At 53.9% G+C, this 57,671-nt stretch carries 48 protein-coding genes (1 of these 48 only partly in view); 13 read left to right on the top strand and 35 right to left on the bottom strand.

What is annotated here, in order from left to right:
- The 6 genes from ACFQPC_RS16865 to ACFQPC_RS16840 form a co-directional block, all read right to left on the bottom strand.
- Positions 1–241: the 5' end (the start) of an amino acid ABC transporter ATP-binding protein gene (locus tag ACFQPC_RS16865; protein ID WP_382273014.1), read on the bottom strand. Its footprint begins 485 nt before the window's first position; the window shows 241 of its 726 coding nt (coding positions 1–241); it begins with the start codon at positions 239–241; its stop codon lies off the left edge, out of view.
- A gap of 10 nt (positions 242–251) precedes the next feature.
- On the bottom strand, positions 252–938 hold the full coding sequence (locus ACFQPC_RS16860; protein ID WP_382273013.1) for an amino acid ABC transporter permease: 687 nt from the start codon (positions 936–938) through the stop codon (positions 252–254).
- Positions 931–1,662, bottom strand: a complete 732-nt coding sequence (locus ACFQPC_RS16855; protein WP_382273012.1) for an amino acid ABC transporter permease — start codon at positions 1,660–1,662, stop codon at positions 931–933. Before ACFQPC_RS16855 ends, ACFQPC_RS16860 begins: the two co-directional genes overlap by 8 nt.
- A 61-nt stretch (positions 1,663–1,723) precedes the next feature.
- Positions 1,724–2,626, bottom strand: a complete 903-nt coding sequence (locus tag ACFQPC_RS16850) for an amino acid ABC transporter substrate-binding protein (RefSeq protein WP_382273011.1) — start codon at positions 2,624–2,626, stop codon at positions 1,724–1,726.
- A gap of 109 nt (positions 2,627–2,735) precedes the next feature.
- Entirely contained in the window at positions 2,736–4,022 is a 1,287-nt protein-coding gene (locus tag ACFQPC_RS16845; protein WP_382273010.1) for a Glu/Leu/Phe/Val family dehydrogenase, read from the bottom strand.
- Between the two features lie 193 nt (positions 4,023–4,215).
- A complete protein-coding gene (locus ACFQPC_RS16840) occupies positions 4,216–6,108 on the bottom strand; it encodes an ABCB family ABC transporter ATP-binding protein/permease (protein ID WP_382273009.1) in 1,893 nt (630 codons plus the stop codon).
- A gap of 77 nt (positions 6,109–6,185) precedes the next feature.
- On the opposite strand from ACFQPC_RS16840, the gene ACFQPC_RS16835 reads away from it, so the two are divergent.
- Positions 6,186–6,602 carry an acyl-CoA thioesterase gene (locus ACFQPC_RS16835; RefSeq protein ID WP_382273008.1) on the top strand — a complete coding sequence of 139 codons (417 nt, stop codon included), beginning with the start codon at positions 6,186–6,188 and terminating at the stop codon, positions 6,600–6,602.
- Between the two features lie 94 nt (positions 6,603–6,696).
- Here ACFQPC_RS16835 and ACFQPC_RS16830 read toward each other — a convergent pair whose 3' ends face one another.
- Together ACFQPC_RS16830 and ACFQPC_RS16825 are read right to left on the bottom strand one after the other, a co-directional pair.
- Positions 6,697–8,379 (bottom strand): long-chain-fatty-acid--CoA ligase, encoded by a 1,683-nt coding sequence (locus ACFQPC_RS16830; protein ID WP_382273007.1) that lies wholly within the window; start codon positions 8,377–8,379, stop codon positions 6,697–6,699.
- Between the two features lie 112 nt (positions 8,380–8,491).
- Positions 8,492–9,634 (bottom strand): aminopeptidase, encoded by a 1,143-nt coding sequence (locus ACFQPC_RS16825; protein WP_382273006.1) that lies wholly within the window; start codon positions 9,632–9,634, stop codon positions 8,492–8,494.
- Positions 9,635–9,846: 212 nt separating this feature from the next.
- Between ACFQPC_RS16825 and ACFQPC_RS16820 the strand changes: the two genes are divergently transcribed.
- Positions 9,847–11,037, top strand: coding sequence for a M20 aminoacylase family protein (locus ACFQPC_RS16820; protein WP_382273005.1), 1,191 nt, complete (start codon positions 9,847–9,849; stop codon positions 11,035–11,037).
- Between the two features lie 41 nt (positions 11,038–11,078).
- Here ACFQPC_RS16820 and ACFQPC_RS16815 read toward each other — a convergent pair whose 3' ends face one another.
- The 3 genes from ACFQPC_RS16815 to ACFQPC_RS16805 all read right to left on the bottom strand — a co-directional run bounded on the left by ACFQPC_RS16815 (position 11,079) and on the right by ACFQPC_RS16805 (position 14,721).
- Positions 11,079–11,855, bottom strand: a complete 777-nt coding sequence (locus ACFQPC_RS16815) for a DUF3047 domain-containing protein (RefSeq protein WP_382273004.1) — start codon at positions 11,853–11,855, stop codon at positions 11,079–11,081.
- Between the two features lie 76 nt (positions 11,856–11,931).
- Positions 11,932–13,695 carry an ABC transporter ATP-binding protein/permease gene (locus ACFQPC_RS16810; RefSeq protein ID WP_382273003.1) on the bottom strand — a complete coding sequence of 588 codons (1,764 nt, stop codon included), beginning with the start codon at positions 13,693–13,695 and terminating at the stop codon, positions 11,932–11,934.
- Between the two features lie 111 nt (positions 13,696–13,806).
- Positions 13,807–14,721, bottom strand: coding sequence for an NAD(P)-dependent oxidoreductase (locus ACFQPC_RS16805; protein WP_382273002.1), 915 nt, complete (start codon positions 14,719–14,721; stop codon positions 13,807–13,809).
- Between the two features lie 68 nt (positions 14,722–14,789).
- Here ACFQPC_RS16805 and ACFQPC_RS16800 point away from each other — a divergent pair, with 68 nt between their 5' ends.
- Together ACFQPC_RS16800 and glpK are read left to right on the top strand one after the other, a co-directional pair.
- Complete coding sequence (locus tag ACFQPC_RS16800; RefSeq protein ID WP_382273001.1) at positions 14,790–15,680, top strand: SMP-30/gluconolactonase/LRE family protein; 891 nt, start codon at positions 14,790–14,792, stop codon at positions 15,678–15,680.
- 11 nt (positions 15,681–15,691) lie between these two features.
- Positions 15,692–17,188, top strand: coding sequence for a glycerol kinase GlpK (gene glpK / locus ACFQPC_RS16795; RefSeq protein ID WP_382273000.1), 1,497 nt, complete (start codon positions 15,692–15,694; stop codon positions 17,186–17,188).
- 1 nt (position 17,189) lies between these two features.
- Here the strand turns inward: glpK and ACFQPC_RS16790 are convergent, their stop codons facing one another.
- From ACFQPC_RS16790 to ACFQPC_RS16745, 10 genes are all read right to left on the bottom strand, one after another.
- A complete protein-coding gene (locus tag ACFQPC_RS16790; RefSeq protein ID WP_382272999.1) occupies positions 17,190–17,699 on the bottom strand; it encodes a GNAT family N-acetyltransferase in 510 nt (169 codons plus the stop codon).
- Positions 17,696–18,985 carry an acyl-CoA dehydrogenase family protein gene (locus tag ACFQPC_RS16785; protein WP_382272998.1) on the bottom strand — a complete coding sequence of 430 codons (1,290 nt, stop codon included), beginning with the start codon at positions 18,983–18,985 and terminating at the stop codon, positions 17,696–17,698. Before ACFQPC_RS16785 ends, ACFQPC_RS16790 begins: the two co-directional genes overlap by 4 nt.
- 68 nt (positions 18,986–19,053) lie before the next feature.
- Complete coding sequence (locus tag ACFQPC_RS16780; protein ID WP_382272997.1) at positions 19,054–19,986, bottom strand: ABC transporter permease; 933 nt, start codon at positions 19,984–19,986, stop codon at positions 19,054–19,056.
- Positions 19,983–21,740, bottom strand: a complete 1,758-nt coding sequence (locus tag ACFQPC_RS16775; RefSeq protein WP_382273294.1) for an ABC transporter substrate-binding protein — start codon at positions 21,738–21,740, stop codon at positions 19,983–19,985. Before ACFQPC_RS16775 ends, ACFQPC_RS16780 begins: the two co-directional genes overlap by 4 nt.
- Before the next feature lie 33 nt (positions 21,741–21,773).
- Positions 21,774–23,822 (bottom strand): TonB-dependent receptor family protein, encoded by a 2,049-nt coding sequence (locus ACFQPC_RS16770; protein ID WP_382272996.1) that lies wholly within the window; start codon positions 23,820–23,822, stop codon positions 21,774–21,776.
- A gap of 212 nt (positions 23,823–24,034) precedes the next feature.
- Positions 24,035–26,224, bottom strand: a complete 2,190-nt coding sequence (locus ACFQPC_RS16765; RefSeq protein ID WP_382272995.1) for a TonB-dependent receptor family protein — start codon at positions 26,222–26,224, stop codon at positions 24,035–24,037.
- A 127-nt stretch (positions 26,225–26,351) separates the two neighbouring features.
- Entirely contained in the window at positions 26,352–28,517 is a 2,166-nt protein-coding gene (locus ACFQPC_RS16760) for a TonB-dependent receptor family protein (RefSeq protein WP_382272994.1), read from the bottom strand.
- The gene (locus tag ACFQPC_RS16755) at positions 28,486–30,225 is read right to left on the bottom strand and encodes a dipeptide ABC transporter ATP-binding protein (protein WP_382272993.1); all 1,740 of its coding nucleotides are present in this window, start codon (positions 30,223–30,225) and stop codon (positions 28,486–28,488) included. Before ACFQPC_RS16755 ends, ACFQPC_RS16760 begins: the two co-directional genes overlap by 32 nt.
- Complete coding sequence (locus ACFQPC_RS16750; protein ID WP_382272992.1) at positions 30,222–31,133, bottom strand: ABC transporter permease; 912 nt, start codon at positions 31,131–31,133, stop codon at positions 30,222–30,224. Before ACFQPC_RS16750 ends, ACFQPC_RS16755 begins: the two co-directional genes overlap by 4 nt.
- Positions 31,134–31,206: 73 nt before the next feature.
- Positions 31,207–32,592: an LLM class flavin-dependent oxidoreductase gene (locus tag ACFQPC_RS16745; protein ID WP_382272991.1), complete on the bottom strand. Its 1,386-nt coding sequence runs from the start codon at positions 32,590–32,592 to the stop codon at positions 31,207–31,209.
- Between the two features lie 630 nt (positions 32,593–33,222).
- Here ACFQPC_RS16745 and ACFQPC_RS16740 point away from each other — a divergent pair.
- From ACFQPC_RS16740 to ACFQPC_RS16710, 7 genes are all read left to right on the top strand, one after another.
- Entirely contained in the window at positions 33,223–34,137 is a 915-nt protein-coding gene (locus tag ACFQPC_RS16740) for a CysB family HTH-type transcriptional regulator (protein WP_382272990.1), read from the top strand.
- A gap of 293 nt (positions 34,138–34,430) precedes the next feature.
- Positions 34,431–35,228 carry an ABC transporter ATP-binding protein gene (locus ACFQPC_RS16735; RefSeq protein ID WP_382272989.1) on the top strand — a complete coding sequence of 266 codons (798 nt, stop codon included), beginning with the start codon at positions 34,431–34,433 and terminating at the stop codon, positions 35,226–35,228.
- Positions 35,221–36,009: an ABC transporter permease gene (locus ACFQPC_RS16730; protein WP_382272988.1), complete on the top strand. Its 789-nt coding sequence runs from the start codon at positions 35,221–35,223 to the stop codon at positions 36,007–36,009. Before ACFQPC_RS16735 ends, ACFQPC_RS16730 begins: the two co-directional genes overlap by 8 nt.
- A gap of 1 nt (position 36,010) precedes the next feature.
- On the top strand, positions 36,011–37,081 hold the full coding sequence (locus tag ACFQPC_RS16725; RefSeq protein ID WP_382272987.1) for an ABC transporter substrate-binding protein: 1,071 nt from the start codon (positions 36,011–36,013) through the stop codon (positions 37,079–37,081).
- Positions 37,082–37,129: 48 nt separating this feature from the next.
- The gene (locus ACFQPC_RS16720; RefSeq protein ID WP_382272986.1) at positions 37,130–37,759 is read left to right on the top strand and encodes a 2-hydroxychromene-2-carboxylate isomerase; all 630 of its coding nucleotides are present in this window, start codon (positions 37,130–37,132) and stop codon (positions 37,757–37,759) included.
- A 237-nt stretch (positions 37,760–37,996) separates the two neighbouring features.
- The gene (locus ACFQPC_RS16715) at positions 37,997–38,911 is read left to right on the top strand and encodes a sulfurtransferase (RefSeq protein WP_382272985.1); all 915 of its coding nucleotides are present in this window, start codon (positions 37,997–37,999) and stop codon (positions 38,909–38,911) included.
- Positions 38,912–40,075 (top strand): YeeE/YedE family protein, encoded by a 1,164-nt coding sequence (locus ACFQPC_RS16710; RefSeq protein WP_382272984.1) that lies wholly within the window; start codon positions 38,912–38,914, stop codon positions 40,073–40,075. It begins immediately after the preceding gene.
- A gap of 101 nt (positions 40,076–40,176) precedes the next feature.
- Here ACFQPC_RS16710 and ACFQPC_RS16705 read toward each other — a convergent pair whose 3' ends face one another.
- From ACFQPC_RS16705 to ACFQPC_RS16645, 13 genes are all read right to left on the bottom strand, one after another.
- Positions 40,177–42,015, bottom strand: a complete 1,839-nt coding sequence (locus tag ACFQPC_RS16705) for an ABC transporter ATP-binding protein (protein ID WP_382272983.1) — start codon at positions 42,013–42,015, stop codon at positions 40,177–40,179.
- A complete protein-coding gene (locus tag ACFQPC_RS16700) occupies positions 42,012–43,988 on the bottom strand; it encodes an ABC transporter ATP-binding protein (RefSeq protein WP_382272982.1) in 1,977 nt (658 codons plus the stop codon). Before ACFQPC_RS16700 ends, ACFQPC_RS16705 begins: the two co-directional genes overlap by 4 nt.
- 55 nt (positions 43,989–44,043) lie before the next feature.
- Positions 44,044–45,057, bottom strand: coding sequence for an aldo/keto reductase (locus ACFQPC_RS16695; protein WP_382272981.1), 1,014 nt, complete (start codon positions 45,055–45,057; stop codon positions 44,044–44,046).
- Positions 45,058–45,117: 60 nt separating this feature from the next.
- Positions 45,118–46,431: an SfnB family sulfur acquisition oxidoreductase gene (locus tag ACFQPC_RS16690; protein WP_382272980.1), complete on the bottom strand. Its 1,314-nt coding sequence runs from the start codon at positions 46,429–46,431 to the stop codon at positions 45,118–45,120.
- Positions 46,432–46,474: 43 nt separating this feature from the next.
- Positions 46,475–47,857: an LLM class flavin-dependent oxidoreductase gene (locus tag ACFQPC_RS16685; RefSeq protein WP_382272979.1), complete on the bottom strand. Its 1,383-nt coding sequence runs from the start codon at positions 47,855–47,857 to the stop codon at positions 46,475–46,477.
- Positions 47,858–48,193: 336 nt separating this feature from the next.
- Positions 48,194–49,207, bottom strand: a complete 1,014-nt coding sequence (locus ACFQPC_RS16680; protein WP_382272978.1) for an aldo/keto reductase — start codon at positions 49,205–49,207, stop codon at positions 48,194–48,196.
- A 139-nt stretch (positions 49,208–49,346) separates the two neighbouring features.
- Positions 49,347–49,823: a GAF domain-containing protein gene (locus ACFQPC_RS16675; protein WP_382272977.1), complete on the bottom strand. Its 477-nt coding sequence runs from the start codon at positions 49,821–49,823 to the stop codon at positions 49,347–49,349.
- 36 nt (positions 49,824–49,859) lie between these two features.
- On the bottom strand, positions 49,860–50,291 hold the full coding sequence (locus ACFQPC_RS16670; RefSeq protein ID WP_382272976.1) for an ExbD/TolR family protein: 432 nt from the start codon (positions 50,289–50,291) through the stop codon (positions 49,860–49,862).
- Between the two features lie 21 nt (positions 50,292–50,312).
- Complete coding sequence (locus tag ACFQPC_RS16665; RefSeq protein WP_382272975.1) at positions 50,313–50,741, bottom strand: ExbD/TolR family protein; 429 nt, start codon at positions 50,739–50,741, stop codon at positions 50,313–50,315.
- 3 nt (positions 50,742–50,744) lie between these two features.
- Entirely contained in the window at positions 50,745–51,584 is an 840-nt protein-coding gene (locus tag ACFQPC_RS16660) for a MotA/TolQ/ExbB proton channel family protein (protein ID WP_382272974.1), read from the bottom strand.
- 69 nt (positions 51,585–51,653) lie between these two features.
- Complete coding sequence (locus ACFQPC_RS16655; RefSeq protein ID WP_382272973.1) at positions 51,654–52,274, bottom strand: energy transducer TonB; 621 nt, start codon at positions 52,272–52,274, stop codon at positions 51,654–51,656.
- Between the two features lie 560 nt (positions 52,275–52,834).
- Complete coding sequence (locus ACFQPC_RS16650) at positions 52,835–53,338, bottom strand: universal stress protein (RefSeq protein WP_382272972.1); 504 nt, start codon at positions 53,336–53,338, stop codon at positions 52,835–52,837.
- A gap of 52 nt (positions 53,339–53,390) precedes the next feature.
- Positions 53,391–54,101 (bottom strand): TerC family protein, encoded by a 711-nt coding sequence (locus ACFQPC_RS16645; RefSeq protein WP_382272971.1) that lies wholly within the window; start codon positions 54,099–54,101, stop codon positions 53,391–53,393.
- Positions 54,102–54,589: 488 nt separating this feature from the next.
- Between ACFQPC_RS16645 and ACFQPC_RS16640 the strand changes: the two genes are divergently transcribed.
- Complete coding sequence (locus ACFQPC_RS16640) at positions 54,590–55,006, top strand: hypothetical protein (protein WP_382272970.1); 417 nt, start codon at positions 54,590–54,592, stop codon at positions 55,004–55,006.
- A 144-nt stretch (positions 55,007–55,150) separates the two neighbouring features.
- The gene (locus tag ACFQPC_RS16635; protein ID WP_382272969.1) at positions 55,151–55,546 is read left to right on the top strand and encodes a hypothetical protein; all 396 of its coding nucleotides are present in this window, start codon (positions 55,151–55,153) and stop codon (positions 55,544–55,546) included.
- A gap of 415 nt (positions 55,547–55,961) precedes the next feature.
- Here the strand turns inward: ACFQPC_RS16635 and ACFQPC_RS16630 are convergent, their stop codons facing one another.
- Entirely contained in the window at positions 55,962–57,098 is a 1,137-nt protein-coding gene (locus ACFQPC_RS16630; RefSeq protein ID WP_382272968.1) for a Fic family protein, read from the bottom strand.
- Positions 57,099–57,671 lie beyond the last annotated feature (573 nt).

Below are 57,671 nucleotides of genomic sequence, written 5' to 3'. Positions count from 1 at the left end.
TGCCGATGCGTGAACGCAGGCCGGAGAGATTGGTTTTCGGATCCCCGACCGAAATGCCATCCACCGTGATTTTTCCCTGCTGGAAGGGTTCGAGACCGTTGACGGTTTTGATCAGGGTCGATTTTCCCGATCCCGACGGACCGCAAACCACCACTACATCGCCTTTCGCGACTTGTGTCGTGCAATCCGTCAACACCTGGAAATTGCCGTACCACTTGCTGACTTTGTCCAATTCAATCATGTTCTTGTCCTTATCGAATGATGGCAAATCGTTTTTGCAACTGCTTGACCAGGGTCGAAAGTGCGAAGCTCAGCACGAAATAAACGACTGCGACAAACAGATACATTTCAACTACGCGACTGTCACGTTGCGCTACCTTGACCGCAGCACCAACGAAGTCGGTGACGTTCAGGAGCGAGACCAGCGATACGTCCTGGAACAGCACGATGGTTTGCGTCAGCAAGATCGGCAGCATATTGCGGAAGGCTTGCGGCAACACCACCAGTTGCATCGATTGCCGATACGTCAGCCCCAATGCGTAACCCGCATTGACTTGCCCCTTCGAAATACTTTGTATGCCGGCGCGCATGATTTCGCAAAAGTAAGCCGCTTCAAACATGATGAAGGTGATGTAGGCCGAACGATCCGCGCCCAATTGCACCGGTCGTTCAGAACCGGTGATCGTCTGCAGGACGATGGGCATCAGGAAGTAAAACCAGAAAATCACCAGCAACAAGGGGATGGAACGCATCAGGTTCACATACGCGGCTGCGATCAGCGACAGCGTCTTGTTGCTGGACAAACGCGCCATCGCCAGCAAGGTGCCGAAAATCACACCGCCAAAGGCGGCCACCACGGTCAGTTGCAGTGTGTATTGCAAGCCTGCCAGCAGATAGGGCCAGGTGCGTGTGATGATTTCAAAATCGAGATCACCCATGTTTACCTCCCGCGATATAGCCGGGAACCGCCAGGCGTCTCTCCACCAAAGCCATCAGGCGATTGGCCGTCATGGCGATGACGACATAAATCAGGGTTGCAGCACCGAAGGCTTCGAAATAACGGAAAGTCATTTCACCCATTTCACGCGTGCGGAAGAAGAGCTCGACCAGGCCGATCGAATACGCGACCGCCGTATTCTTGATCAGGTTCATCAGCTCCGACGTCAGCGGCGGGATGATGATGCGATAAGCCATCGGCAACAGTACATAGCGATAGGTCTGTGCCGTCGTCAAACCAAGTGCATAACCGGCATTACGCTGGCCACGCGGCAAGGCTTGAATCCCGGAACGCACCTGCTCGGCAATCCGGGATGAAGTGAAGAACCCCAGGCATACGACGGCGGTCACGAATTGATGCTCGGTCGGATCCAGCGTAATCACCCACGCCTTGACCGCCGGCACCAGGCCCGGGACCACGAAGTACCAGACAAAGAATTGCACCAGCAGGGGGATATTGCGGAACAGTTCGACGTAAGCACCGCCCAGGCGAACCAGCCAGCGCTTCTCGCTGGTACGCCCGACACCAACTATCGAGCCAACCACGAAGGCGAAGATCCAGGCAAAGAAAGCCACTGCCAGGGTCCAGCCCAGGCCTGACAGCAAACTCTCCAGCCACGTCCCGTCGCCGTCAGGCACTTGCTCCAGAAAAATTCCAAGATCCATGCTGCCGCTCCCTTAACTCATTGCGTGCCTAGCTCATTGGCAAGGTTCTCGTGTGCTGCAATTACACGCCCTTGTCGCTCGGATTCTTGAATGCTTCCTCGATAGGTGGCGTCATCGGGAAATTGATGTTCAAACCTTTAGGTGGAATCGGGGTGGTAAACCATTTGGCGTAAATCTTGTTGATCTCGCCCGACTTCATCACCGCACCTATCGATTTATCCACCAACGCCTTGAACTGCGGATCATCCTTGCGCAACATCATGCTGTACGGTTCCTGGCTCAGCGATTCCGGCAGGATCTTGTAATCGGCGGGACGCTTGGAGTTCGCAATCTGTCCGGCCAACAGGATGTTGTCCATGACGAAGGCCACTGCCCTGTCATCCGCCATCAGCAGGAAAGCTTCGGCGTGATCCTTGCCATAGATTTCCTTGACCTGGATATTTTCGGTTTTCTTGTAACCCTTCAGCAGCGGCACCGAGGTGGTACCGGAAGTCGTAGAGATAGTCTTGCCGTTGAGGTCGGCCAGGGTATTGATATTCGAAGTCTTCTTAACGGCAGCGGTCACATTGATCACGAAATAATTCGGGCCAAAAGAAACCTGTTCCTGCCTGACCTTGGAATTGGTGGTGGAGCCACACTCAAGATCAATAGTGCCGTTGCGCAAGAGTGGGATACGGTTGCTTGACGTCACCGGTTGCATCACTACTTTCAGGTTCGGCAGCTTCAGGTCCGCTTTGACCGTATCGACTATCTTCATGCACAGGTCGACCGCATAACCGATAGGTTGTTGCTTGTCGTCAAGAAATGAAAAAGGGATAGACGATTCACGGTAACCGATAGTGATCGAATTCGTGTCCTTGATTTTCTTCAGCGTACCGCCCAGGTCCTGCGCCTGCACCGTCACCAGGGGGCTGCCCATCAAACCAGCAGTCGCTGTTAGCAGAAGTAATTTTTTCAATTCCATGATGTCTCCTTCAGGCACGTCATCAGTTTAAAAGTATCTGGCAAATTTCAGGCCAGCTCAGTTTATCTCAAGCACCAGCAATTTATAAAGCACGGTTTCAAGGCATGGATCAAGGATACAAACCGCGCATTTCGCGCGCCTGCAATACACGCGTACAACCGACAATGAAAGCCGCGGTACGCAAAGACACTTTCTTTTCTTCCGCCAGTGCCCACACTGCCGCAAAAGCTTCGCGCATGATGCGCGTCAGGCGCGAATTGATTTCATCTTCAGTCCAGAAAAAGCTGGAGAAATCCTGTACCCATTCAAAGTAACTGACCGTCACGCCACCGGCATTCGCAATCACGTCCGGCACCAGCAATATACCCCTGTCATGCAGGATATCATCGGCCTCCGGCGTGGTCGGACCATTTGCACCTTCCAGCACAATGCTGGCTTTGATCTGCGCCGCATTATCACGATTGATTTGCTGTTCCAGTGCAGCAGGCACCAGAATGTCGCAATCCAGGCCCCAGAACTGGGCTGCATCATCCAGCTGCTCCGCATCGGGGAAACCGGCGACACTGCCATGCTGTGTGACATACGCCTGCAATGCCACAATATCGAGGCCGCTGTTACGCACCACGGTTGCCGCATGGTCCTGCACTGCCACCACCTTCGCACCGGCGGCGGCAAACAAGCGTGCCGCGACACCGCCGACATTGCCGAAGCCCTGCACTGCAATGCGTGCGCCCTTGATCTCCAGCCCGCGTTTGCCGGCCGCTTCACAGCCGACAACAAACACGCCACGACCGGTCGCCTCATGCCGCCCGAGGCTGCCACCCAGCGATATCGGCTTGCCGGTGACAACGCCGGAAGCGGTGCTGCCCTGGTTCATCGAATAGGTATCCATCATCCACGCCATGATTTGTTCATTGGTGTTGACGTCGGGTGCGGGAATATCCTTGTTGGGACCGATGATGATATTGATTTCGCTGGTATAACGCCGTGTCATGCGTTCCAGCTCTGCCCTCGACAAGGTCTTGGGATCGACGCGTATGCCGCCCTTGGCACCGCCGTAGGGCACATTCACAGCCGCATTTTTGATGGTCATCCAGGCTGACAGGGCCATCACTTCGGACAGGCTCACATCCTGATGGAAACGCACACCACCCTTGCCTGGACCGCGTGAAGTATTGTGCTGTACCCGGTAACCTTCAAAGTGCGCAACAGTACCGTCATCACGTTCGATCGGCACATCCACGATCAGGATACGTTTCGGCCGCTTCATGGTTTCCACCCAGCGCGCCAATGAACCGAGGTAAGGCGTCACCCGGTCGATTTGTTCCAGATAAACACCCCACGCCCCGATGTCAGGTGGCGTCAGATAGGATGGTATTGCGTGCTTGCTGGACATGACGACGCTCCTATAGTTTTCAGACCGGGCCGTCAACGATGGCGGCAAGCGAAACAGGCAGGGCAGCGGGACTTATTGATGCAATACGGACTTATTCTAATCCTTTATCAGATGCGTGAAACAAAACACCGGCCCGATTCTGTCATATAGAGCCTGCCGCATGCCTGTAGTTCCATCCGGCAAGCGGAGAATATCAATACAGGTCGAAAGGCAACCCGGACGCCGCCTTGTCTGCACCGTCAACAGCTTCCTCATCTGCACCTTCCAGCGGTGAAGCCAGCGCCTCATCCGGCCGCGCCTGCTGGCGCATCCACATCTGCGCATACGCACCGTCCGCCGCCAGCAATTGCATGTGCGTACCGCGCTCCATAATGCGACCTTTATCCAGCACCAGAATCTGCGCCGCATCCGCGATGGTCGACAAGCGATGCGCAATGATCAGTGTGGTACGGTTTTGTGCGATTTCCTTGAGTTGCGCCTGGATCGCCTGTTCCGACTTGGAATCCAGTGCCGAGGTGGCCTCATCAAAAATCAGGATAGCCGGATGTTTCAGTAAAGTACGTGCAATCGCGACGCGCTGCTTTTCGCCGCCGGACAATTTCAAGCCACGCTCACCCACCATGGTGTTATAGCCATCCGGCAGCGATTCGATAAAGTCATGGATATATGCCGATTGTGCCGCCGTCACAATATCTGCATGGCTCGCACCGGGTTTTCCATAAGCAATGTTATAAGCGATCGTGTCATTGAACAGCACGGTATCCTGCGGCACTATCCCTATTGCCTGGCGCAAGGAAGTCTGCGTCACATCACGCACATCCTGCCCATCGATCAGGATGGCACCCTGGTTGACATCATAAAAGCGGAACAGCAGGCGCGACAATGTCGACTTGCCGGAACCGCTATGCCCGACCACCGCTGTCGTCGTCCCTGCGGCGATCGTAAAGTCCACATCAAACAGGATTTGGCGATTTGTTTCATAACTAAAGTCGACATGCGAAAAGCGCACCTCAGCACCATTTGTCACCAAGGCTTGTGTATCCGGTTTATCGGCGATTTCCTTATGCTGATCCAGCAATGAAAACAGGCGCTCCATATCGGCCAGGCTTTGCTTGATTTCACGATAGATCACACCGAGGAAATTCAGTGGAATATATAACTGGATCATGAAGGCATTCACCAAAACCAAATCACCAAGGGTCATGGTGCCGCTGATCACGCCTTGTGTCGCACGCCACAAGATCAGCGTCACTGCGATCGCGATGATGCTGGATTGACCAGTGTTGAGCAGCGACAACGAAGTCTGCGATTTGACTGCCGCAGTTTCATAGCGCTTCAAGCCTTCGTCGTAACGCCGGGCTTCGTAATCTTCATTACCAAAATATTTGACCGTCTCGTAATTGATCAGCGAATCGATGGCCTTGGTATTCGCTTTGGAATCCAGGTCGTTCATCGTGCGACGGAAGTGGGTGCGCCATTCCGTCACGATGACAGTGAAGGCAATATAGCTGACCAGTGCCACGCCGGTGATGACGGTGAACCAGATATCGTAATGCAACGCGAGATAGCCGAGTACCAGTACGATTTCTATCAAGGTCGGCAAGATGCTGAACAGGGTATAAGAAATCAGTGAAGAGATACCCTTGGTACCGCGTTCAATATCACGCGTCATGCCACCGGTCTGGCGATTCAGGTGGAAGCGCAGTGACAGCGAATGCAGATGGCGGAATACTTTCAGCGCAATCGTGCGCACCGCCCTTTGCGTAACTTTGGCAAAGGTGTATTCACGCAATTCGGTAAACAGCGTCGTTGACAGACGTAATACACCATAAGCGATCAGTATGCCAAACGGCAATACCAGCATCGCCTGCGTGCTGCCAGGTGTAATCGTCAGGCTATCGATCAGGCGCTTCAATACCAGCGGCACACCGACGTTGGCCATCTTCGCCGCGATCAGGAAAACCAGCGCCAGACCGACGCGCCATTTATACGTCCACAAATATGGAATCAGGGTCTTGAGTGTGCTCCAGTCGCTGCGGTTGCTGGCAGGCGGAACAGGCTCGGATGAGACGGAATGGCGGCGCATAGGTAAGATTTATTCAGATAGTTTATGCTTCGGGTTCCGGATTGTAGCGGTTATCAAAATTATCCACAGGAGACAACATGGCAAGCGAACACCACACAGACCTGCCCGCAGGGAAAATTCCACAGATGCGGGTAGTCCCCATGCCGAACGATGCCAATATGCACGGCGACGTATTCGGCGGCTGGATCATGTCACAGGTCGATCTGGCAGGAGCAGTCTGTGCCACACGCCGTGCCAATGGCCGCGTCGTCACCATTGCGGTGAACTCGTTTTTATTCAAGCATCCGGTATTCGTCGGTGACCTGCTGTCGATCTACGCCGAAATCGTCAAGGTCGGCAATACTTCGATTACCGTGAATGTGGAATGTTATGCAGAACGCAATCGCCTGGAAGTGGAAATCGTGAAAGTAACGGAAGCGACGCTGACTTATGTCGCAACCAACGCTGATCGCAAGCCGCGCCAATTACCGCCGGCGATCCCGCCACATAAATAAAATTAATACAAGTCAGCACTACCATAAGCAAGTAGTACGACACTTTAAACAATCATGCGCCATTCCCGTCATAAAGGTAATGGCGCATTTTTTATCAGCTCGTTTTTATCTCGTCGCGCAATTCACGGCGCAGGATTTTGCCGACATTAGACTTCGGCAATTCGGTGCGGAACTCGATGGACTTCGGTTTCTTGTAGCCGGTGAATTGTTCCTTGCAATACGCCATCAGCTCGGCTTCGGTCAGCGCCGGATCACGCCGCACCACAAATAACTTGACCGCTTCACCGGTATGCTCATCCGGCACGCCGATGCACGCACATTCCAGCACGCCCGGATGCGCGGCGACTACGCCTTCGATTTCGCTCGGATAAACATTGAAGCCGGACACCAGGATCATGTCTTTCTTGCGATCAACGATCTTGGTAAAACCGCGTTCATCCATGACGCCGATATCGCCGGTCTTGAAGAAGCCGTCCGCGGTCATCGATTGCGCGGTTTCAACTGGATTATTCCAGTAGCCCGCCATCACTTGCGGACCCCGTATCGCAATCTCACCGGCACTGCCGTGCGCTACTTCATTCTCGTCACTGTCTATGATTTTCAATTCAGTCGACGATACCGGCAAACCGATGGTGCCGGTGAACTCATTGGTAGTCGGTGGATTGGCTGTCGCCGTCGGTGAAGTTTCGGACAAGCCATAACCTTCACAAATTGCGCAACCTGTTACTTCACGCCATTTATCGTTGACGACTTTTTGTACCGCCATGCCACCGCCGTTGCACAACTTCAGCTCGGAGAAATCGACTTTGGCAAAATCCGGATTGTTGAGCAAGCCGTTGTACAAGGTATTTACAGCCGGCAGGAAATGCACTTTGTATTTCATCAATTCCTTGATGAAACCTGGGATATCACGCGGATTAGGGATCAACAGGTTCATGACGCCCAGGTGCGTACCCAGCATGCCGCACGTGGTCAGCGCAAAGATATGGTACAGCGGCAAGGCGCAGACGAAGATCAGTTGCTTATCCTTCGGCAAGGTATTGAGCACGGGAGAAATCCAGGCTTCATTCTGCAATACGTTGGCGATGATATTGCGGTGCGTAAGCATTGCGCCTTTCGCCGTGCCGGTGGTCCCGCCGGTGTATTGCAGGAAGGCCAGGTCCTGATGACCCAGCGTTGGCCGCTGCAAGGTCATGCCGGCAGCCTGGCGCAAGACCTCTTTGAATGGCACTGCCTGCGGCAACGAGTAAGCCGGCACCATTTTCTTCACATGGCGCACGACAAAATTGACGATACCGCCCTTCAAGCCACCAAACAAATCACCCATGGTGGCGACGATCACATGCTTGACCTGTGTGCTGGCGATCACTTTTTCCAGAGTGGACGCGAAGTTTTCCAGGATGATAATGGCTTCAGCACCGGAGTCGGTCAGTTGATGTTCGAGTTCGCGTGGTTTGTACAGCGGATTGACATTGACGATGACATAACCGGCGCGCAGCACTGCGGCAATCGCAATCGGATATTGCAAGACATTCGGCATCATCAGCGCGACACGCGCACCTTTTTGCAAACCTATGCTTTGCAGCCAGGCTCCCACTTCGGTGGACAGATGGTCTACCTCACGATAAGTGAGTGCTTTATCCATGCAGACGCAGGCATTGCGGTCTGCATATTTCTGGAAGGATTCATCCAGCAATTCAACCAGGGAACCGTAACGCGCAGGATCGATTTCTGCCGGTATGCCTTCCGGATATGACTTGAGCCAAAATTTGTCCATCTCCACCTCTATTCTTTTTTGTTGTTAGAGTGATTGTCCGCTTATACAGCTTGATGCTATCGGGCAGAACGGCGATACGCAAGTATTTTGATGTCCCTGCCCGCTGCCGCCGTCAGCGGCCAGCCGCAGTATCCGCATGCAAAACCACCGGCGCGGCGGCTGCCAAAGCGGCTAGTTGGCTGTCGCGCTGCACCTTGTCAAGCCGCGACAAGGCGATGACTGCACGATAGAAAGCGGGGAAATCATTTGCCTCGCGCAGCAAGGCACGAAAGCCAGGTACCTGGTCATGATACGTCGCTACCGACGCCAGGTGCGCATTCGTCAAGCCTTGTGCGAACCAGCGGTCATAAGCGGCATGACCACTCCAGCTGGCTTTCAGCAATTTGTAATCGTCCTGCAATGCAGCAAATATTTCCTGCTTGGCCTGGCGTTTGGCGGCATCCGTCCGGCCCGATGCATAATTGTCGACCAGCTTTTGCCGGTATTGCAGCAAGAGCGCAATGAATTGCTGCTTGCGCTCCTGTGTCACCACATACGACTGACGCGCCTTCTCATCACCATAGCGCGCCAGCCAGCGATCAACACCGACTTCTTCGACCGCGGTCGCAAACGATTCATTGAATTGCGTATCACCCTGCACATACACAATCTGATGTGCCAGTTCATGGATCATCAGGCGCGCAACTTCGGCATCCGGATAATTGATAAAGCTGGATAACACCGGATCCTTATACCAACCCAGCGTTGAGTAAGCGGGTACGCCCATGATTTGTACATCATTGCCGGCCGCACGCATTTCTTCGGCAAAGGCCTGTGCACCGGCTTCGCTGTAATAACCGCGATAACTGACGCAACCGGCGATCGGGAAACACCATTGCAATGGCCGCATCGACAACTCGGGCGTCGCCACCACATTCCATAAGGCATAAGGGCGCTGCAGGTCAGCATAGTTTTGATAGGTACCGTTATCCGGCAAGGCCAGTTCATCGACGGCAAAGTGACGGATTTTATTGGCGGTCAACAGGCGTTGCCTGAGTTTGGGCTCCAGTTCAGGATTTTGTAATAAATCATCTATCGGTTTGGCAGCAGCCATTAACGAAGACTGGCCATGCGTTGCCTGCGCGTAGTAATTCATCTGTGCGCAGCCCGTCAGCGCCAGCAATGCGCAAAGCAGCAATCCCGAACGCCAGTGCGATATTGCAGGGCGCTGGCGCGATATCGACTCAGCGGCAGGAAAACGACGGGATTTCTTCATTGTTCCGATTCTTTAATACAAAAGCGCATATGCAATGCGCGCTGCGCAGCAGTAGTTGGATCTATTCTATTACGCTTATGTCATTCGCCTGCATCTCCTATTCCGCCGGCAGGACAGTTGGCGTAAGATAGAAGGCACTTGCAGTCCAACCATCGGCAGTTGTCGCAAGACAAAACAGCTGCAGCATCAGCGCGCAGGAATGTGGAGACACCATGAAGTTGATCGACCCCATCATCCAGTTTCACAACGAAATACAAGCTATCCGTCGTGAAATCCATGCTCATCCGGAGCTTTGCTTTGAAGAACACGATACCGCCGAACTGGTCGCAAAAAAACTGACCGAATGGGGCATACCCGTGGTGCGCGGCCTGGGCGTCACCGGCGTTGTCGGCATCCTGAAGAACGGCAGCAGCCAGCGTGCAATAGGCCTGCGTGCCGATATGGATGCACTGCCTATATTGGAGCTCAATACCTTCGCGCATGCATCGCAGAACAAGGGCAAGATGCACGCCTGCGGCCATGACGGGCATACCGCGATGCTGCTCGGCGCGGCGCATTATCTGTCACAAAACAAGAATTTCGACGGCACCATTTACCTGATTTTCCAGCCGGCGGAAGAAGGCGGCGGTGGTGCCAAGCGCATGATGGATGAAGGCTTGTTCGAACAATTCCCGATGGAAGCGGTGTTTGGCATGCATAACTGGCCCGGCATCCCGGTCGGCCACTTCGGTGTCACGCCCGGCCCGATGATGGCATCCAGCAATGAATTCGAAGTCATCGTCAGCGGTAAAGGTGCGCATGCCGCGCAACCGCACAAAGGCATCGATCCGATCATGGTGGCGGTGCAGATTGCACAAAGCTGGCAAACCATCATCACGCGCAACAAGAGCCCGATCGATGCTGCAGCACTATCAATTACACAAATCCATGCCGGCAGCACCACCAATGTGATCCCGGACGATGCGACACTGGTCGGTACCGTCCGCACCTTCGACCTGAAAGTATTGGACTTGATTGAAACACGAATGCGCAACATTGCCGAACATACGGCGGAAGCATTCGATGCGAAAGTCAGCTTCCACTTCAAGCGCAATTACCCGCCGCTGATTAACCATCCGAAGGAAACTGCATTTGCAGTGGAAGTATTGCAAGGCATCGTCGGTGCCGCGCATGTCGATGCGCAAGTGGAGCCGACAATGGGAGCGGAAGATTTCGCATTCATGCTGCAGGGCAAACCCGGTTGCTACGTCTTCATCGGCAATGGCGAAGGCGATCATCGCTCGGCCGGCCACGGGCTGGGCCCATGCAATCTGCATAATCCCAGCTATGACTTCAATGATGATTTGCTGCCGATAGGTGCGACCTACTGGGTACGCTTGGCGGAGAGCTTCCTCAAGAACTGAGGCAGGGCTTTTGCAAGCGCCGCGACTGCATCAGTCCGGCGCTATTCCACTGCAACATTCTCAGCTTGTTTGTCGGGTGTCGACAAACTGATATCGCCATACCAGGCTTCCACCGTTTCGCCGGTGTTGTCGGTATCCGTCAACACACCGACGGCGATCAGCCGGCCCGGTTTTTCACCAAAGGCTTTTTCATAATCCGCCGCGATATTGCGCGAAAAACTATGCCAGTCACCGACACCCGATGCGCCGGTTTCGGCGACCAGCATCTTCACGCGATTGCTGCGGGTATTGGTGATGATGGTATCGACCGGCGCCTTGCGGCCCCAGATATACATCAGCGTTGCATACGGCACATCCCTGCCGGTCAACAGGCGCGCGGTTTCAAACATGATCTGATCGGCGAATGGCAAGCTGTCCTTGTCCCCATCGAAACCCAGGATGATGCGGGCCGGTGAATCCTCCAGCCCACGCTCGGAATTATTTGCCGTTTGTACCAGGCCACTGATGCGCCAGCGCCAGTTCAGTTGCGACTCCAGCAAGGGATCGATATCCACCTTTTGCATCAGGCCAGATGCGGCGGCGACCGCACGGGCGTGCAATACCGTCTTGCCATCATCGTCGACCAGTTTGTATTCGGTGAGCTTCTTGGTGCGATTGATGATCATCGGCTCCCAGCGCTCAGGCAAGCCGCCACTGGCATTCACTGAAAATGGCAGTATCTGTCCTTCGGGAGTATCTGCGGCAGAATGACCGCTCTTTGGTAATTGCGCACAAGCAGTGAGCAGGGACAGCAAGATGAGTGTGGAAAGTAATTTCATATCAATGTGATTATGACCACGCGTCTTGCGATGCGTGGCCGCATACTTGCTGCCTGTTCCGGGTAATCCCGACTGCTTAAGCTTTGCCGGGCTTCGTGTGCTGTATCGTATAAAGGCTGCGCTCTATATCGTCATCGACGATAGTCGGCGCACGACTGTCTGCGACAAACTGCCAGCGCATTTTATGATATTTCGCGACGCTTTCGCGATGCGCGACACTCACAATCACAGCCTCTGGCAATTCTTGCAATATCAATTGATAAACTAATTCTTCTGTTTCAGTATCCAGCGCACTGCTGGCTTCATCCAGGAACAGTGCATCCGGCCGCGTCAGCAAGGCGCGGACAAAAGCCAGGCGCTGTTGTTCACCCGGGGATAAGCGCTGGCTCCAATTATCACTGTGATCCAATAATTTCTTCAACTGTGGCAATTTGCACAAGTCCAGATAATGCCGGATCGCGAGATCGGTATAACTGTTTTCGCCGGCGGGATAGGCGATGGCTGCGCGCAAAGTCGCTATCGGCAAATAACTTCTTTGCGGCAGGAAGAGTAACTTCCACTGCTGCGGGATTTCGATGCTACCCGCACCGTAAGGCCAAACCCCGGCCAGCGCACGGATCAGCGTCGACTTGCCACAACCGGATGGTCCGGCGATCAGGATGCGCTGTCCGGCCTGGATATCTGCTGTCAGCTCGGTGGTCAGTGCCGGTCCGTTCGGCACATTCAATATCACGCGATCAAGCAGGATCGCGCCCACATTATTAGCCGTTACCAGCACGCCTTCTTTTTCTTCATGGGCGGCATCGACCGCTGCATGGAAACCGGCCAGACGATTGACACTGGCCTTCCACTCAGCGAGATCGCTGAACGCTGAAATAAACCATGACAAGGCACCCTGCACCTGGCCAAAGGCCGAACTGATTTGCATCAGGCCACCCAGCGTAATGGCACCGGAAAAATAACGCGGTGCCGCCATCAGGAAAGGGAAAATATTGGCGAACTGCGAGTAGAAAGTAGAAACCAGGTTCAGGCTCTTGGTGGTACGCATGATGCCCCACCAATTGTCACGTATGCGCTGGAAGCGGCCATTCAGTTGTACAGCCTCTTCGGTCTCGCCACGATACAGCGCGACTGCTTCAGCATTCTCGCGCACCCGTATCAGGCCGAAGCGGAAGTCCGCTTCAAAGCGCTGGCGGAAGTAATTTTTGGAAACCAAAGGCCAGCCGACCCAGCCCACGATCAGCGAGCCGACGCCGGCATAGGCAATCGCAAACCACACCATGTAACCGGGAATCGTGATTTCATGCGAAGACAGCATGAAAGAAATCGGGCCACTGACCGACCACAGGATGCCGACGAAAGAAACCAGCGTCACCACGCTGGACAACAAACCCAGGGATAGGGATAGCGTCGCGCTGGTCAGCAGGTTTAAATCTTCGGCGATACGTTGGTCAGGGTTGTCTGCGGTACCGGTCTGTTCGATCCGATAATAAGCCTGGTGCTGCAGCCAGCGCGCCATATACTGCCGCGTCATCCACATACGCCAACGCATTTGCAGCGACTGCATCAGGTAAATGCGATAAATCGCGACCGCGATAAAGGTAAATGCAAGATAAGTGAAGCGCCATAACTGCTCGGTGAAAGCCTTGAAGTTCTTGGTTTCCAGCGCATTATAAAATTCGCGGTTCCAGGTATTGAACAAGACTTCGAGATACACGGCAGCCAATGCCAGTGCCACGATGACGAACAGTAAACCGCGCGCCTTCCATTTTTCTTCCGAGACCCAGTATGGCTTGATGAGTTGCCAGACGGCGCGCCAGTCTATACGTTGTTTAGGCATGAATGAGCTTGGTTGAAAACCGACCGACGGGATTTACTGTTTGCCCTGCCCCCGGTAGACCGGGCAAACCGATAAATGTTCACAAATGTTAGCCAGGCTGGCAGATTGAATTTATCCCGGCAACTGATCTGCCTGTTGTCCCAGGCGCAGGCCGGGATTGCCGGCTTCCAGCGCCAGCAACACGGCAGACTGATCCGCCTGTGGCGCGTCCTGCAATACCTGATGATAGTTTTCTGTCACCAGTTCAGTCACCGGTAAACGCAGCCCCGCATTGTTCGCGGCAATCAATACGTTTTCCAGGTCCTTGAACTGGCTCTTGACCTGACCACCCGGCATGAAGTTACGGTCCAGCATGCGTTGTCCATGCACTTCGAGGATACGGCTTTCGGCAAAGCCGCCACGGATAGCGGCGCGTACCGCAGTCGGATCAGCGCCACCGGCCTGTGCCAGCAATAATGCTTCCGCCACAATATTCAGCGTACCGCCGACGATCAGCTGGTTACACAGCTTGGCGATCTGGCCACAGCCGGCCGGACCAACCAGTGTCGGCCGCCCCATTACGGTCAACACCGCTTCCGCATCAGCGAAATCCTGCGCACTACCACCTGCCATGATCGCCAGTGAACCCGCTTCGGCACCGACCACCCCGCCCGAGACCGGCGCATCGATAAAGCGCACGCCTTGCGCCGCCAGTTTGGCATGTACTTCCTGCGCTTCGGATTGACGGGTCGAACTCATATCGATGACGAGTGCACCGCGCTTCAAACCCGGCAGCGCCGCAGCTATTACCTGCGCCACGATAGGGCCGGCTTCCAGCATCGTAATAACGATATCCGCTGCCGCTACTGCATCCGCGACCTGTTCTGCCACGCCGGCACCGAGCGGCGCCAGCTCATCGGCCTTGCTGCGGGTGCGGTTCCACGCGGTGACTGCATAGCCTGCCTGCAGCAGCCGGCTCGCCATCGGTTTGCCCATCAGGCCTATGCCGAGGAAAGCGATGACAGGTTTGGATACGGACTGATTCAATTCAAACTCCTTTATACACAAGATTTTCACTGCATAATGGCGCATTCACCCCACAAAAAGCAACTGCCATGTCGATGCAAAATATTCAGGCTATCCTGCCTCTCCGTATGCAATTAGGCGAATGTCCGTTGTGGCATCCGGAAGAAGCAGCCCTGTACTGGATAGATATCGATGGTCGCGCCGTGCATCGCTTCATCCCGGCCAATGACGTGCACCAGCAATGGGATATGCCGTCCGAGCCCGGTTGCATCGCGCTCAATACCGGCGGCGGCCTGCTGGTGGCGTTGCGTTCCGGCCTGGCCTTGCTGGACACCACCAGCGGCCAGCTGACGCAGGTTGCCGATGCGCCCTATGACCCGGCCACCACGCGCTTCAACGATGGTCGCAGCGATGCCGCCGGACGCCTGTGGACCGGTTCGATTTACGAACCGCGCGATCATGCGAATGCGGCGCTGTACTGTATAGAACACGGCGAAATACGCGATAGCGGCAAGCGCGCCACCGTTTCCAACGGCGTTGCCTTCAGCCCTGACAACCAAACCATGTACCACGCCGATACCACCACACATCGCATCTTCGCCTATGAGTTCGATATTGGCAGTGCTACGCTGGGTTCAGGTCGCGTATTGAAGCAATTCTCCACCGACAAACAAAATAATTACGGCGGTCGCCCGGACGGTGCGGCAGTGGATAGCGCAGGCAACTACTGGTGTGCGATGTATGAAGGCGGACGCATCCTGCGCCTGTCACCGGCCGGTGACATCCTGTCCGAGCTTGCATTGCCGGTGCGCTGCCCGACCATGATGGCTTTTGGCGGCGACGACTTGCGCACGCTCTACATCACCAGCGTCAGCAAGAACCGCCCGGCCGCCGAGCTGGAACAATATCCATTATCCGGTTGCGTACTCAGCTTGCGCGTCGACGTCCCCGGCTTGCCTGAACATTTTTATCTCGCCTAAGCCTGCCTACGATGAGCCAATTCATACTCGCAATCGACCAGGGGACGACCAGTTCGCGCGCCATCCTGTTCAATCACGAAGGCCAGATCCATGGCCTGGCGCAACAAGAGTATCCGCAGATTTTCCCCGAACCGGGCTGGATAGAGCACGATGCAAACGCCATCTGGACTAGCCAGCTTGCCGTCGCGCAGCAAGTATTGAAAGAACATAAGCTCAGCGCTAGCGATATTGCCGCCATCGGCATCACCAATCAGCGCGAAACCACGGTGATCTGGGATCGCAAAACCGGTGTACCGATAGCCAATGCCATCGTGTGGCAGGATCGCCGTACCGCCGCTTACTGCGATCAGTTACGCGCCGAGGGCAAGGCCGATTTATTCCAGCAAAAGACCGGCCTGGTACTGGACTCTTACTTCTCCGGTACCAAAGTGAAATGGCTGCTGGATCACATTCCCGATGCCCGCGCCCGGGCGGAGCGGGGTGAACTCGCGTTCGGCACGATAGATAGCTGGCTGATTTACAAACTGTCCGGTGCGCACCTGACCGATAGCAGCAATGCTTCGCGTACCTTGCTGTTCAACATCCATACTTTGCAATGGGATGAAGAACTGCTGGCGATATTCGATATCCCGCCATCGCTACTGCCCGAAGTCGTCGCCAGCAGCGGTGTCGTCAGCCATACACATACGGAATTATTTGGTGCGCCAATAGCGATTGCCGGCATTGCGGGCGACCAGCAGGCGGCGACCTTTGGCCAGGCTTGCCACAAACCCGGCATGGCAAAAAACACTTACGGCACCGGTTGCTTCATGCTGCTCAATACCGGCACGCAAGCGATACATTCACGCAATCATTTGCTCACCACCATAGGCTGGGCACTGGGTGAAGGAAAAGCTGCGCACACCAATTACATGCTGGAAGGTGGCGTCTTCATGGGTGGCGCCATCGTGCAATGGCTGCGCGACGGTCTCGGCATTATCGAACGCTCGGCCGATGTCGAAGCGCTCGCCACCAGCGTACCGGACAATGGCGGCGTGGTATTCGTGCCGGCCTTCAGTGGTCTCGGCGCGCCGTATTGGGATTCCTATGCACGCGGCACCATCCTCGGCATGACACGTGGCAGCAACAAAGCACATATCGCACGCGCCGCGCTGGAAAGCATCGCTTATCAAAGCGTGGACCTGCTGGACGCGATGCAAAAGGATGCGCAATTATCGTTGCAGGAATTGCGCGTGGATGGTGGTGCTTCACGCAATGATTTGCTGATGCAATTCCAGGCCGACATATTGAACGTCCCCGTCATCCGCCCGGTGGTGACGGAAACCACGGCGCTCGGCGCGGCTTACCTGGCCGGACTTGCGGTTTCCTTCTGGGACTCAACCGACGAAATTGCTGCACAATGGAAAATGGATAAACGCTTTGAACCCGCGATGTCGTCCGATGAACGCGAGCAGCGCCTGCATACCTGGCACCGTGCAGTAGAACGTGCGCAAGCGTGGGAAAACTGAATCAGGCGATAGTGGAATCAGTTGCGTCTTTGCGCAAACGTATCTTCCAGCGTTTGACGCCGCCGCGCTCCAGCTCTTCTTCCGCACCATCCGCCTTATAACCCAGCTTTTCATAAAAGCGTAGCGCTCGCTGGTTATCGCGCAAGACCCACAGTGTCGTCGTATGTGACGGTGGCAGGGCTTGCTCTATCGCCTGCATCAACTGCGCACCCACGCCTTTATCCCAATACTCGGGCAAGACATAGATAGCCTGCACCTCGGATGCACCTAGCGCATCGGCATCTATGCTCAAACCTCCGGACACCCAGCCGGTCACCAGTCCGCTTTCTTCCGCGATAAAGGTAAGGCCGGGATGATTGGCCAGTTGCTCACGCCATGCAGCTACGCGCCTTTCCACCGACAGATTGGCGAGAAACTCGGCCGGGAAAATTTCAGCATACGCGGTTTGCCATGTGCGGACATGAATCGTCGCTATAGCCTCCGCATCGGCTACCGTCGCCTTGCGTATCATTGCCCTGCCCTGGATGTTTCCTGGGCTTGCTCCCGCGCTTCCTGCTGTTCCTTTTCCGCGGCAAGCCACGCCGCATCCGGCACCGTGCCATTCAGGTAATAATCGCCGATCGCGCGTTCACGGAAGATCGCCGGATTATGCGAAGCGGCAGTCCGTGCATTGCGCCAGTGGCGATCGAGGCGACGCGACTCGCTGGTGGCCGATGCACCGCCGACTTCAAACAACAAGGTACTGGCTTGCAATACCAGGTCAATGACGATTTGCTGTGCCTGGAAAGCCTTGATTTCGGTATCCACATACAGCGCTTCATCCGCAGTATCCGCCAGGCGTGCCTGGTGTACTTCATCCAGTGTCCGTGCAATTCCTTCGACGATGGTATCCGCCGCGAACGACAAACTGGCAAGGCGTCCCACCACACGCTGCACCAGCGGATCGTGGCGTGGACTGGATTCACCGAGCACACCGAAGGCACGCGTTTTACGCTGGACAAAGGCGATACCGTCACGTTTGACCGCGCGGCCGACACCGGCAATCGAAGCCAGCAAAATCAGTTGCAGGAATGCTTTTTGATATGACTGCGCGTAGCTATCCTTGCCGGTAAGGCGACGGTTGATATGCTCAGGCTGAATCTCGACCTGTTCAAAAACCGTCGTACCACTTCCCGTCATGCGCTGGCCAAAACCATCCCAGTCATCGATGCGCGTAACACCCGGCGCCGTGGCCGGCAAAGCAACGCTGACACGCTCTTCACCGTCGACTACCGACGCGACTATCCAGTCCGCGTAGATCGTACCCGTGCTGTAATATTTCTTGCCGTTCAGGAACCACTTGCCGTCCTGTTGCGCAATCGTCGCGCTGGTGCCGGTCACAGCCGTCAACTCCGCCATCGCATAGCCGATCAGCGCACCTTCGACGATCTTCGGGAACCAGAATTCACGTACTGATTCATCAGTGTGGTTGATGCGGCTTTCGAGGAAAGCAAAATGCCCGCGCAATAAATGCGAGACATTCGAATCCGCTTCGGCCAGCTCGACCAGCAAACGGAAGAACTGTGAAATCGTCGCACCGAAGCCACCGTATTTCAATGGGATACGGACACGGCCAAAGCCGGCTTCACGCAAGCAACGAACCGCTTCATACGGCAATTCGCGTTCCTGTTCACGTCGTACCGCATCTTCTGCGATGCGTGCAAAGATAGGGCGGAAACGTGCTGCCAGTTCTTCATAAGTAGGGGCGACTGCGGCAGGCTTGGTATCCAGGTGATGGATGGTGGCGGTATTAGTCATGGTATTTATATCAGTTCAAAAAATGGGTAGCCTGTGCACATCCGGCACAGCAAAAAATCATCCGTCTCTTATGTCGCCCGCACCCGTGGATCGATCAGGCCATAGAGAATGTCGACCACGATATTGACGATCACGTAAATGAACGCCGCCAGCAAGGTGATGCCGAGTACGATGGGAACATCCTTCGTATTCGCCGCGTCTAGCATCAGGCGACCGACACCTTGCCGTGCGAATAGCATCTCGACCACCACCGCACCACCGAGCAGGCTGGCAAATACAAAGCCCGACAAGGTCACCAGTGGCACCAGTGCATGACGCAAGGCATGCCGCAGGCGTACTCCGGCATCCGACATGCCACGCGCACGCGCAGTCAGGATGAAAGGTTGTTCCAGTACATCTTCCAGCGCCTGCCGTAACACTTGCGTCAACACGCCGGCCACCGGCAACGCCAACGCAATCGTCGGCAATACCAGCGCACGCCAACCTTGCGAGCCTGAAGCGGGAAACCAATGGAAGTAAAACGAAAACAGCAATAGCAAGAGGATGCCGATAACAAACGAAGGTGCCGAAGTGATCGTCAGCTCCGCGCCGGAAACTATCGAGCGTATCCACGGCGCGCGCCGTGCCGTCAGCAGTGCGATGACAACCGATAACACAATCGACAATACACCCGCGCTCAGTGCCAGTTGCACCGTCGCACCCAATTGCTGCGTGACTGCTTTCAACACCGGTATGCGCAAACGATAGGATTCACCGAGATCGCCTTTCGCCAACCGCGCGATGTAGTTGCCGTATTGCGTCAGCAGCGGATCATCCAGCCCGTACTCCTTGCGTACTTGCGCCAATACTTCCGCCGTTGGCATCGCATCCGGCCCGCCGACAATCGCCAAAGCAGTATCGCCGGCGGTGATATTGATGGCGATAAAGGTCAGCGTCGCCGCACCCCACAACACACCCAGGCCGGCCAGCAAGCGCCACAGGATGCGTTTCAGCGAAATCATGACGCCCCCTTATCGAGCCAGACACCGATGAATAATGGTGTGTTATGCGAGGTATCAAACACTACGCCCTTCACATAGCTGCGATAGGCAATCATATGGATGCTTTCGTAAGAAGGAATGGCCGGCACCAGTTCGGTCAAGCGGCGTTGCGCCTGGCTATACAAGGCTTTCAGTTCTACCGGATCATTCGATTTACGTGCGCGTTCCAAAACGTCGTCCAGCTCCGGATCACGCAGGCGTGAGCTGTTTTGCCCGATCAACTTTTCGCTGGCTATCGAATTGCTGTGATACAGGATGTACAAACCATCCGGTGTATTCGTATGCCAGTAGCCGCCGCCCAGCGCCTGATAATCGCCGGCATAGCGGCGATCGGTGATCACTGCCAACGGTAGGAGTTCTATATTCAACTCAAAGCCGACCTTGCGTGCATCGGCCTGGATCGCGACCGCAACACTATTCGGGAAAGCCGGGTTTTCGGTAATCAGCACCGTCGCCGACAAACGCTTGCCGTCCTTGGTCCGGTAGCCCTTGTCATCCCTTGTAGTCCAGCCAGCCTGGTCGAACAGGCGATTGGCTTCCGCCACGTTATACGTCAGCGCATTCTTGAAAGAAGGATCGTAGTAACGGCTATTCGCCGCGAGGAAATCACTTTTCGGCTCGTACTCACCAAAGCCGGTAATCCACGCAACACCCTCCCTATCAATTGCCAGGGCCAGAGCCTTGCGTATCTGCACATCATTGAAAGGGGCTTTTTCCACATTCAGGGTCAGGCTGCGGAAAGGATTGCCCTTGCGTACCCGGCTATGGAAGCGCAAGGCCGGATCGGCACGTATAGCTTGCGCATTCTGCGCTGGCGCATCCAGTGTGAAATCGGATTGCCCGCTCTGTAGCGACGAGTAACGTATCATCGCTTCCGGTACGAAAGTCAGTTCAATCCGATCCAGGTAGGCCGCGCCCTTATGCCGGACCACCGGCGGTGCCCAGTTGTAATCGGCACGTTTGACGAAATTCGCACCTTGCGCCCGCACATAGCTTTCCAGTACGAAGGGGCCGGAACCGATCGGATGCTCTGCAATCGACTTGGGATTTTCCCTGATCTGCTTCGGTGAAATCATGCTCAGCCAGGATTGCGCCAGCACGTCGAGGAAAGGCGAGTACGGTTCGCTCAGCGTAGCCTCGAAAGTATATTCATCGACGATGCGGCCGCGCAGGTAAGGCCGGATATACGCAGCGGCCAATGGCGATTTGGTCGCTGGTGCACGCATATGCTCCAGATTCACTTGCACCGCTTCCGCATTGAAACGAACGCCATCGCTGAAGGTGACGTCATCACGCAAATGGAAAGTATAGGTTTTTCCATCCGGCGAGATTTCCCATGACTTGGCCAGCCACGGAGAAATATTCCCTTGTTCATCCTGATAGACCAGGCCGTCGTACAGGATGCGTCCCAGCCACTGCACGTTACCGTGCGAGATGGCGTGTACATCCAAAGTCGCGGTATCGGAAGCCACCGTAGCGCGCAGCGTGCCGCCGGGTTTCCCTTCACCCTTCTGGTAATAATCTTCAGGTGCATAGCTGAGCAAACCATCGCGCACGACGGCACTGCTTGCCGGATCCGTCTTGCCCGGACCCGCTTTTGTTTCACTGTCACCTGATGAGCAGGCGCCCAATATGCAGGCGCCCGCCAACAAGCTGATACGTAACAGCGCATTCAGCAAAGATATCGATTCATCGCCTTTGGCAATCCGTATCATATTCACCAGCCCTTCATCTATTTCACTTAAAGATCAATTAAAACGGTAAGTCGCACCGGCAAACGCGCCGAAGCCATCACCCACATAAATGGCACCGGTGTTATCCAGGCCGCGCAAGTTGTACTGCGGGCTGATCGCGGATGCATACGCTTTGTCGGTCAGGTTACGCAGGTCGAGGAAGAGGCTCCATTTGCCACCCGGTTGTTCATAGCCAAACTTGGCACCAAAGATCGTGTAATTCGGAGCGGCCAGCGAGTTGGCGTAATCGATCCAGGTTTTCGACGAGTAACGTGCATTAACGCCGGCGTAAAAACCACTTGGATGCTGGTACTGCAGTTCTGCCGTGTAAACATGCTTGGGCAGGCCGGGCAATTCGTTGGCACCGTAGACCGGATCGTTCTTGTAGTGGAAATCGTTATAGGTATATGCCTGGCGCAAGACGACGTTATCGCCGCCCTTGCCTTTCCACACGCGCGCATCCAGGCCGGCTTCCAGGCCTTGATGTACCGTCGGCGTAGCGTTGCGTTTTTCGGTATCGGTCGGCAGTCCGCCGGGAATTTGCGCCGTCAACAATTCATTGCGTACCTCGGAGCGATACAGCGCCACACTGCCACTGAAGGTGTCATTGCTGCCACGTACGCCGATTTCGACTGTGTTCGCCTTTTGTTCGGTCAAATTCTTCACACCGATTTGCGTACTGGTAGTCCCGGAACCGGTAAAGCCCCAGGTAACAGGCGGGTCAATCGAACGGCTGACATTGGCGAAGGCCACCACTTTCGGTGCCAGTTCATAGCGCAAACCCAGACGCGGGGCGAGATCCAGATGGTTGTATGTGGTTGCCGCGTTTCCAACCGGAATATCGGCATACAGCGTGCGGACATCACGACGCACATCCACCAGCGACAGGCCGGTCGACAACCAGGTACGTGGATTGAGTTGCAGTTCGTTCCCGACGGCCAGGACGGTGTCGGAAGAACTGTCATACGTTGCATATTTTTTCAGCGCCCTGGTAGTTCCGTTATATGTTTTTACACTGGAATTAATGGCCTGGGTGCGGGTAAAGCTGACCGCGGTTTCACTTTGCAGTCCGAATAATTGCTCACTACGCAGGTAACGCAGCGATGCATTGATATCGCGCCAGGTCCAAAAATTCGGTGTCGCCGCGCTATTGATATTGAGAATCTGCGGATAATCGTGATAGACCAAACCAAACTCAAGTTTGGAAATATCATCTATCGTATAAGTCGTTTTGCTGCCGATGAAAGTCGAACCAGGCTTGGTGCCATCGTTGCGTCCACTCACCGTAGCGGGCGTGGTCTGGCTGCTGTCTGCCTTCATCTGGGCAATCGTGAGCAATGCGGGATTCTGATGATATTCCTCGCGGTAACGCAGATAGAGGCGTGTCTCCAACTGCGGCGTCAGGCGGAAACCAAAATTACCGACGATGCCTTTTGCCTCGACGTTGGTCCATTTTTGATAACCACGTCGCTCCGAATTAGTGACGCTGACGTAGTAATCGTTATCTCCCGATTCCGAGACACCGCCCACGCTTAACTGCTGTTTGCGCCAACCAAAGCTGCCTGCTTCAAACCGGCCAAACACACCAGGAGAAGTACGGCCGCTATGTGTCACCAGATTAAGTGCGCCACCCAGCGCCAAAGCGCCATATTGGAAAGCATTCGCACCACGCAGCACTTCGGTGTAATCGATACCCGACATTTCCAGCAGTTCGTATGGCGTACCACCCGAACCGGTCAGTGCCAGCCCGTCAAACAGGAATGAGGTGCCTTCGCGGAATACGCCACCGGCGGTGGCAATACCTGAACCGCGGATAGAAATCTTGACGGCATCGTTACCGCCAGTCGACTGTGCGAAGACGCCCGGCTCGAAGGCCAGCACATCCTCCAGTGTTGATGAGCGGCCTTTTTCCACATCAGCATTTTTTACTACGCTGACGTTACCGGTCACATTCTCAAGCCGTACTTTGGCTTTCTCTGTGGTGGAGAGCGCCTTACCCTTGATGACGACGGTATCTTCAACTTGCGTCGTTGCTTCTTGCGCATATGCGATGCCACTGGCCATGCAAAATACGACGCTAGCATGTAGCAGTCTGGAACGATGCGCGCGCGGAAAAACCGAAGCCACGAAACGGGATGTTGCCTGTGATGGAGGAAGTGCTGATTTCAAAATAACCCCTTAAATAATGCCCGGCAAAAGCCTGGGCAAGGTGCCGGCACTATCTTTCAAGGATGAGCCGGCGATTTGTTTTTTATATGAATGAATTAACTACCCTGTTACTTGAACGCATAAGTAATCCCGGCAACCGCACCAAAGCCATCACCCGGTACCGAGCTCGCGGTATCCAGACCTTTGGCATTGAAGGTCGGACTGACACTGGCGGCGTAACGCTTGTCACCCAGATTGCGCAGATCGAGGAAGACCTTCCAGCCATCGGTCGGATGAACGTAACCGGCCGAGGCACCAAACACGGTGTAGCCTTTTACAGCGAAGGTATTGGCGTAATCCACTTTGGTTTTGGATGCCGCCTGCGCGTTGACACCCGCATAGAAGCCGCTTGGATGAACGTAGAGCAATTCAGCCTGGTAGTAATGTGGCGGAATCGCAGGCAACTGGTTGCTGCCAAATAGCGGATCACGACGGAAGTAGAAATCACTATAGGTATAGGCCTGACGCAGGGACAACTTCTGGCCACCCGCTTGCCATAGCGGGAGATCGGCACCGGCTTCGATACCTTGATGCACGGTAGGACTTGCGTTGGATTCCAGCGTGACGTTGGAGCCCGGGAATGTTTCTACCGTCTGCAATTCATTTTTAAGTTCAGAGCGATACAGCGCCACACTCCACTGGCCGCCGTTGACAGCACCGCGCGCACCGATTTCTGCGGTAGTAGCTTTCTGGTTCTTCAAATCGTAGCCACGTACGGCAAAGCTGGCCAAAGGCCCGGTTGCACCCAGACTGCCAAAGTTCGGCGGGGCGGTCAGGAAGGCCCACGAGTTTGCCGGCTCCACCGAACGACCGATATTGCCGAACACCTGCAGGTCTTGCGTCAAGTTATAGCGCAAGCCCAGGCGCGGCGCGAAGTCCCAACGCGAGGTGCTGTATGGCTGGTTCGTTACCGGATAGGTCACGACCGTATCCCGTTCGGTATTGATGGCGGACAGGCCGGTCGTCACCCATAACGAAGGCGCGAGCTCCAGGTCGTTACTGGCATGGATAACGAAGTCGGAACCACCATACTCCGCCTTATGCACCAGCGAACCTGCCGGGTAGTTAACGGAAGTACGTGCCGCATATGAATCGCGATATCCATCCAGATGCTTGGTCACGACAAAACCTATCTTGCTATTGCTGGCCTTGCCGCCCCAGGTGTCGCTGCGCGAATACTGCGCGCTTGCGGACACGTCTTCAAAGCCCCAATCCTGGATAGTCGCGTTCGTCGCTACCGCATTGCTTGGACGTGAATCGATCGGATAGTTGTGATACACCAAGCCTAAATCCAGTTGCGAACTGCCATCCAGCTTGATGCTGGTTTTGTTTGCCAGCCAGGTCGAACCAGGCTGGTCACGCAAGGCATTCTGTGCAATTGCCAAAGGATTGGCCTGGCGTGGATCGGCATCAATCTGCGCGCGCGTCAGGTTGCCCGGCGATTGATTTTTTGTTTCGCGATAGCGCAAATAGAAGCGTGTCTGCACATCGGGATTGATTTGATAACCGATGTTTGCAGCGATGCCATTGCTGCTGCTGCGCGACTGCGCCTGGTAACCATCACGCGATGCTTCGGTGATGCTGAAGTAGTAATCCAGCGGCCCGATGACTTTGCCGCCACTCAGTTGCACCTTGTGATAGCCGAAGCTGCCACCCTCGACATGCACCGCAAACGGATCGGCATTACGTCCTGTCTTGGTTACATAGTTGATCGCACCACCCAGGGTATTGGCACCGTAATCGAATGCATTGGCACCGCGCAATACTTCGGTGTACTCCAGTCCCAATGGTTCAAACAGTTCATATGGCGTGCCGCCCGGGCCACTGACCGGCAGGCCGTCGAACAGAAAGTAGGTACCGGTGCGGAAGGAATTGCCGCCGCCACGATTGATGGCAGAACCGCGGATCGAAATCTTGATACCGTCACCACCGCCCGAAGCGGCTTGCGCAAAGACGCCCGGTTGATAAGCCAGGATATCCTGCGCGGTACGTACACTGCGCCGTTCCGCATCTTCACTGCTGATAAAGTTGGTAGCTCCCGATACTTCATTCAGTTTGAGTTTTGCCTTGGCGTCGGCCGATAAGGCCTTGCCTTTGACGACGACCGTATCTTCCACCTGCGGCGCAGCTTCTTGCGCATAGATTGCACCGCTCGCCATGCACAACACGGCACTCGCGCTCAGGGCGCGCAAAGCACGATGTGCAGCTGGCCGGGCGTAACGCCCATGATGCGGCGTTCTATCTACTATCTTGTTCACTTTCCTTACTCCCAATAATCAAATTTACTACCCGTTGTTAAAACCGGGTATGGCAGTCCGACCCGCCTCGCTTGTATGAAGCATTGCCCGGGGAACCACACCACTCACCAAATAATTTTTGCGGGACTTAGAATCGGTAAGACAATCCGCTGTAAATTGAAAAGCCATCGCCTGGATAGAAGTTATAAGCGGGCGTGGTCAATGCTCTTGCGTCATAAGCTGTGTTTGCGGCGACCGCATAGCGCTTGTCACCCAGATTGCGGAAATCAAGGAAAGCCTTCCATTTCTTGCCCGGCTCTTCGTAACCGAATTTCGCGCCCCAGATCGTGACTGATGGCGCTTTCAAGGTATTGGCAAAATCTGCGTAATAGCTGGAGGTCGCACGCACATTCAGTCCGGCATAGAAGCCGCCCGCCTGCTGGAACAACAACTCACCCTGATATACATGGCGCGGCAAACTAGGCAGTTCGTTTTTGCCAAAGGTCGGGTCATTGCGGTAATTGAAATCGTTCCATGTATACGCCTGACGATAGCTCACACGATCGCCGGCGCGGCTTTTCCACAACTTGGATGACAGGCCTGCTTCTATACCCTGATGGATGGTTTTGCTGGCATTCATGTTGACGTTGTCACCCAGCGGATTTCCAACCGTAGGTGGCGCGATCTGTACCGTCAGCAATTCATTGCTTACCCATGTACGGTAGAAAGTAAGACTGCCTTCGTGATTATCAGAGTTGGCACGCAGGCCGACTTCCGCAGTAGTGGCTTTTTGCGGCATCAATGGCCGCAAATATGGATTTCCCGTACTACCGATTTGCCAGGTGACCGGTGGGTCGACGGAGCGCGATACATTGCCGAAGAATTGCAGGGTCGGGCTGGCTTCAAAGCGCAAACCGATTCTCGGCGCGACCGTGCGATCTATATATTTGACACTTTGAGGATTGCTGGTGGTATTGGCACGTATCGCATTTTCAATACGAACGTCACGGTCTACTTCGATAAAGGAAAGGCCGGTGGACAAAGTGGTTTGATCATTCAGCCGCAAGTCATTACCAAGCGCGAGCACGGTATCGCGCGAACCGCTGTACTTGGTGTATTGACTGAAAGTGCGTACGCCGGTTGCGACGTTCTGGTTATAACCTGTGACATCACCCCTGACTAAATTTGTGCTGCTGAAACTCACAGTGGAATTGCTGAGCTTGCCAAACAGACGATCGCCAGTGCGCAAGTAACGCAATGAAGTAGTCAGGTCAGTCGATTTCCAGTCTTGTGGCGTGGTGGTATAAGCCCATCCGTTATCCAGCGGGTAATCGTTGTATGCGAGTCCGAACTCGACTTTGGATTGGTCATCCAGCGTGTAAGTCGTTTTGCTGGTAATCAGCGTCGTGCCCGGTTTTCTGCGCCCGGAAAGAAGACGGTTCTGGCGCGGGTCTGCTTCAATCTGAGCCAGTGACAACGTGCTGCCATTCATTAACTCTTCGCCACGATGGCGGACCACCAAACGGGTTTCCAGGCGGTCATTGAATTTGTGTCCGAGATTGAAGATATAGTCTTCACCCGTATTCGGCGTATTCCGTTGAAAGCCATCACGCTGGTTGTGGATGTAAGCAAAGTAATAATCGGTATCGCCCGAAGCGGAAACCCCGCCGGTGCTGACCTGATATTTACGATAGCCGTAACTACCTGCTTCCACGCTGACAAAATTTCCCGGCGAGGAACGCCCCGTATGCGTCACAAAATTGATGGCACCACCCAAAGACAGCGCAGAATAGGCAAACGCATTCGCACCATTGAGAATTTCGGTGTAGTCAACACCCCCCAGCGTTAACAGGTCTTCCTGTGTGCCGCCTGGTCCGGTAATCGGCAAGCCGTCATACAAATACTTGATACCTAGCGAATACCCTTGATAAAAGGTGTTCAGTCCCGAACCCCGAATCGAAATTTTGTTGGCGCCGGTACCGCTGGTAGCCGCAGCGAATACGCCGGGCTGGTAAGCCAGTACATCTTCCGCATTGGCGGCACGACCGCGCTCAACATCGGCATTATTGACGACACTGGCGGTTCCGGGAACTTTGTCCAGGCGTGCTTTGGCCTTCTCGGACTCCTTCAAAGCCTTGGCCTTGATAACGACCGTTTCCTCGACTTGCGGTGCAGCTTCTTGTGCGCCCGCTATGCCACCGGATATGCACAGGGCAGCGCCGACACTCAAGGATCGCAGCAAGGCGGCACGTGATGCCGCTATCGAATGATTGCGCGATGCTTCATGCCGCATCGAGTTCGCCTTCTTTTTCACTTTCCCCACTCCCGATATCAATTGATTCAGCTATGCGTTTTTTTATTCCCAGTTGCGGGATGGCGCTTAGCAGCGTTTGCGTATAAATATGTTGCGGATTTTCGAAGACCTCACGTACCCCACCGGACTCAACGACGATGCCGTCCTTCATCACCAGGATGCGGTCACTGACGCGATAGATAACGCCGAGGTCGTGCGAGATAAACAGGCAGGACAAACCGAGGCGGTCTTTCAGGTCTATCAGTAAATCGAGGATTTGCGCCTGTACGGATACATCGAGCGCCGATACCGGCTCATCGCAAATCAGTACTTCCGGTTCAGGTGCCAGGGCACGCGCTATGGCGATGCGTTGACGTTGGCCGCCGGATAATTCGATAGGACGGCGTTGCAAATAGCTTTGATCCAGCCGCACCAATTGCAGTAACTCGATGGCACGTGCACGTGTTTTTTCAGTATCGGTGTAACCGGCGACACCCAGTGCCTCGAATAGCACGCGCTCCACTGTGTAGCGCGGATCGAAGGAAGCGAGCGGATCCTGGAATACCACCTGTATGCGTTTACGTTCTGCGCGTTGTTGCGCATCGCTGAGATCGCTCCATACCTGGTCACGCAAACGGACATTGCCGACATTCGGCGTTTCCAGGCCCAGCACCATGCGCGTCAGCGTCGTCTTGCCCGAACCTGACTCACCAACGATGCCTACCGTCTCGCCCTTGCGCAAGGCAAACGACACTTCGGAAACAGCAACACGGCGCGAGCCGTCCGGCCCGAAAAAGACCTTGGTCAGGTTATTCACTTCGACCACGATAGGATTGTTGTTGATCACACCCGGCGGCAACTCGCTCGGCAAGGTGGCAAGATGACCATCTTCGGTAACGGCAATTTTTTGCCGCACCGGGCCGCGCTTTTGTACTGATGAAACAGCCAACAACAATGATTTGGTATATGGATGTTGCGGATCATGCAGGATGGCATCCAGAGGTCCCTGCTCAACAATTTCACCATGCCACATCACCGCGACGCGATCGGCCAGACGCGATACCACCGCGAAATCGTGACTGACAACCAGCATCGCCTTATCGGGCGTACGCAGTGATTCCAGCAAATCCAGCACTTGTGCCTGTACCGCAGCATCCAGTGCAGTAGTCGGTTCGTCTGCGATCAGCAACTCCGGATTGCATGCGATCGCCGATGCGATCAATGCGCGTTGGCGCAAACCGCCGGATAGCTGATGCGGGTATTGCAACAAACGGGATTCAGGCTCTGGTATGCCAACCGAACGCAGCAAGGCGATGACGTTTTCTTCGCGCTCCGGCTTCGTCAACCGCGTGTGCAACTTGAGCGGTTCGGCCACTTCAGCACCTACGGTGCGCAAAGGATCCAGCGAACCAAGCGCATCCTGCATGACGAACCCTATACGGCTGCCACGTATATCGCGCCAGGTCCGTTCATTAAAACGACGCAAATCGGCACCGTCAAAGCTCAGGCGATCCGCCTGCAAATTGCTGCGGTGTCCGGTCAGGCCAACCAGTGTGCGTGATGTCACGCTTTTACCGGAGCCGGATTCACCCACCAGCGCCAGGCATTCACCACGGTGCAAGGCGAATGAAATACCCTTGATCACAGCGGGACCGTCATGGCCGAATCGGACATGCAGGTTTTCCACTTCCACCAGGGGACGGCGCGCCTGATCTGCCTGTATCGTCATGCGCGCTTGCCTTCGCTACGCAGCAAGAGTTCGCGTCCCAGGGCGGTAATCGATACCACTGTCAAGGTAACGGCAACACCGGGAGCCGCAACCAGCCACCAAGCGTTCGATAAAAAGTTGCGTCCTACCGATAGCATCGAGCCCCATTCCGGCGACGGTGGCGGTGCGCCAAACCCAAGGAAACTAAGCGCGGCGCCGGCTGCGATCTTGCCACCGATACCGATGGTTGCCAGAATCAGGATGGGCTTGATGGCATTCGGCAAGACATGGCGGAATATCACGGTAGAACGGCGCAAGCCAAGCGTAACGGCCGCTTCCACATACTGTGCATTACGCACGATATGTGTTTGTGCGCGCACCATGCGGGCATAGCGCGGCACGCTCGCAACACCGACTGCGATTACTGCATTCACCAGGCCCTGCCCCCAAAAAGTAATAATCACCAGGGCCAGCAAGAGATCAGGAAACGCCAGCAAGACATCAATCAGGCGCATCAGGAAGTTATCGATGATGCGATGACCAAGGCCGGCAAACAAACCCACCGCGATACCGATAGTCAAACCAATCGCAGTCGCCGCCAATCCCATTAACAGCGAGGGTTGCACGCCATAGATCAGGCGGGTCCAGACATCACGCCCGTTTTCATCGGTACCCAGCCAATGCACGGCACTCGGTGCGCGGAAGGCTTCGCGTGCCGACGCTGCAAGCGGATCGTTTGATGTCAGCAAGGATGGTTGCAACGTCGCGACGATCAGGAACAGGACAAAGAGCGCAGCCAGCACCAGGCCCGGGCGCAGCTTGCGCCAATCCGCCAGTCGCAGGGGAAAGCCTGCATTGCGCGTAATCGATGGCTCGAGCGCCGCGCCGAAGTCGGGCGCTTCCAGTTGAACGGTTGATCCAGTACTCATTGCAGGTAAACCTCGATGACTGTATTAATTAGGGTGGGTGGCACGCCGGAGCGTGCAACAAAGATGGAACCGGTCAGACGGCGAGCAGACTGTCGCAGTCCTCTTCCTCTTCGTATTGGCTTCTTGGTCGTGACAGACCGAGGTGGTGGCGTAAGGTGGTACCGGTGTATTCGGTACGGAAGATGCCGCGGCGACGCAGGATGGGCACGACTTCATCGACGAAAATTTCAGCACCGGAGGGAAACATATCCGGCATGATGTTGAAGCCATCTGCTGCACCGGATTTGAACCATTCTTCCAGCGTGTCAGCGATTTGTTCCGGCGTGCCGACCGCGAGGCGATGACCGCTGCGTATGCGTTTGGATAACTGGCGCACCGTCAGGTTTTCGCGTTTGGCCAGGTTGATTTGCGCTTCGAAGAATCCATGCGAACCGCCACCCAGCGCGCGGGCACTCGCATCCCTTTTTGTTTCGCGCACATCGATAATGCGATCCCACGGCAGCGGTGCATCGAGGTCAAGTTCAGAAACTGAAATACCGATACGCGCAGCAATTTGTCCGGCCAGCCCGAGCTCGCCCTGGTAGCTATCCAGCTCATCGCAACGTGCATGCGCTTCCGCCTCTGTACTGCCGATAACCGTCGAAAGGCCCGGCATGATCTTCAGGGAGTCCGGATCCCGGCCCCAGGCTCGCGCACGATTACGCATCTCTGCATAGAAGGCCTGCCCATCCGGCAATGTGGTTTGGGTGGTGAAGATCGCATCTGCATAACGCGAGCCTACCGACTTGCCGCCTTCCGATGAACCGGCTTGTACCAGTACCGGCCGCCCTTGCGGTGAGCGACGCACATTCAGCGGACCCTGGACGGAAAAATGCTGGCCGACATGATCGATCGCATGCACCTTGCTTGCATCCGCGAACACCCCGTTTTTCCAATCGTTGATGATGGCGTCATCTTCCCAGCTATCCCATAGCTTGATGACGATATCGAGGAACTCGGCGGCACGTCCATAGCGATCTTCGTGCAAGGGAGCACCGGTCAAGCCAAAATTCTTTGCTGCAATATCACCGGCCGTAGTCACCACATTCCAAGCCGCACGGCCGCCGCTGATGTGATCAACCGATGCAATACGACGCGCCAAGTTGTAAGGGTCGTTATAGGTAGTGGAAGCGGTTGCGATAACGCCTATGTACTTGGTGGCGAGTGCGACGGCGGTCAACAACACGGTCGGTTCCAGGCCACCAACCGGATTGGTGGCAACGTTGCCATTCAGTGCCGGTCCATCCGCCAGGAAGATTGCATCCAGCGTGCCACGCTCGGAGATGCGGGCGATATTCTGGTAGTACTCGACCCCGACCAGCGAGTTACTCGGTACCTCGGCCAAACGCCACGCAGCGCCATGCCCTCCCAGACCGAGGATATTCATACCTATGCTCATTTGACGCGGTGGCGATGCCATTTCCATTCCTTATCGATACTTGGCCTGGCGATGTACGGACTGCACAGACGATTAATTTTTTTGAGAAGTTACCGCCTTCGATCACGTGTCACAAACAATAAAAAATTCGATCTTTAGCAGAAGATTGGATATATCGTTTGATATCCACCACACATCCGCAAACACGTTTACTGGTCGCAGAAAAAAAGAAACCCGCTAACCTTGCGGCGCGGGTCAAGTCCAATCTTGAGAGGTATTGGAGGAGGATGCGTGTGCATCTTATGTCGCTATCCATTCATTTCCAACGAAGCATTTCGTGCTTATAAATACCGGCGCTGAATATCAAACTTCAGATATCCATATTCGGACAAATTCGTTGCCAAGCGCAGCCTGCAATTTCTATGATTAGCAACATCAAGCCGCAATCGATAGCTGATTGCCGACGGCTAAGCCGCCATCTTGATGGCAGCTAGCCACAGCGGCCACATGCGAATAACGCATATCTTTAACGCGGCGAAAAATAAGCAAACGATTTTTAATTGGTTCTTATATGAGATACAGGGCCGTATGCTAAAAATCCCGGTATCTCGTATTGATCCATGGCCGGACATACAAAAAATATGTAATCAGTATTAACGGAGAAAGAGCTTCATGAATTTTCAGCAATTACGATTTGTACGCGAAGCGATACGCAACAATCTCAACCTCACCGAGGTTGCAGCAGTGCTATACACATCGCAATCCGGCGTGAGCAAACAGATCAAGGATCTGGAAGATGAACTTGGGATTGATCTCTTCGTCCGTTCCGGCAAGAGGCTTACATCTGTCACCCGTGCCGGCGACGGTGCAGTGGAAATCGTCAAACGCATATTGCTAGAAACAGAAAACCTGCGACGCTATGCCAGCCAGTACTCTGGTGTCGACACCGGCCAGCTGATCATTGCCGCCACCCATACGCAAGCACGCTACACACTGCCGCGCGTGGTTGAACAGTTCAACAATGAATTCCCCAAGGTAAAACTGGAACTGCATCAGGGCACACCAAACCAGGTCGCCGCCATGATCAGCAATGGTGAAGCCGACATCGGTATCGCCAGTGAAGTGCTGGACCAATCACCGGACATCCTGGCCTATCCGTGCTTCTCGTGGAATCACCAGGTCATCGTTCCGGTCGATCATCCATTGACGAGGAAAATACCTGTCACACTGGAAGACATTGCAGAATACCCACTGATTACCTATAACCCGCAGTTCACCGGCCGTAAATGCGTGGACGCAGCGTTCAGCCAGGCTGGCCTAGTGCCGGACTTCCGCTTGACGGCGATGGACGCGGATGTCATCAAGACTTATGTCGAGCGCGGCCTCGGTGTCGGCATCGTGGCCGAAATGGCGCTGGATGGTATAGAGAAAATCGGCTTGACCGTACTTGAAACAGAAGGCAGCTTGTTCGGCTCATGCACCACCCTGGTCGCTGTCAGGAACGGCACTTTCCTGCCTTCGTTCGCCTATCGTTTCCTCGAAACCTTTGCGCCGAATCTGCGACTGGAAGATTTAAAGAGTGCTTAATAATTGAGCAGGCTGTTTTCACCATGTTCATGTTTTTCATGGAAGAGACACGTCTGCTTATTCATATTTCCTCTTAGCTATCCACCTTCAATGTGCAATGCTTAGAATTTATATTCTGCATAAGCAAGCACGAAATCGTTCTAAGAAAATGATGTAACGACACTTATACTTTCCTTCTGGAAATCGCATCAGTCATACGCTCATCCCTGCAACTCTTCTACATCCCGATTTGCACAAGCGTCACATTTGCTCTGCCTTCCGCTCTACATCAACCCTGTTAAGTGAAGCCCATCATGCATGCCTCATCTGTGCATGCCAGTGCCTCTGCGCTGGCATTTCTGAACGTGACACATAGCTACGGAAAAGCGGGGCAGCAAGCCCTGCAAGCACTCAACGAGATCAATATTGAACTCAAAGCCGGTGAAATCGTAGCGATAGTCGGCCCCTCCGGTTGCGGCAAAACCACCCTGCTGCGTCTTGCTGCCGGCCTGATCACACCAAGCGGCGGCAGTATCAGCGTACATGGCCAGCCGGTAGATAAACCGCGTGCCGATGTATCGATGATTTTTCAGGATGCGGTGATGTTGCCGTGGTTTACGGTCATTGAAAACGTCACCTTGCCGCTGCGCGTGCGTGGTGAAGATATGGTCGCAGCACGCACGCAGGCACTGCAGCTATTGCAAAGAGTCGGGCTCGGGGATTTTTCCGACGCCTTCCCGAAAGAGCTATCCGGTGGCATGCGTCAACGCGCGGCGATCGTACGCGCCCTCATCACCAAACCCAGGCTCTTGCTCATGGATGAGCCCTTCGGTGCGCTCGACGCTTTGACACGTGAGCAAATGAACCTGACGCTGGCGCATATCGCGGAAGAAAGTGGCGCGACAGTATTACTGATTACGCACAGTATTTCAGAGGCGGTTTTCCTGGCGGACCGCGTCATCGTGATGACGGCAAGGCCGGCACGTATTGCCGACGATATCGCAGTGCCACTGGCACGCCCGCGTGCGCGCGAAACACTGAAGGAACCGGCATTCCAGGCCCTGATTGAAGAAGTACGTGGCTATTTCTATCAGGAGTCCGAACATGTCTAAATCGCCCCTTCCCTTCCTCGGCGATCGCACCGCCGGTGCCCTGCTGGTGATCGGCCTGTTGTTGCTCGTCGAAATCATCCTGCGCTTTTCGTCGGTATCGCCCTTGGTGCTGGCACCGCCAAGCCAGATCGGCATCGCGTTCTGGAATGGCCTGACACAAGGTATGTTCGGTCCGCATCTGCAAGTGACGCTGACCGAGATGCTGACAGGTTTCGCGATTGGCTCACTGTTCGGCCTGAGCAGCGGCGTACTGATTACGGAGTTCGGACGCCTCGGACGCCTGCTCTATCCCTATCTGATCGCCATCCAGTCCTTGCCGAAAGTTGCAGTGGCGCCCCTGCTCATTATCTGGCTGGGCTACGGGCTGTCGTCCAAGATCGTGCTGGTTGCGCTCATCACCTTCTTTCCGGTACTGATCAACACTATGGCCGGCTTATCGGTGGTCGACCAGTTGCGCCTGGACTTGATGGCAACGCTGAATGCCAGCCGCTGGCAAACCTTTATATACGTACGCCTGCCTTCGGCCGCCACCCACATCTTCGCCGGGCTCGGCGTCGCCATCGTGCTGGCACTGACCGGTGCAGTGGTTGCCGAATTCGTCGGCGCCCAAAAAGGATTGGGTGTCCTGCTGCTGCAAGCACAAGCCAACCTGGATACAGCCGGCATGTTTGCCATCCTCATCATCCTGGCCGCGATAGGACTGGGATGCAATCTCGCCATTCGCCTGCTCGAACATAAATTGTTGTACTGGATTGACCACCATAACCAAAAAGGAATTTGAAATGAAATCAACCATCCTCGCGACCGTTGTCGCTGCATCTGCTACTGCGGCATTCAGCGGCAGCGCCATCGCACAAAGTAAACCATTGAAGAAAATCACGGTATTGCAACCGGTATCGGCTCCCGATGTACGCTTCGCACCATGGGCCGCTGCTATCGAAAACGGCTGGTTCGCCGAAGAAGGGCTGGACCCGGAAGTACTCACCGCCAAGGGATCGATTGCCGTGGTACAGCAAGTCGTCAGCGGCAATGTGCAATATGGTTTACCGGCTCCTGAATCCGCTGCAGTCGGACGCGCCAAAGGTGCACCGCTGGTGCACTTCTATAGCATCACAACGCGTAATCCATTCCCGCTGGCGGTATTGAAAGACGGCCCGATCAAGAAACTCAGCGACCTGAAAGGTACACAAATCGGTGTGTTCTCGATGACCGCGACCCAGTTCTATACGACGCAGGCCATCCTTGACGCGGAGAATTACAAATTGAACCGCGACTACACCTTGCTGGATGTTGGTATCGGTGCGGGTGCCTTGCGCGCATTGGAAACCGGCACCGTGTCCGCACTCTCCATCAATGCATTGAGCTATGCCGGTTTCGAGAACCGGGGCGTCAAACTGAATTACCTGACGTCACCCGTAGTGGAAGACATCCTCGCCTGGGGTCTGTTGACGACTGAAAGCTATCTCAAGGCCAACCGCGCTGAAGCAGTCGGACTGGCACGCGCATTGACCAAAGGTCGCATCTTCTGCGAACAAAATACCGAAGCCTGTATTCGCCTGTACTTCAAGCACTATCCGGCAGCACGCACTGCCGGCATCCCTGAAGCGCAGGCAATTGCCGAAAACCAGCGTGTCCTGAAAGTATTCCAGGATTACTCACCGAAGCCGGCCAGCGGTCGTTGGGGCGAATACACCAAACAAGGTTGGGAAGGCATCATCCGTTACATGACCAATACAGGACAAATCACCACACCGGTCGATCCTGCCTCGCTGTACACCAATGAACTGATCAAGGACATCAATGCTTTCGATCCGGCGGTAGCGATCAATGCCGCGAAGAAAGCCGCACGTTAATTGTATTAAGCGCATCCGTCGCATTCATCAATCAATAAGGAGTGTCGTATGTCACGTACCGTTAAATTCTATTTTGCATTGACCAGTACCTGGGCATATGTCGGTTACCCGGCATTTGCCGAACTGGCAAAACGCCAGCAACTCAAAGTGGAGTATCGCCCGTTGCCGTTGCATGATCTGTTCGCTGCGACCGGTGGCTTGCCGCTGGCACAAAGAAGTATCACGCGGCAAAACTACCGGGTACAAGAGCTGCAACGCTGGCGCGAAAAACGCCAACTCAATTTCAATTTGTATCCGAAGCACTGGCCATTGAAAAACGGGCTTGCCGATCGCATCGTGCTGGCAGCATTGGATAACGGTACCGACATCCATCCATTGTTACTGGAATACTTCACCGCCATATGGGAACGCGAAGAGGACTTGTCGGATGCCGACACGCTCGTGGCATTGGCTGACAAGGCCGGATTCAATGGCGAGGAATTGCTGCAAAAAGCGGCAACTCCGGCAATTGAAGAACGCTATCAGGCCAATCTGCAGGAGGCAATCGACGAGGGTGCTTATGGCTCACCATCCTTCATCCTGGATGGCGAATTATTCTGGGGCCAGGACCGCTTGCCGGAACTGGAGCACGCGCTCACATCGGGACGGGCTGCGTTTGGCATACCGCCGCGTCCATGATATTTCGGACATAAATCCCATCGATATACGAAGCCGCGCAAGCGGCTTTTTTTCCAAGGTGCGTCCCAAGTTTGCTTCATAATTTTTCTTTACCGGAAACAATTGACCGTTTCCATCCCGCGTTCGCGCAACATGCATTTTCTGAATATCGATATTGAAAAAGCTTCGTTGTTCGTCGGCAATCTCTTCGGTAATGTGACTGCGTAACGCTTTCTTAACATACCGAGGAGAATCAAAATGAAGATCATCAAGTCCCTGCTGATCGCAGGCAGCCTGTTGCTGGGTAGCGCGCATGCTGCACCTGGCGACTTCCTGGTCAGCACCGACTGGCTGGAAAAGAATATCAACAATCCAAAATTGCGCCTGATCGAAGTCAGCGTGAATCCGGGAGTATTCGAACGTGCACATATTCCCGGCGCAGTTAATTTCGAATGGCATACCGACCTGGTAGACACCGTCCGTCGTGACATCGCCAGCCAGCAAAATTTTGAAAAACTCCTGCGTAATGCCGGCATCAACAACGACAGCACCGTCGTCCTCTACGGCGATACCAACAACTGGTTCGCGGCATGGGGCGCATGGGTATTCGATATCTACGGCGTGAAGGACGTCAAATTGCTGGATGGTGGCCGCAAGAAATGGGAAACAGAAAATCGTCCATTGGTCGCAGTGACCAAGACACCGGCAGCCGGCAATATCAAAATCAGCGCAGCCAATCCTGCCTTGCGTGCACGCCTGAGCGATGTCGTCGCATCAGCTGAAAAGAAAAGCAATGTCGCCTTGGTCGACATCCGTTCGGCTGATGAATACAGCGGCAAAGTCTTTGCACCTGCAGGTGTGCAGGAACTGGCGATCCGTGCCGGCCATATCCCGGGCGCCGCCAATGTACCTTGGGGCCAGGCAGTTGCTGCGGACGGCACATTCAAATCCGTCGATGAATTGAAAAAAATCTATGCCGCGGCCGGCATCGATGGCAGCAAACCGATCATCACTTACTGCCGCATCGGCGAACGTTCGAGCCATACCTGGTTCGCGCTGAAAAAATTGCTGGGCTATGACGTCCGCAACTACGACGGTTCCTGGACCGAATATGGCAACGCAGTCGGCGTACCGGTGGTCAATCTGGCCGGCACGGTATGGGGCGGAAAATAATTGGCTGATCTGGCATTGCCGCCACTCCGGCGGCTTTTGCCATCTGTCATTGTCCTGACGGCAGCAGTCTGGTTTTCCCACTCCCTCGGCAGCATCGCCGAGGGTGGACGCGAACTGGCACTGTCTGCCCTTTTTGGCATTGCATTTGGCATCTTCCTGCAGCGTTCGCGCTTCTGTTTCTTTTGCGTCAGCCGGGACTTCATTGAACGACACGATGCCCGCGGTTTGCTCGGCATTATTGCCGCACTCGTGATCGGCATACTCGGTTACCACCTGGTCTTCGGCGCCTTCATGCCGACACCTACCCTGGACCGCTTGCCACCACAAGCACATATAGGACCGGTAAGCTGGGTACTGGCAGCAGGCGCACTCAGCTTCGGCTTAGGCATGGCAATCGCAGGCTCATGCATCAGTGCGCACTTGTATCGCCTCGGCGAAGGCTCTACCGTCTCACCGTTTGCCTTGCTGGGCGCCTTGTTCGGTTTCATCCTCGGCTTCCTGAGCTGGAACAAGCTCTATCTTTCCGGTGTACAGGAAGCACCCGTTATCTGGTTGCCACACCATCTCGGCTATGCCGGATCAGTATGCTTGCAACTCACTGTATTGGCCGCACTGGCTATCTGGCTTTGGCATGGACACAAAGTACAAGAAGCGTTTCCCGGCAACAAATGGGAAAGACGCTGGCCGGCATATGTCGGCGGCATATTGATTGGTTTCCTTGGCGTGCTGGCTTACTTCCGCATTGCGCCCCTGGGCGTGACCGCTGAACTCGGCAGCATCGCACGCACCACAGCAGATCATCTGAGCTGGTTGCCAAGCCGATTGGAAGGCATAGATACCTTCTCCGGCTGCGCCACCATCATCAAGGAAACCCTATGGTCGAAAAATGGCGTCTTCATCATCAGCCTGATCCTTGGCTCGTTGGCGGCAGCACTTTCTGCCGGCGACTTCAAACCGCGTCGCCCCAAACTTCCGGAAATCGGCCGTGCCTTTGCGGGTGGCGTCCTGATGGGCTGGGGTTCCTTGGTCGCGCTGGGTTGCACGGTCGGTACGCTACTGTCCGGCATCATGGCAGGAGCCGCATCGGGTTGGGTATTTGCACTCTTCCTGTTTGGCGGACTATGGCTGGGTTGGCAACTGCGCGTAAAGATGAAATGGAACTAAGGAATATAACTGTAATATCTTCAAATCAGTTCTGACAATAAACAAAAAGGAGGATCGTTATCAACGATCCCCCTTTTCTTGTTTTCGTAGCAAAACTCAAGTTAACTATTCGGCACCTGCTCACCTTCAGCTTCAACTAAATCATCAAACGATGCATTGCTGCTGGCATGCAACTTCGCGTACAAGCCTTTATTTTTCAGCAATTCATCGTGCGAGCCTTTTTCGACGATGCGGCCTTTTTGCAAGACCACAATCACATCCGCGTCGCGTATCGTCGCCAGGCGGTGTGCAATGATGATGGTGGTACGTCCTTTACGCAGCACATTCAATGCGCGCTGGATTTCCAGTTCGGTGAAGCTGTCAATGTTCGCGGTAGCTTCGTCGAGGATCAGGATTTTCGGTTTGGCCAGCAAAGCCCGTGCGAAGCTCAATAGCTGGCGCTGGCCGATAGAGAGGTTGCGGCCGCGCTGGCCCAGCATCGTGTCATAGCCGTCCGGCAGGCGCATGATGAAATCATGTGCGCGTACCGCCTTCGCAGCTTCTATCACTTGCTCGCGCGTAGCCCATTGCAAGCCATAGCGCATATTGTCGGCAATCGTGCCACTGAACAGGAAGGGTTCCTGCAATACCATGCCTACGCATTGTCCTAGTGAATCCAGCGTCAGGTCGCGCACATCCTGTCCTCCGACCTTGACCTCGCCATCCCATACGTCATAGAAGCGATGAATCAAGGCAGCGATACTGGTCTTGCCGGAACCGGTGGGTCCAACCAGGGCCACGGTCTGGTACGGCTGGATATGCAGGTTCAAGTCGTGCAATACCGGCTGGTCGGGACGATAACCGAAAGTCACATGATTGAATTCAATCGCCGGTGGCACATCGGCCAATGCCTGTGCATCCGCCTTGTCACTCAGTGTCACTTCGATATCCAGCACTTCAAAAATCCGGTGCCCGGATGCCATCGCGCGCTGCATCACTGTGTACTGCATCGTCAGGGTGCGAATAGGATCAAAGAAGCGTTGTACGCAAAAAATGAAGGCGACCATGACGCCGACGTCGAGTTGTCCCGACACCACTTGCGAGCCACCTACCACCACCACGATAGCCATCGCCAGGCCGGTCAGGGTATCTACCGTCGGCATCATCACTTGCGATGCACGGGAAGAACCGATTTGCGCCTGCAAGTTTTCGATGGCGCGAACATCGTAACGTGCAAAGTTGACGATCTCACGTCGATTTTCCTGCACTGTGCGTATGCCGTTGATATTCTCCGCCAATGCGGCATTGACACTGGACGATGCTTCGCGTGCGCGGGTAAATGCCTTGCGCGCCCAGGGCAACCATATCTTGCGCACCAGGAACATCATCGGCAACACGCATAGGGTCAACAGCCCGAGTTTGACATCCATCAACAACAATACTGCGACGATACCAATCAACAGGAAAAAATCACCGACTGCTGATACCGATGTCTCCATGAATTCCTGCAGCGAGTTGACGTCCCCTTGCAGGCGCGACATCAAACGCCCGACCTGGGTCTGGTCGAGGATGGACAAGGATACATGCTGCAAGTGGTTGAACATTGCACGCCGCAAATCGAAAATCACCCTTTGCGCCAGGCGTGCCGCCACCCACTCCTGGAAAAAGTTCGAAACTGCGTTCAGGACAATGAGTGACGCGAATACCGCAAGTATCGTATTGAACGCATACTGTGCATTACCCACTGCACTATCAACCGCATAGCGTACCGTCACCGGGATCAGCACCTGCACTATCGTGAATAGTGCAACGGTAAACACCACCGCCACCAAGGCCCAGCGATGCGGCCGTATATATGCCCACAAGCGGCTAACCACCTGGCTGTCATAGCGTGCGAATATTTCTTCACCACGTATTTCTGCATTCAGATCTATCGTCTTCTTTGTTGGCGATGCGCTCAAGATGCAAACTCCACATGGTTATTGGTTTTGATTGCTGCTGCGGATACCGTGCTTCCTGCCAGGCCCTCTTGCACGCCACGATTCTGCAGATTCCACAATTCGGCATAACGCCCGCCTGCTCCGATCAGTTCAGCATGCGTACCGCGCTCAACGATGCGCCCCTCATCCAGCACGATGATGTGATTGGCATGCTTGAGCGAACTCAGTCGGTGCGCAATGATGATGGTCGCAGTATCTTTCAGCGAAGACTGTAGTGCCGCCCGCACCCGTTGTTCGGTCGCCGGATCGATCGCCGCGGTCGAATCATCCAGTACCAGGATGGATGGTCGGTCCAGCAAACCGCGCGCAATCGTCATGCGTTGACGCTGGCCACCGGACAAGGCCACGCCGCGTTCGCCGACACGCGTGGTATAGCCTTTCGGCAGTTGTTCCACATGTTCATGTATCTGCGCCACGGATGCCGCTTCTATCACACGCTCTTCACCGGCTTGCGGCTCGGAGTAAGCAACGTTGTTATGTACCGAGGTATCGAACAGGAAATTTTCCTGTTGCACCAGGCTAACCGCACTACGCAAGGAAGACAGTTTCAGTGAGCGCACATCCTGTCCATCTATCGTGATGCGCCCCGAACTCACTTCGTAGAAACGCGGGATCAGGTGTGCCAGCGTAGACTTGCCGCTGCCGGGTGCACCGACGATACCCAGCACTTCACCCTTTTTCACTGCAAAACTGACGTCCTTTAATACGGTTCTGTCGTTTGACCCGTGGCCGTAGGCAAAGCTGACCGATTCGAAGCGCAGCAAACCCTGGTCGATTTTCAGTTCATCCGCATGTGGCGCATCCTTGATTTCCGGATCGGTATCCAGCACTTCAAACAGGCGCGCACCGGAACCGGTGGCACGCGCACTGGCGTTGACGATCATGCCGATCTGGCGCAAGGGTTGCTGCAAGATGGTGATAAAGGTCAGGAACTCCGTCAGTGAACCGACCGTCAAGGCACCACTGGCAACACGTTGGCCGCCGACCCATAAAACCAGCGCCATCGATGTGTAATAGGCCAGCACCATCGCGCTCATATTGCCCATGCGCTCGGTGATACGTTGATTCGACAGGCGCAATGCGACGTCGGAGATTTTGTCGAACTTGGCCATCTCATGCAGGCGCGAAGTAAAAGCACGTACCACGCGCACACCTTGCAGGTTCTCTTCCATATTCAGCGTCATCTCGGACATCATCTTTTGCAGCCGCTGCCAGCTCACGCGCAAACGCAAACCGGTACGCGCGGCATTCCACGCGACGAATGGAACGAAACTCAATGCCAGCAAACCCAGCGTGACGTCTATGCTCAACAAACGCCATGAGCCGACACCCAGCAACAAGGTCAAGGTAATGACGCGCAACACGCCGAATTCAAGGAAGGCACGCACCCCTTCCAAATCGAGCATGCCGCGTGCGATCAAATCTCCGGTATGGATTTTGTCGTGATAGCTGAAACTGAGCCGCTGCAGCTTTTCATAGAAAGCCATGCGCAAGTCGTAGCCGACTTTTTGCGCCAAGGTCTCGCCCAGATAGCCTTGCAGGCCGGTCAGGATGCCGCGCACTGCACAAACGACCACAATTAAGGCCCCTGTGGTCAGCAAGGCATTGCGCACTACGTCGGCACCCAGCTTCGCGTTGACCAGCAGATGGCCGGCCTGGTCCACTGCGTGCCCGAGCAGGAGCGGCATCAGCAAGTTGAAAACGGCAGCACCCAGCGCTGCCAGTATCGCGAACACACAATGCCATGGATAGCGCACCGCCAGCTTCGTCAGGCGCCCCAGTACTTGCGGCATGGCTTGCACATCGATCTCTTCCGAGTGATGCGGCAATACCTTGGGCAGCGGTTTCTTTATTTGCTTTGCAACTTTGTTTGCATGCGTAACGGCGGGTGTACTGTCACTGTCGTCAGCAGATGGAACGGAGGAGATACTCATAGAACGGCTACCCACAAAATTGTGTGACTAAAAATCAGCTTGTATGTACTTGCTATCAAACGGCATTACGCGGCACGCGACCAGTTACCGGATACTGCGGATCGGTATAACCGGGCGTGCTTGGATGGCCTGGCGGCACCAGGCGATCGAACAGTGCCTCGTCCTCCGAAGTAAAGCGGTAGTTCACGCCGTTCAGGTATTGCTGCCACTGTTCGAAGGTACGCGGCCCACCGATAACGGATGTCACCAAACGATTATTGAGAACCCAGGCCAATGCCAGTTCGACATTCGTTGTGGCATGTGCTTGTGCATGCTCATGCAGTGCTTGCGCCAGTGCGATGGATTCCGGACGCCATTCAGTTTGCAATGCCCGCTTGTCACCGCGACCGACGCGGCTGTTTTGATCCGGCTCATTGCCGGGCAAATATTTTCCGGTCAATACGCCACGCGCCAGCGGGCTGTATGACACTACGCCGAGGCCATGGAAGTCACAGGCCGGCAGATGCTCCACTTCCGGCATGCGGTTCGCAGCGTTGTAATAAGGCTGCGACACGATCGGTGGCGCCACACCCAACTCCTTCGTCAGATGCACAACCTCAGCCAGTTGCCATGCGCTGAAATTGGACAGGCCGAAGTAACGGATCTTGCCCTGCGCGATCAGGTCACCGAGCGCACGTATGGTTTCGTGCAAAGGCGTCTCCGGATCCGGTCGGTGCAAATAGTAGATATCGATGTAATCGGTAGCCAGGCGTTGCAGGCTCTGCTCAACTGCCTGGATGATGCGACGGCGTGACAAGCCTTTTTCATTCGGCCATAGCTCGGAGCCGTTGCCGACCTTGGTCGCCAACACCCATTTATCACGTTGCGCTGCGATACCCTTGCCGACCACCCGCTCGGATTCACCACCGGTATAAATATCTGCGGTGTCAATAAAGTTGACGCCGTTCTCATGCGCATGCCGGATGATTTGATGCGAGGTTTGCTCATCGCTGGCACCGCCAAACATCATGGTTCCCAGGCAAAGGCGCGACACCTTCAAGCCGCTTTTCCCCAAATTTTCATATTGCATATCGCACCACTTTCTTCTTGTGTTCAATCAGGTTTGGACAGGCCGGGACTGGCAAAGTTGTCAGGCGCTGGAGACGGCTTCGTTCGGGACTTCCGCTGCCGCCACTTCCGCCACTGCTTCGACTGTCTTTTCCTCCGCCTTCTTCTCTATCTGGTTAAAACGACGGCGTAGCGGCACTTTATCGTTCAGATAATAGTTGCCGACATCAAACAAACGCCAGCGCACCGGATCGTGCAAGGTATGGGTACGGGCGTCGCGCCAGTAGCGGTCCAGGTTGTGCTTGCTGGCTGTTGATTGCGTACCGGAAAACTCAAACAGCTTGTTGGTGATTAATAGTGCAGCATGGGTGCTCGCCGCCCGTACTTCAGAGACTGCAATCGAAGCCTTGGTCCAGTCCGCCTGCAAGCCTGTCACATAAGCGTGGTCGATAATCCTGCCGGCGCGTTCCAGCAAAGCTTCCGCACCGTGCAGGGCGACAGCCAGATCGCCTATCTCGCGTATCGTCAACTGATCCTCTTCCCACGATGCATCTGGGGCGGCATCCGCTTTCTTTGGGTTGCGGCCGCGAATAAAAGCTATCGTCGCCTCAAATGCCGCGCGCGCAATACCGGTATCAATTGCCGCATGCATGATCTGCCCGGTAGGACCGACCGGCGATACGTGTTCCTTTTTTTCCCGGTGCGAAACAACGAATTTCTTTTCGATACGTGCATTATCAAGAATCACACTGCCGCTGGCAGTGGTACGCTGCCCCAATGCCGACCAGTCATCGATGATGGTCAAACCCTCGGCATGGCGCGCAAAGAAAGCCAGGTGATGTTCTTCCTTGTCTTCGGTATTCAACGCGGTCGGTATCCAGTCCGCATACAGTGAGCCGGTAGCATAAAACTTACGTACGGTGGCCCGGTAGTGTTCGTCGCCGTCATCAAACAGGCTTACTTTCCGGTCTTCCGGTTTCTTGGCGTTCAGCTCCACCAGCGCATTACCGAAATGGTCACCCGCCAGTATGCGCTCAAAGAAGAATTTCTTTTGCTCCGCACTTCCGTGTTCGCGTATCAATTCAATAACGAAATAATGATTCTGTGGAATCTGTCCTATCGAACCATCCGCCTTAGAAAATATCGCAAAGATTTGCGCCAGCGTTACGTAAGAGACACCGGCACCACCATATTCCTTAGGTACCGTAATTCCCCATAGGCCGCTTATTGTTAGCTGCTTCAGTTCCGCGACCGGCAACCTGCGTTCACGGTCGCGCAGCGATGCCTCTTGCGCGAATTCATCAGCCAGCACTTGCGCCACGGCCAATGCTTCTTCATCGTTGCGAATCACTTTGACTACGCCGTGATCGGCATATGGCAATGTAGATGTACTCATTTCGGCTCCTTGATTCAATCAGGCCGGCATCCTGCCGGCCGCCTTACTTCCATGTCCGGTACTGCGCGGCAGTGTGGCTGTCCGGTAGTTTCGCGCCGCGGCCAAATAGTTTTTGTCGCAAACTGCCTTCTTCGTATGCTTCCTTGTACAAGCCACGATTCTGTAATTCCGGAATCACCAGGTCGATGAAGTCGCGGTAAGTTTCCGGTGCGACCGTGCGTGTCAGGTTGAAACCGTCGACATCGGTTTCTTCCACGTATTTGGCGATTTCATCTGCGACTTGCGAAGGTGTGCCGACAATGGCCGAGTTCTGTGCGCCGAAGCCGCGGCTTTGCAAGAGCTTGCGCCGTGTCGTTCCTTCCAGGAAGTTGCGACCGCGTGCGCTGCCAACACGTTGCAAGCGCCCCGGATACAAGGCTTCCAGCTTCTCCGGTGTGATCTCTTCATCCAGCCCGAATTTTTCAAGGTCTATGCTTTGCCCACTCGCCATATGTGCCAGCGAACCTTCCGCGCTGGCGTATTGCTTGTAGTCTTCATATTTTTCACGTGCAGCTTTTTCATTGCTATCGACCACGACGGTCAATCCGGAAAAGACCAGGATATCGTTCGGCTGGCGTCCGGCATCTACTGCAAGGCGACGGATATTCGCAATCCCTTTTGCCAGCAATTCACGACTCGGCGCACCGGTGAATACGCACTCCGCATGTTTGGCGGCAAACTCATTGCCGCGCTGCGAAGCACCCGCCTGGTATAAAACCGGCGTGCGTTGCAGCGAAGGTTCGGTCAGGTTATAAACACCATCCACCTTGTAGTAGGGACCGTCGTGATAGATGCGATGGATTTTTTTCGGGTCGGCATACATGCCGCGCACTTTATCCTTCAGGACTGCGTCATCTTCCCAGCTGCCTTCCAGCAGTTTGTAAAAGACTTCCATGAAATCATCACCGCGTTCATAGCGATTGTCATGGTCGATCTGCTGCTTCAGCCCCATCGCACGTGCAGCACTATCGAGGTAACCGGTTACGATATTCCAGCCGATACGGCCATTGCTCAAATGATCGAGTGTTGCCAGGCGGCGCGCGAACAGATAAGGTTGTTCATAAGTCAGATTGCAAGTCACGCCAAAGCCCAGGTGTTTGGTGGCTTGTGCCATCAAGGGCACCACATACAAAGGGTCATTGACCGGCAGTTGTACCGCTTCACGCGCAGTCGCTTCTATACCGTCACCCAAGACGTCATACACGCCGACTATGTCTGCCAGGAACACACCGTCGAATAAACCTCGTTCCAGTAATTTCGCCAGTTCAGTCCAGTACTCCGGTTTGGTGTAATCGCTGGAGTTATCTCGTGGATGCTTCCACAGGCCATGATGTATATGACCGACGCAATTCATATTGAAAGCATTCAGGCGTATCTTCTTGCTCATTCTTGATTCCGGCTTCTCTGATGGTTTGCAACAATTGTTAACGCTTGAAAAGCCATAGCAGCGGCACACCGTAATACGGCACCGATGAAAAGACTTCCGGGATAGGTTTCTTGCCGTCGGTCACGCAGCGGGATCGCTGGTGATAGCGAGGCTTAAGCAGTCCGACCAGAGAACAATATCAATTCATTGCCGGATAAAGAACCAAGCAAATTTCATTTCAATATTCCGTACTGGTTCGGAGTTCATACAGACAATCTTTGATGCTTAGCTGATTTTATGGAAAGCGCCGGATCAGTAACGCAGTGCGCAGCCGCCGGGCCACGCACTGATAGTCGCTTACCAGCGATAGGCACTGGCGCCAAAATTGGCCTCATAGAATGGTCCCACATGCGTGCCAGGCGGGATGATGGCATCGATGTGTTGCAAGTCTTCCGGTGTCAACTTTATTTCTATCGCCTTCAGCGCGTCTTCCAGTTGCTGCAGTGTGCGCGGACCGGTGATTGCGCTGGTGACGCCGCGCTGTTGCGCAACCCAGGCCAATGCCAGCTGCGATAGCGGCACACCTTTTTCAGCGGCCAGCTCGGACAAGGGCTCAATTACGTCAAATACCCGGTCGACGAAGCGTCGCGCCTGCATCGGATTCGGATTGGTGTAACGTGAGTCCAGCGGCAAAGGCTGGCCCTTGCGATACTTGCCGGACAACAGGCCGCCGCCGATCGGGCTCCATGGAATAACAGCCAGGCCAAAAGTTTCCGCAACTGGCAGCAACTCCCGTTCTATGCGGCGATCCAGCAGATTGTACGGTGGTTGTTCCGACACGAAGCGATTCAAGCCCAGCTCCTTGCTGGCCCATAAAGCTTCCACCACTTGCCAGCCGGCGAAGGTCGTGGAACCGATATAGCGCACCTTGCCTGACTTCACCAGGTCGTCCAGTGCCCGCAGCGTTTCATCGATTGCGGTCGTTGGTTCGGGCCGGTGGATCTGGTAGAGATCGAGGTAATCAGTTTGCAGGCGGCGCAAACTGTCTTCCACTTGCTGGATGATATGGCGACGTGAACTGCCGCGCAGGTTGCCGTCGGTATCATGCATAGGAAGATGTACCTTGGACGCGAGGAAGATATCCTTGCGTTTGCCATTGCGCTTGAGCGCTTCGCCGGTGAATTCTTCGCTGCGGCCGCGAGCATAGACATTGGCCGTATCGATGATATTGATACCCGCATCAATAGCACGATCAATGATGCGCACCGTGTCGTCCAGTTCGGTTTTGTTACCGAACATCATGCAGCCTAAAGTCAGCGGCGAAACTTTCACGCCGGTACGTCCGAAGTTACGATAATCTTTGAGTGCCATATCTGGATCTTTCTGCGAGTAAAGGCATGCACACAATGCGTAGCCGGATACGCTGTTATGCGACCCGACACTCACTGCTGGCTGCGAGGGAAATATTCAATGCGAGCATGAAAGCTCGCACCTTGATAGATGGAAATGCTTATTGAAGTAAAGCGGCGATTTTCTCCAGCCATAACTGGTCTATGGCAGAAAATGCATCCGGATATTCACTGTCTATATCCAGCACACCGGCCACCTCGCCATTGCCATCGAAGTAAGGAACGACAATCTCGGAACGGGATAAGGAACTGCATGCGATGTGGCCGGGAAACTGATCCACATCCGGCACGACGATAGTTGCGGCCTGCTGCCACGCACTACCGCAGACGCCTTTGCCTTTACCAATACGGCTACAAGCCACCGGCCCCTGGAATGGCCCAAGTACCAGCTCGTCGCTTTGCACGCGATAGAAACCGACCCAATGAAACGCAAACGCTTGTTGCAAAACAGCGGCTATATTCGCCTGATTGGCGATCAGGTCAGGCTCCGCTGCCAGCAAGGCTTGTATCTGCGGCAGTAATTCCCCATAGATATCGGCCTTGCTGCCTTGCTTGTTGAAACTCAGTACTTCTGCCATTGCTAACGCGCTTCCATTTCAAATTTATGTCGCTTCTCACTGCGCAAATTGCTCATTACCGACCAGGCCCAGTTTGTTCGCACCCAGTCGCTGGGCCGATGCCAAGACCGCCGCTACCGCCTTGTACGGCGCATTACGATCCGCACGCAGGTGCAGCTCTGGTTGCACATCTTGCGCCGCCGCACCAGACAATTTACTGTCCAGCACTTCCCGGTCTGAAATCGCTTCGCCATTCCAGCTTACTATTCCGGCCGCATTGATGTCGACCTGCACCACTTCCGGGATGACCGTTTGCGGCGGCGGGTTGCCGGCAGGCAGATTGAGTTCGACATTATGTAGTTGTATAGGAATCGTGATGATCAGCATGATTAACAACACCAGCATCACGTCAATCAACGGCGTGGTGTTCATTTCCGACATGACTTCCAGTTCGCCGGAACCGTTGCCGGAGCCTACGCTCATAGCCATAATTTATTCCTTCTTTTGAGTTTATGCACCGCGTGGTGCCGGCTCGGTGATAAAGCCTATCTTGACGATACCGGCACGCTGGCAGGCAAAGATCACCCGACCGATTGCTTCATACTTCGCATCACCATCTCCGCGTATCTGGATTTCCGGTTGCGGCTGTTGTACTGCGACGGTTTTCAGGCGCGCAGTCAATGCGTCGGCACCGGCTATCGCTTCCTGATCCCAGTAAATCTTGCCGCTCTTGTCTACCGATAAATTGATATTTTCCGGCTTGGTTTCGCGCACATGGTTTTCTTCATGCGGAAGATTGACCGCAATCGTATTGGTGACAACCGGGATCGTAATCAGGAAGATAATCAACAACACCAACATCACGTCGACCAGCGGCGTGGTGTTGATCTCTGACACCACGCTATCTTCTTCCCCGCCATTGCCAAAGGTAAGCGCCATGATTTAGCTCGCTTTGGATGGCGCAGAGCTGAGCAATACAGCATGCAATGTGGAACTGAAATCCTGCACTTTTTCCAATGCTGCTTTGTTACGACGAACCAGCAGGTTGTAGCCCAACACTGCAGGCACTGCAACCGCCAGGCCAATCGCGGTCATGATCAATGCCTCACCGACCGGACCGGCGACTTTATCGATAGACGCCTGGCCGGACAGGCCGATCGCCGTCAATGCGTGATAGATACCCCAGACCGTGCCGAACAGGCCGACGAAAGGTGCGGTAGAACCAACTGTCGCCAAAAAAGCCAGGCCATCTTGCAGGCGGTTCTTCACGGTATCGACCGAGCTATGCAAGGACTGTACTACCCAGGTATTGAAATCCACATGCGCCAGCAAACCACTGTGATGCTCGGTTGCCTTCAAAGCCAGCGTACCGATGAAATGGAAAGGGGTTCCGTTTTCCAATGTATCCAGTCCCTGGCGTACCGTACCGGCATCCCAGAAGGTACGTTCGGTATCACGCGCCTGTTTGTGCAATTTGCGCTGCGCCAGCAACTTTGCAACGATGATGTACCAGCTGCCGATTGAGAACAGCAAGAGGATCAGCAAGGTTCCCTTTGCCACGAAATCACTGCCATTCCACAGCGCGGAAATACCATAGGGGTTCGCTTCCTTGCCATGCTCTGCTGCTTGCGCCGCTGAGCTGGCGGACGTGGCTTGCGCGGCAACGATTGCCGGTGCCGCGGCTATGGCAGGTGCTGCAGTATTCCCGGCGGAGTAGGCAGGTGCGCTGAAAAATATTGCCAGGAAGATGGCAACTGCGGATAAACGATTACGGCTAAACATGATTTCTCCAATTAAAAATTGCACAACACGATGCTGAATTGATTGACTGCGGCAGGACGATGCGATCGCCTACTCCACCTTGAATTCGAATGGAACCTGCACTACCACTTCACGCCCCTGACCGACGCAATTGAAGCGCTGTGCGGCGTCCAGTGCGGCCTTGTTCAGGATCGGATGCGCGGAGCGAACCAGGCTGAAGTCATGTGACTGGCCATTAGTACCGACCACAAATTGCACCAGGACATTGCCGGAAATATTGTTTTGCAAAGCCTGCCGCGGATATTCCAGCGATTGGCGAATGCGGGTTGAATCCGGGCAAGCCAGCCCGACTTTTGCAACAGCAGGCGTTGGCGCCGGAGGAACGTATGGCTCAGGCGGTGCGCTGCTGACAGCCGCAATCACATTAGGCTGGGGCTGTACATTGACTTGTACTTCGGGTGGCGGAACGTATGCCGGAGGCGGCTTGACGAATTTTGGCGGAGGTGGTGTCTTGACCTGCGGCGGTGGCGGCGGCAGTTTGATTTCTTCGATAATGCGGGTTTCTATCGGCTTGCTGATGACATTGATCACATCACGTGCCAGGCCGGTAATCAGTGCGTAACCGATAAGCAAATGCAGCAAGACGGTCACGCCTATGCTGGCGATAGATTTGTTTGAGTACTGCTGTTGTCGGTCTAAAGCGAAATCCATTTTATTTCTCCATGCGTTTCCGATGTATAGCCGGTCAACGCGCTGTTTTTTCATAACTGAATGTATGCGGTGAAAATAGAGGGATCCGCAGCATGTAAATTGCGTGGAACTGATATGCTTTGCAGTCTGCTGATTGCATGCGGTCATCTGTGTTTACAGATAAAAGCATGCGCTGCCGTATCCCCAGCGAGGCCAGAATAGCATCGTGTTTTCCGATTCAATACCAACAAAATTTCACTTCTATATCCGCTTTCCCTCATATCTAAATTCCTGTTCCTGAATTTTCCGGAACATTAAATGTGCGTAGACCCGGTGGTGTTTTCAGTGCGCAATGCTCTTTAAAGTCTTGGCGGATACAGCTTGGGAAAGTTCGGTGGTGGGATAGCGTTTTGCCGTTGCAACTGACTGTGGGGACGCGATCACATCGGGTGGCGGAGCGGCATGTGATGCATGGAAGGAATAAGCTAATGCGATTTTATTGCGTGCAAAGAAAAGCCGGCATCAGCGCCGGCTTTGATATAACTGATTAATTACTTGATGCGCTTGCGGATAAGCGCCGCTTATTCGATGGCGAGCCACAGGAATGCCAGGCCGACACCGACAGGGATACCAAAACGTTCAAGCTTGCTGCCACTTTCTTTCGCTATGACTTCAACCGGCAAATCTGTTTGGGCCATAACTTTGCTGACCACCGAGCCTTCGAAGAAACGCGACAAGGCATTTTTACGTGTGGTACCCATCACGATTTTTTGTGCAGCAGTTTCACGCGCACAGGCCACGATGCCTTCAGCGGCGTCACCTTTATTGATATGCACGGAATGTTCGACGCCGGCCTTGGTCAGCATCTCAACAGCACCTTGCAACGCTTGTTCGGCGCGCTCTTGTTGCAACGCACGCACATTGCCGGATGGTACAAAGCGCGTAATGTATTTCGACAGACGTGGTTGGATATTCGCCAGTTTCACGTTGATCAATTCGTCATGCATCGCACGATATTGAATAACGTATTCCACTGCACGCAATGCATTCCGCGAACCATCTACGGGTATGAGAATGTTGAGCATGGTAATTTCCTCGCAATGTATAAACGTTAACGGTTAATGTGAACTGTTCTTCTTATGTATGTTTTGGTGTTGCCTCCCCGCGCGTCGATTTGATAGGCGCATCCCTAAGCCAACCACTGAATATGACCCCGCCTACGATCAGGCCATACAGCAACCATTCAAGAACCCGGTTCTCCAGCAAGTACGCTTGCACCAGCGGCTCGCTCGCAATCATCTGCGCTGCGGTCCAGGCCAGTACGCCGGCACCTATGTAGATAATGATCGGGTAACGCTCCACCCATTTCAAAATCAGCGTACTACCCAATACCATGATGGGCACACTGATCAGCAAGCCCAGCACCACCAGCATGAAGTCACCGTGTGCCGCACCGGCCACACCCAGTACGTTATCCATGCCCATCACCGCGTCCGCCACAATGATGGTGCGTATCGCAGCCCATAAACCAACACGTGTAGCCGATACATCAGCATGCTTCTTTTCGGCGTGGACCGGCGCCAGCAATTTGTAGGCGATCCAGACCAGCAGCACGCCACCAAGCAACAACAAACCAGGCACATTCAGCAACCAGACGATAGCGAGCGTCATCGCAATCCGTACTGCCACCGCACCTACCGTACCGCCGATAATCGTGATGCGTTGCAGGTGCTGCGGTAACTTGCGTGCGACCAGGGCAATCACTATCGCGTTATCACCGGCCAGTACCAGGTCGATGATGATGATCGCCAGCAGTGCGGAGAAGAATTCCGCCGAGAACATATCCATCTCTCCTCCTCGCAGCGACTGGCTTGCTTCCCCCGCCGGCATGCAGAAAAGATTTACGCGAAAAAAAACCTTTACCTGCTATCGGTAAAGGTCTCGCTACAACGTTGCCGTTGCCTGCAGGCCGGGGAAATCCCGTAATGACGGCTTCTGCAGTAAAGCTACTCCCCTTTAAGGGCGACTACTTAGCTTCAACATAGGCCAGTGGATACCCACTGTCAATGAAAATATAAAGATTTCGTTAAATTTTACGTAACAAAAAGATGAGATTCATATAAGGCATTGAATATATGGACTTATTTTTGATTTTCTGTACCAACTGCTATGCAATTTGCTCGTTTCAGGACTACTTTTTGAAGGATTTTCAGGCAAAACTCGCCGTACTACAGAGGGTGCCATGATGCAATAAAACCATCTTTGTTTCTGATAAAGTGCGCGAGGGTCGCAAACGACCAAGAGCAATATTCCCGACCAATTAAAAACTGACTTCCGTGAAAAAAAACTCCTCTGTACTTCCCCATACGCTCATCACTTTTGCGATAGGCATTGCAACTCTGATGTTTTTGAGCAAACTGGAGTGGGAGGACTCGTATATTCTCCTGACACTGCTATTTCCTCTGTTCTACGTCTCACTAGCAGCAGTACTTTCGCAGCACCGTGTTTTACGTCCGCGCATTTATATTTTCTGTCTTTGCCTTGCGATCTACTGTTCCTATTTCGCATTTGACTCGCAGTTTGGGCTTTTTTCCTTACAAGACGGGGACTATTACCGGGCGGTTCCTGTTGCAAGAGAGGCAGAGTATTTAGTGCTCGGCACGTTCCCCGTTTTGCCTCTGCTTGCTTATTCACTGTGGGCTTTTCTTGTAACGTATCTGATTTTCCGTTTGTTTCCTAAAAAGCCTGACTGAATTCTTCACGCAAGATTTAAGTAGAATGTGTGAAAATCCTGGCATCCGGTAGCTCGGCAAGACTGTGGGCGACTTCTACTGAGCGCGCTAGCTTGCTGTCGGCCAGAAGCGGCCGGCCGTAGATATTCATTCATCAGCTGAGATATGACCAGAACAATTAAACGTAGTCTTTGGTTTTCACTCGGAACAATGCTGGCATTGCTATGCTGGGAGTTTCTGACATTTCAACTTCCGCCCGCGCTTGCTTCCGCCCAGGAAGCCTGGATGCAGAATTTGATTGTACATGCATCGATCACGCTAACCTTGACGCTGAGCAGTTTTGCCGGCGGTATGATCGGGTTCTACTTCCTCCCGACCGGACTAGTAATTCGTAAGCGGATTCTCATAATGATGGGAGCCATCGATGCAATTCTTTCGGCTATGCTTGCGCCAACCGTATTCATCTCGGCAGGGGGCGAGTTCGCGGTTCTAAGTGCGCTTGTACTCGCCTCGCTAATTGCTTATTCCGGTGGACGTGTCGCGTCTAACAAAGTGGCATAGAGAGGGCCGTTATCGGCCAAGAGCAAAGACTTCGATTTACCACGCAATTTCGAATCACAAGTATCTCCTCGTCTGAACAAACGCACTGAAAGGCAGCTAACGGCCAGGAGCAGACATCGAACGTTTAAAAAACGCCCGCGCATTGCATGCGTTTTTGTATGGTATGGGGCGTTATCAGAGCAAAAGGCTTGCTGAAATAAGCCCATAACCCAAAATGAAAAAGGGCTAGCCGAAGCTAACCCTTTTAATTTGGTGCTGATGAGGCGAATCGAACACCCGACCTACTGATTACGAATCAACATCTTGATTTTTCATCACCTTTATTAATCAACATTTGCTGCGCTTGCCATCGCTATTAAGCAGTTTGAAGCAGTATCAACCTAGTGTGCATTGACACAAATTTGGCACATAAATTTTAAACCCTTAACAATTCCAATAAAGGTTCAAATGCATACATTGCAGGTCTTCGGCCGGAAGGTGATTCCATTTCTACCAATAATTTTTTGTCCAGCAGCAGTCTGGTGAATTTAGCTGCGCTTGAGGTAGGAATACCGCTATTGCTTGTAAATTTATTATTCCTAAACACTGGGTTTGTGAACACAAAATCGAGCACACTCACACTCCATTTAGAGGCGAGCGTATCACTAAACTCTTGCTTCATTCGTTCATACAAATTACGTATGTTTTCAGCTATTTCCAAATTGCGTATCGCCTGATTTTCTACGGCGGTTAAAAAGAAAATACACCACGCTGTCCAATCACCGCGCTCTGACACTGCACGCATAGTGTCAATATATTCATCCTTATTTTCTTCTAAATAGCCACTTAAATAGAAATGGGGTGCAGAAATTACTCCTGATGACCACAGAAACAGCGTGACAATCATTCGCCCAATACGACCATTTCCATCTTTAAAAGGATGCAATGATTCAAACTCTACATGTGATATTCCAGCCTTGATTAAAGGCGGATCCGTATCTGTATTCAGATAGTCAAAAAGACGATCCATGCCTTCTTGTAATTTCTCAGGGCTTATAGGGACAAATAAAACATTCCGCTTACTCCTATCTGCAAGATAGTTTTGCTCTGTTTTAAACTCTCCGGGTGATTTTGTCGCCCCCCGCCCAAAAGATAGAAGTCTTTGATGTGCAGATCGAATCAAGAATTGGGATAACGGTTGACCAGAATTCATGGCATCTTGAGCAGCCTTCAATGCTCGCTGATACAAAATTGTTTCAATAACCTCTGATCTTGTATTGGTTGTATCGGTCTGATTCTCATCATATTCTGCTTCGTATTTCAGGATCTCGTCCATTGTGCTGACGGTTCCTTCCATCCTTGATGAAATAACGGCTTCCTGATTTCGCAATGGTGCCAACAAAATTTCACTGTTGTGCATATTTTTGAGCATTTGGTCATATCGCGCGACTGCGTCCGTCGCCTTGATAAGTTGGGGCATAAGGGCTTTATAACCGAGTTCTGCAGGAGGAAATTTCCCTTCGTGATAATACGCAGCTCGATCAAAATTTAGCTCAGACGTTGGAATTGACATTTTTGCTCACTAAAAACTTAAATTTCATAGATTCAATACATTTTGCCATTCTTATTACAATAAATCCAAGCCTCTTTTCTTCTTGGCATTTGTTTTTTTATTTTTTTGAGAAATAAAACACAAAGTTGCCAAAAAGTTATTAAAGTAATAATTATAATTATCCTAATATTAGGATATAGAAAACGATAACCCTCGCTTTTTAGCAAAGTTAGCAATTAAGACAAGCTATTACACTTCGATATCCAACTTCCTAGCCTATTAATTAGAGTCATTAGTTAGAGACAAATCTATTAGGGCCCCAAACTCCGATATCTAACTTCCTAGCCTATTAATTAGAGTTATTAATTAGAGACAAATCTATTAGGGTCCCAAACTCCGATATCTAGCTTCCTAGCCTATTAATTAGAGTTATTAATTAGAGACAAATCTATTAGGGTCCCAAACTCCGATATCTAACTTCCTAGCCTATTAATTAGAGTTATTAATTAGAGACAAATCTATTAGGGTCCCAAACTCCGATATCTAACTTCCTAGCCTATTAATTAGAGTTATTAATTAGAGACAAATCTATTA

This window comes from Herminiimonas glaciei, assembly GCF_042664955.1.
Classification (GTDB): Bacteria; Pseudomonadota; Gammaproteobacteria; order Burkholderiales; family Burkholderiaceae_D; genus Oxalicibacterium; species Oxalicibacterium glaciei.
The sequence above is the reverse complement of the archived record's forward strand: the minus strand, read 5'-3'. Positions and strand labels throughout refer to the sequence as shown.

Excerpts from the sequence above, each read along its gene's own strand:
- ACFQPC_RS16860 (WP_382273013.1), bottom strand. The coding sequence starts at position 938 with ATGGGTGATCTCGATTTTGAAATCATCACACGCACCTGGCCCTATCTG.
- ACFQPC_RS16855 (WP_382273012.1), bottom strand. The coding sequence starts at position 1,662 with ATGGATCTTGGAATTTTTCTGGAGCAAGTGCCTGACGGCGACGGGACG.
- ACFQPC_RS16850 (WP_382273011.1), bottom strand. The coding sequence starts at position 2,626 with ATGGAATTGAAAAAATTACTTCTGCTAACAGCGACTGCTGGTTTGATG.
- ACFQPC_RS16845 (WP_382273010.1), bottom strand. The coding sequence starts at position 4,022 with ATGTCCAGCAAGCACGCAATACCATCCTATCTGACGCCACCTGACATC.
- ACFQPC_RS16840 (WP_382273009.1), bottom strand. The coding sequence starts at position 6,108 with ATGCGCCGCCATTCCGTCTCATCCGAGCCTGTTCCGCCTGCCAGCAAC.
- ACFQPC_RS16835 (WP_382273008.1), top strand. The coding sequence starts at position 6,186 with ATGGCAAGCGAACACCACACAGACCTGCCCGCAGGGAAAATTCCACAG.
- ACFQPC_RS16830 (WP_382273007.1), bottom strand. The coding sequence starts at position 8,379 with ATGGACAAATTTTGGCTCAAGTCATATCCGGAAGGCATACCGGCAGAA.
- ACFQPC_RS16825 (WP_382273006.1), bottom strand. The coding sequence starts at position 9,634 with ATGAAGAAATCCCGTCGTTTTCCTGCCGCTGAGTCGATATCGCGCCAG.
- ACFQPC_RS16820 (WP_382273005.1), top strand. The coding sequence starts at position 9,847 with ATGAAGTTGATCGACCCCATCATCCAGTTTCACAACGAAATACAAGCT.
- ACFQPC_RS16815 (WP_382273004.1), bottom strand. The coding sequence starts at position 11,855 with ATGAAATTACTTTCCACACTCATCTTGCTGTCCCTGCTCACTGCTTGT.
- ACFQPC_RS16810 (WP_382273003.1), bottom strand. The coding sequence starts at position 13,695 with ATGCCTAAACAACGTATAGACTGGCGCGCCGTCTGGCAACTCATCAAG.
- ACFQPC_RS16800 (WP_382273001.1), top strand. The coding sequence starts at position 14,790 with ATGTCGATGCAAAATATTCAGGCTATCCTGCCTCTCCGTATGCAATTA.
- glpK (WP_382273000.1), top strand. The coding sequence starts at position 15,692 with ATGAGCCAATTCATACTCGCAATCGACCAGGGGACGACCAGTTCGCGC.
- ACFQPC_RS16790 (WP_382272999.1), bottom strand. The coding sequence starts at position 17,699 with ATGATACGCAAGGCGACGGTAGCCGATGCGGAGGCTATAGCGACGATT.
- ACFQPC_RS16785 (WP_382272998.1), bottom strand. The coding sequence starts at position 18,985 with ATGACTAATACCGCCACCATCCATCACCTGGATACCAAGCCTGCCGCA.
- ACFQPC_RS16780 (WP_382272997.1), bottom strand. The coding sequence starts at position 19,986 with ATGATTTCGCTGAAACGCATCCTGTGGCGCTTGCTGGCCGGCCTGGGT.
- ACFQPC_RS16775 (WP_382273294.1), bottom strand. The coding sequence starts at position 21,740 with ATGATACGGATTGCCAAAGGCGATGAATCGATATCTTTGCTGAATGCG.
- ACFQPC_RS16770 (WP_382272996.1), bottom strand. The coding sequence starts at position 23,822 with ATGGCCAGTGGCATCGCATATGCGCAAGAAGCAACGACGCAAGTTGAA.
- ACFQPC_RS16755 (WP_382272993.1), bottom strand. The coding sequence starts at position 30,225 with ATGACGATACAGGCAGATCAGGCGCGCCGTCCCCTGGTGGAAGTGGAA.
- ACFQPC_RS16750 (WP_382272992.1), bottom strand. The coding sequence starts at position 31,133 with ATGAGTACTGGATCAACCGTTCAACTGGAAGCGCCCGACTTCGGCGCG.
- ACFQPC_RS16745 (WP_382272991.1), bottom strand. The coding sequence starts at position 32,592 with ATGGCATCGCCACCGCGTCAAATGAGCATAGGTATGAATATCCTCGGT.
- ACFQPC_RS16740 (WP_382272990.1), top strand. The coding sequence starts at position 33,223 with ATGAATTTTCAGCAATTACGATTTGTACGCGAAGCGATACGCAACAAT.
- ACFQPC_RS16735 (WP_382272989.1), top strand. The coding sequence starts at position 34,431 with ATGCATGCCTCATCTGTGCATGCCAGTGCCTCTGCGCTGGCATTTCTG.
- ACFQPC_RS16730 (WP_382272988.1), top strand. The coding sequence starts at position 35,221 with ATGTCTAAATCGCCCCTTCCCTTCCTCGGCGATCGCACCGCCGGTGCC.
- ACFQPC_RS16725 (WP_382272987.1), top strand. The coding sequence starts at position 36,011 with ATGAAATCAACCATCCTCGCGACCGTTGTCGCTGCATCTGCTACTGCG.
- ACFQPC_RS16720 (WP_382272986.1), top strand. The coding sequence starts at position 37,130 with ATGTCACGTACCGTTAAATTCTATTTTGCATTGACCAGTACCTGGGCA.
- ACFQPC_RS16715 (WP_382272985.1), top strand. The coding sequence starts at position 37,997 with ATGAAGATCATCAAGTCCCTGCTGATCGCAGGCAGCCTGTTGCTGGGT.
- ACFQPC_RS16700 (WP_382272982.1), bottom strand. The coding sequence starts at position 43,988 with ATGAGTATCTCCTCCGTTCCATCTGCTGACGACAGTGACAGTACACCC.
- ACFQPC_RS16695 (WP_382272981.1), bottom strand. The coding sequence starts at position 45,057 with ATGCAATATGAAAATTTGGGGAAAAGCGGCTTGAAGGTGTCGCGCCTT.
- ACFQPC_RS16690 (WP_382272980.1), bottom strand. The coding sequence starts at position 46,431 with ATGAGTACATCTACATTGCCATATGCCGATCACGGCGTAGTCAAAGTG.
- ACFQPC_RS16685 (WP_382272979.1), bottom strand. The coding sequence starts at position 47,857 with ATGAGCAAGAAGATACGCCTGAATGCTTTCAATATGAATTGCGTCGGT.
- ACFQPC_RS16680 (WP_382272978.1), bottom strand. The coding sequence starts at position 49,207 with ATGGCACTCAAAGATTATCGTAACTTCGGACGTACCGGCGTGAAAGTT.
- ACFQPC_RS16675 (WP_382272977.1), bottom strand. The coding sequence starts at position 49,823 with ATGGCAGAAGTACTGAGTTTCAACAAGCAAGGCAGCAAGGCCGATATC.
- ACFQPC_RS16670 (WP_382272976.1), bottom strand. The coding sequence starts at position 50,291 with ATGGCTATGAGCGTAGGCTCCGGCAACGGTTCCGGCGAACTGGAAGTC.
- ACFQPC_RS16665 (WP_382272975.1), bottom strand. The coding sequence starts at position 50,741 with ATGGCGCTTACCTTTGGCAATGGCGGGGAAGAAGATAGCGTGGTGTCA.
- ACFQPC_RS16660 (WP_382272974.1), bottom strand. The coding sequence starts at position 51,584 with ATGTTTAGCCGTAATCGTTTATCCGCAGTTGCCATCTTCCTGGCAATA.
- ACFQPC_RS16655 (WP_382272973.1), bottom strand. The coding sequence starts at position 52,274 with ATGGATTTCGCTTTAGACCGACAACAGCAGTACTCAAACAAATCTATC.
- ACFQPC_RS16650 (WP_382272972.1), bottom strand. The coding sequence starts at position 53,338 with ATGCTCAACATTCTCATACCCGTAGATGGTTCGCGGAATGCATTGCGT.
- ACFQPC_RS16645 (WP_382272971.1), bottom strand. The coding sequence starts at position 54,101 with ATGGATATGTTCTCGGCGGAATTCTTCTCCGCACTGCTGGCGATCATC.
- ACFQPC_RS16635 (WP_382272969.1), top strand. The coding sequence starts at position 55,151 with ATGACCAGAACAATTAAACGTAGTCTTTGGTTTTCACTCGGAACAATG.
- ACFQPC_RS16630 (WP_382272968.1), bottom strand. The coding sequence starts at position 57,098 with ATGTCAATTCCAACGTCTGAGCTAAATTTTGATCGAGCTGCGTATTAT.